This window comes from Janthinobacterium sp. BJB426 (genome assembly GCF_002735705.1).
GTDB lineage: Bacteria > Pseudomonadota > Gammaproteobacteria > Burkholderiales > Burkholderiaceae_D > Janthinobacterium.
The window spans coordinates 55,608-112,626 of record NZ_PDZL01000010.1; the positions used below are offsets into that span (position 1 = coordinate 55,608).

The window sequence follows — 57,019 nt, forward strand, 5'->3', positions numbered from 1 at the left end:
TTCCTGCCCCTGCAACCTCCTTCATTATTGCCACGCCATGCGACTCTGGATCGGCCTGTGCCTGCCCCGGCTTCCGCTCGAAGTATTTTGCCCGCGCTGGTCGGCTGACAGCCTCGGCGTGGTGCTGGAGCAGGAGCAAGTGATGGCCCTGTCGCCGCTGGCGCGGGCGGCCGGTATCCGGCCGGGCATGCGCCGCGCCGGCGCGCTGATGCTGGCGCCGCAGGCGCGCCTGCACGAGCGCTCGCTTGAACTGGAAGCGCAGGCGCTGCAGGCGGTGGCGCTGGCGCTGCTGCAATACTCGCCGCTGGTGGCGCAGGGCGAGGAAGCGACCCTGCTCGTCGATGCGGGCGCCAGCCTGCGCCTGTTTGGTGGCGTGCGCGCCCTGTGCCGGCAGATCGCGGCCAGCTTGCGCGCGCTCGGCTACACGGCCCAGCTGTCGTGCGCCCCCACGGCGCGCGGCGCCTGGCTGCTGGCGCGCGCCGGCACGCGCCGGGGCCGCGTGCTGGGCATGGCCAGCCTGGTGCGCCGTCTCGACGGCCTGCCGTGCGCCTTGCTGCCGCCCGCGCGCGCCTATCTGGACTGGTTCGAGGGCATCGGCTGCCGCACCCTGGGGCAGCTGCGCCACTTGCCGCGCCCTGGCTTGCAGCGCCGCTGCGGCGGGGCCTTGCTCGACATGCTCGACGATGCGCATGGCCACAGCACGGAACTGTTCGTGTGGCTCGAAGCGCCGCCCACGTTCCGCGCCAGCCTGGAATTGTTCGACCGCGTGGAGCACGCTGACGCGCTGCTGTTCGGCGCGCGCCGGCTGCTGCAGCAAATGACGGGCTGGTTGTGCGCGCGGCAATTTGCCGTCGAGCGCATACAGTTGCTGCTGGCGCACGAGCGGGGCAGGGTGGCGCGCCCGCCCACCATCATCGACCTGGCGCTGGGCGAGGCCGTCTGGCGCGACGAGCACCTGGTGCGTTTGCTCAAGGAGCGCCTGGCGCAGCTGGTGCTGGACGCGCCCGTGATCGGCCTTACTCTGGAAGCGCTGCAGGTGCAGCCGATGGCGCCGCCCAGCGATACCCTGTTCCCCGAACCGGGCGGTACGCCGCAGGAGCGCCAGCGCTTGCTGGAATTGCTGGTGGCGCGCCTGGGGAGCGACAATGTCTTGCAGGCCGCGCCGCGCGCCGATTACCGTCCCGAGGCGGCCAACCAGTGGTTGCCGTTGCCGGCCAAGCCAGGCGGCAGGAACACGGTGTCCGACTTGCCGCCCGGCTTGTCCGGCATGCCCCGTCCCGGCTGGCTGCTGGCCCAGCCCATCGCCCTGCTGATGCGCGAGCACCGGCCGTTCTATGGCTCGCCCCTGAAAATGGTGTCTGTCGCCGAGCGCATCGAGGCAGGCTGGTGGGGCCAGTCGCAGGCGCGCGATTATTTCATCGCCGAAGGCCTCGACCACGCCCATTACTGGGTCTACCGCGAACGCATCGCCGGCAGCGGAGAAGACGCCGCGCCGCGCTGGTTTTTGCATGGCTTGTTTGGCTGAATGCGCTGTCCTGCTGAAACTGCCATGCTTGGCTATACTTGCTCTCTTGGCCGCGTCAACCACCTCAATAAGGATTACCATGTCCCAACTTTCTGACTTCCCCATCACCCAAAAATGGCCTGCCCGGCATCCGGAACGCCTGCAGCTGTACTCGCTGCCGACGCCGAACGGCATCAAGGTTTCCATCCTGCTGGAAGAGCTGGGCCTGGCGTACGAGCCGCACCTGGTCAGCTTCGAACAAAATGACCAGCTGTCGCCCGCCTTCCTGTCGCTCAATCCGAACAACAAGATTCCCGCCATCCTCGACCCGGACGGTCCCGATGGCAAGCCGCTGGCCCTGTTCGAGTCGGGCGCCATCCTGCTGTACCTGGCCGAGAAAACGGGCAAGTTCATCCCGCAGGACGCGGGCTTGCGCTATGAAACGATCCAATGGCTGATGTTCCAGATGGGTGGTATCGGCCCCATGTTTGGCCAGGTGGGCTTCTTCCACAAATTCGCCGGCAAGGACTATGAGGACAAGCGGCCGCTGGAACGCTATATCGGCGAGGCCAAGCGCCTGCTGAGCGTGCTCGAGCAGCGCCTGCAGGGCCGCGACTGGATCATGGGTAGTCAGTACACGATTGCCGACATCGCCATCTTCCCGTGGGTGCGCTGCCTGGTGGGTTTCTATGGCGCAGGCGATCTCGTCGGTTTCAGCAGCTTCCCGAATGTGCAGCGCGCGCTGGACGCGTTTCTGGCCAGGCCAGCCGTCATCAAGGGTGTCGACATCCCATCGCGTGGCTAAAACAGCTGTGGCCGGCCGGCGCTACAATGCGTCATCGGCCGCCCTGTGCGGCAGCTTTGATCTGAGACAATGAAATCCACCCGGCAAGATTTTCCCGGCGCGCACGGCCATGTGCTGGCAGCGCGCCTCGATGCGCCCGACGGCGCCATCCGCGCCTACGCGCTGTTCGCCCACTGTTTTACCTGCGGCAAGGACGTGCTGGCCGCGCGGCGCATCGCGCAAGGCTTGACGGAGCACGGCATCGCCGTGCTGCGCTTCGACTTCACGGGACTGGGCGCCAGCGAGGGCGAGTTCGCCGCCACCAATTTCTCGTCGAATGTGGACGACCTGGTCGCCGCCGCCGATTTCCTGCGTGCAAAACATGCGGCCCCGCAATTGCTGATCGGCCATAGCCTGGGCGGCGCCGCCGTGCTGGCTGCCGCGTCGCAAGTGCCGGAAGCGATCGCCATTGCCACCCTGGCCGCCCCGAGCACGCCCGCCTACGTGACGCGCATGTTCAGCGCGCACCTGGAGCAGATCGCCGCGGAAGGCGAGGCGCTGGTGCAGCTGGAAGGGCGGCCCTTCCGCATCCGCCAGCAATTCGTCGACGACGCGGGCAGCCACAGTTTAAAAGAGCACATCGCCGGCCTGCGCCGCGCCCTGCTGGTGATGCACGCACCGAACGACACGACGGTGAGCCTGTCGAACGCGATGGAGATCTTTACGGCAGCCAAGCACCCGAAAAGCTTCGTTTCGCTCGACGATGCCGACCATTTATTGACGGGGCGCGATGACGCCGCCTATGTCGCCAATGTGATTGCCGCCTGGAGCGCGCGCTATATCAACTAAGCTGAACTAAGCGGTCGCCCATGAAAAACGCCGTACCGGCAAGATGCGGGTACGGCGCAGATGGGGAGAAAACGGCTTAGTCCTCGTCGAATTCTGCCGAAAGATCCTTCCAGCCTTTACTGATTGCAAAGGCGGAAAATTCCTCGGGCGCTTCCAGGACGATCAGTTTCTTGTCTTGCAGGCCAAGGTCGCCATGGCCGAAGTCGGGGCCCACGTAGCCGAGGCTGCGCAGGCGGGTCAGGATGTGGCCGACCAGGGTCTTGTCCTTGTAGGCGCCCGCTTCGAGCGGGGCGGCGAAATCGACGTAGACGTCGATGATGCCGTAGCCTTCGTCGAAGATGCGGATGGCCTTGATGTCGTGGGCACGGCCGGAGCCGTCGGTGGCCTTGAAGGGGCCGCTGAGCTGGATGTCGGTGTCATTATTCATGCCGCCAGCATACACCAAAAGCCGGCACCGCATGGGGGACGCCATGCAAAATCCCCCTGGATGGGCCATGTAAAAATTTCTTACAAATTCTTCGCCGTCTGGGGCGCTTTTCGCCAATTTCAAGGCCTTGAAAGGGCGTTGACAGGCCGTATATCGGTAACAGGCGGATGCTCACGGTGAGGTCCGCCCCTCTTATCGCTTCATTTGAAAAGGATAGTTATCATGCGTACTTTTGACCTTGCTCCCCTGTATCGTTCCGCCATTGGCTTTGACCGCCTGGCACAGCTGCTCAACGAACAGCGCGCCGATGCACAACCGAGCTACCCCCCATACAACATCGAACTGGTGTCGGAAGACAAGTACCGCATCGTGATGGCCTTGGCCGGCTTCTCGCGCGAAGAGATCGACATCATCACGGAACGCGACTCCCTGCACGTCACGGGCCGCAAGCAGAAAGATGGCGTCGAGCGCACGTTCTTGCACCGCGGCATCGCTGCCCGCGATTTCGAACAGCGTTTCCAGCTGGCCAACCACGTGAAGGTCACGGGCGCCACGTTTGAAAACGGCATGCTGACCATCGACCTCGTGCGTGAAGTGCCGGAAGCTCTGAAACCGCGCAAGATCGAGATCGGCAGCGGCGGCGATACCGTCAGCGTACTGGAACAGCGCCAGGCAGCCTGATCTGAGCCGAGCTGATCCCGGCGCCCCTCGGGCGCCCAGGTAGGCTCTTTCCATGCAGTAAAATACTGGCCGGTTGATCCGGCCAGTGTCACGTCCGGAGCCCGCTCGGGTACTCCTTGATCGCCATGCAACCTGCGTGCGGCAGGCAAGATTAAACCCTGCTTAAAGGCGCAAATGCTTGTTTCCAAATGGAAAAATGTTAAGCACCGCCTAAGACTCGTGGCCCACTATTGCATACATCAAAATCTCATTGAATGAGGAGCAATTCATGGAACAGCAAACGAATACCGCATCCCTGAAAATCAAACGCACCGTAGCCGCGCTGGCCGCGATCGGTGTGCTGGGCGCCGGCGGCGCCATGGTGGTGCATCAGAACAATGCCGGCGCGAATGCCGCAGCGGCCGCCGCCGCAGCACCCGTGGCCGCCGCTGTCGCGCCTGCCGCGGCCTCGCCGCTGGTGGCCTTGCCCGACTTTAGCCAGATCGCCGCGCGCAACAGCCCCGCCGTGGTGAATATCAGCGTCACGGGCAGCACCAAGGTGGCCTATGACCCCTCGGCCCAGGCCGGCAATGACGACTTCGGCAACGACCCGTTCCTCGAATTTTTCCGCCGCTTCCAGGGACCGCAAGGCGGACAGCGCGGTGGCCGCGACGTACCGACGCATGGCCTTGGTTCCGGCTTCATCGTCAGCCCGGACGGCATCATCATGACGAATGCCCACGTGGTGCGCGATGCGCGCGAAGTGACCGTCAAGCTCAACGACCGCCGCGAATTCCGCGCCAAGGTGCTGGGCACGGATCCGAAGACCGATATTGCCGTATTGAAAATCGACGCCAACAACCTGCCCATCGTGCCGCTCGGCCATTCGAGCGACCTGAAAGTGGGCGAGTGGGTGCTGGCCATCGGCTCTCCTTATGGCTTCGACAGCACGGTGACGGCCGGCGTGGTCAGCGCCAAGGGTCGCTCCTTGCCGGACGACAGCAATGTGCCCTTCATCCAGACGGACGTGGCGGTGAACCCCGGCAATTCGGGCGGCCCGCTGTTCAACACGCGCGGCGAAGTGGTCGGCATCAATTCGCAGATCTACAGCCAGACGGGCGGCTTCCAGGGCTTGTCGTTCGCCATCCCCATTGACCTGGCCGGCCGCATCAAGGACCAGATCGTCGCCACGGGCAAGGCCAGCCATGCCAAGCTGGGCGTGACGGTGCAGGAAGTCAACCAGGGCTTTGCCGACTCGTTCAAGCTGGCCACGCCGGAAGGCGCGCTGGTGGCCAATGTGGAGCGGGGCAGCCCGGCTGACAAGGCGGGCCTGAAGTCGGGCGACGTGGTGCGCAAGGTCAATGGCCAGCGCATCATCGGCTCGGCGGACTTGCCGGCGCTGGTGGGCACGTCCTTGCCAGGCGACAAGATCAGCATGGATGTCTGGCGTGACGGCAAGATCGTCAGCCTGACGGCGACCCTGGGCAATGCGGCCGACAAGGTGGCCGAAGTGGCGAAGAGCGACAGCGCCGCCGGCAAGGTAAAGCTGGGCCTGGCCCTGCGTCCGTTACAATCGGATGAAAAACGCGAGGCGGGCATCAGCGCCGGCCTGCTGGTGGAAGACGCGGGCGGTGCTGCGGCGAATGCCGGAGTGCAGCCGGGCGACGTGCTATTGTCGGTCAATGGCCGTCCCGTCAACACGGTCGAGCAGGTGCGCGATGTGGTGGAAAAATCCGCCAAGTCGGTCGCCTTGCTGATCCAGCGCGGCCCCGACAAGATATTCATTCCAGTACGCCTGGGTTGAACACACGAGTAACGAGATAGAGAGGCAAACCATGCGCTTATTGCTGGTAGAAGACGACACGATGATCGGCGAGGTGGTGCTCGACTTGCTGCGCGCCGAGCATTACGCGGTGGACTGGGTCAAGGATGGCGACATGGCCGACACGGCCCTGCAGACGCAGACCTATGACCTGGTGCTGCTGGACCTGGGCTTGCCGCGCAAGGATGGCCTCGACGTGCTGCGCTCGATGCGTTTGCGCAAGCTGGACACGCCCGTGCTGGTGGCCACGGCGCGCGACGCCGTCGAGCAGCGCATCGCCGGCCTCGACGCGGGCGCCGACGATTACGTGCTGAAACCGTATGACCTCGACGAATTGCTGGCACGCATACGTGCCCTGCTGCGGCGCGCCTCGGGGCGGCCGGAACCGATCTTCGAGCACCAGGGCGTGAGTATCAATCCGCTGACGCGCGAAGTGATCGCCGAGGGCCACCCCGTCAACCTGTCGGCGCGCGAATGGGCCGTGCTGGAAGCGCTGATCGCCCGTCCCGGCATCGTGCTGTCGCGCGCGCAGCTGGAAGAAAAGCTGTACAGCTGGAAGGATGAAGTCAACAGCAATGCCGTGGAAGTGTATATCCATGGCTTGCGCAAGAAGCTGGGCAGCGACTTGATCCAGAACGTGCGCGGCCTTGGCTATATGGTGCCCAAGGCATGAGGATGAAGGTCACGGTGACGCATTCGCTGCGCGGCCGCCTGCTGTGGTTTTTGCTGGCGGCCATCATCATGGCGGCGCTGGCGCAAGCGTCGATCGCCTACCGCAGCGCCCTGTACGACGCCGACCAGATTTTTGATTACCACATGCAGCAGATGGCCCTGTCGCTGCGCTCCGGCGCGCCGCTGGCCAACCATGCGCAAGCCTTGCCGGCCGACCCCGTCAACAACGATATGGTGGTGCAGGTGTGGACGCCGGACGGCGTGCAGGTGTTCCGTTCGATCACGCGCGCGGAACTGCCGCAGCGCGCCGTGCTGGGCTTTTCCAACGTGAAAGCCAACGGCACGACTTACCGCATCTTTTCCGTGCAAACCAGTTCCCAGACCGTGCAGATCGCCCAGGACATGGCCGTGCGCAAGCGCATGGCCGGCAGCCTGGCGCTGCGCACGGTCGGTCCCATCGCGCTGATGGCGCCTATCCTGATGCTGGTCGTCTGGTGGGTCGTCAGCGGTTCGCTGGCGCCCGTCTCGCGCGTGCGCAAGCAGGTGGCGGCGCGTCAGGCGGACGACCTGTCGCCCGTCTCGGAAGCGGGCTTGCCTGACGAAGTGCGCCCCCTGGTGCATGAATTGAATTTGCTGTTCGGGCGCGTGAAAACGGCATTCGACGCGCAGCAGCACTTTGTTGCCGACGCCGCGCATGAATTGCGCACGCCGCTGGCTGCCCTGAAACTGCAGGTATTGAGCCTGGAACGGGCCGAATCGGAAGAAAAACGCAGCCTGGCGATTTCCCGCGTCAGCGCCGGCATCGAGCGGGCCACGCGCCTGGTCGAGCAGCTGCTGGTGCTGGCGCGCCAGGAAGCCAGTGCCGCCAGCGGCGACCAGCTGCAGGCGGTGGACTTGAACGATGTCGTCAAGCGGGCGCTGGGCGACATGGCCGGCATCGCGCAGGCGCGCAAGATCGACCTTGGCCTGCATCACATGGACCCGGCCAAGGTGGCGGGGCAGGCCGATGCGCTCAACATCATGCTGCGCAACCTGGTCGACAACGCCATCAAGTACACGCCGCAGGGCGGCACGGTCGATATCGACCTGCGCGCCAGCCCCGTCGGCGTGACCTTGTCGGTGGAAGACAGCGGCCCTGGCATCCCGCCCGAGGAGCGCGAGCGCGTCTTCAGCCGCTTCTACCGCGTGCCCGGCACGGACGCCAACGGCAGCGGCCTGGGGCTGGCCATCATCAAGGCCATCGCCGAGCGCCATGGCGCGCGCCTGGTGCTGGACAAATCCGAGCGCCTGGGCGGCCTGTGCGTGCGCGTGGAGTTCCCGCAAGCCGTGAAAAAATGACGTTTTGATCATGATCTTTGGCCTGTTGCATTGACGCGCGCGCCGCTGGCATATATTGTCTGCGCAATAAGCAATCAAGCAAACGGAGCGCAGCATGCAGAAGATCGGCTTTTCAGGAACCCTCGATCCCATCACCAACGGCCACATGTGGGTGATCGGCGAGGCGCGTTCGCTCGCCGACGAGGTGATCGTGTTCCTGTCGCAAAATCCCGCCAAGAAGCCGCAATTTCCCGCCGAAGACCGCAAGCGCATCATCGAACAGAGCGCGCGCGAGTGCGGCTGGGACAATGTGCAGGTGGTCATCGTCAAGGGCGATTACACGGCCCGCGCGGCGAAAAAGCATGGCTGCGACTACCTGATCCGCGGCATCCGCACGACGGCCGATTTCGACTATGAAAACCTGATCCAGCAAACGAATGTGGACGTGCTGCAGGGCGCCAAGACGATCTTCGTCATGCCGCCGCGCGACCTCGGTTCCGTCAGCTCCAGCTTCGTCAAGGCGCTGGAAGGGCCCGTGGGCTGGAACTGGACCATGAAGAAATTCGTCCCCGGTCCCGCCTACCAGGCGTGGATACTCGACTGCCTGCGCAAGGAGTGGGAAGCGCTGTGGAACTACGCCACCGCCTCGCCAGACGACATCGCGCTGGCGGATCACTGGTTCGCCCACCTGACGGGGCCGCAGGCGTATGGCGGAGCGGACCGCCACTATCACAACCTCGACCACCTGGTGCACGGCCTGTCCGAGATCCGCGTGTGGGCCGACAATACCTTTGCGCCCAAGCGTGACAGCGCGCTGGTCAAGAAGGCGTTCTGGTTCCACGACGCCGTCTACAGCCACGACGACGATGCCCTGTATTCCAGCGAAGAGGCGAGTGCCCAGCTGTGGCTGGCCAGCGGCCTTGATGCGGGCGATAACCTTGATGTGGCGCAATTGATACGCGCCACCGACCATTTCCAGGGGCCGGGCATCAGCCACGCGCTGAAAGACGCCATGCTCAGCGCCGATCTGGCCATCCTGGGGCAGGATGAAGAGGTGTATCTAGCCTACACGCAAGCCATCGTCCGCGAATACGCGCACGTCGACCCCGTGCGCTTCAACGAGCAGCGGGGCCTGGCCCTGCAGCACCTGTGCAGCAAGGCGCAGGCGGGCCAGCTGTTTGGCGATGCGTATTTCGCCGACCAATATAACGAGCGGGCGATAGCCAACATGCAGAAAGAGATCGCGGCGCTGGCCGGCACCTGAGCCGATGCGCGCGTGGTGGCCGCTGCCCGCCTCTATTGCATGGATTGCTTCACCGCATGCTGTACCTGCAGCAGCATCCAGTCGCACTCGAAGCGCAGTTCCGCCGTCTTGCCGTTGATGGGTCCCCATAAGCGGCGCCTGAGCCGCAGCCCCAGGGCTGCCAGTTCGACGGCGAAGGCGGGGCAGGACTTCGATAGTTGCTGGAATGCCAGGCCATTCTTTTCCGAACCATGATTTTCCAGATCGGCGGGCTTGCAATGCACGCCTTCCTGGAAGACCGATAGCAGTTCCGTGGAACCCGCATACGAGGTGAATATCTGCTGCATCAGGGCAGATTTTCCGATCAGGTTATAGCTGGATTGGAACAGTCCCGCCTCCGCCGTGTTTGCCGCCGTATTGTGGGCATCCTTGTCGCGGCCTTCGCAATAGCGGCCCGAACTTTCGCGCATGCCCAGGCCCGTCAGGAGGACATACAGATGCCGCAGCGTATCGGCGCCATCCTTGTCATTCTGCATGCCCAAGGCCGCGAATTGCCCGGCATACCAGTCCAGCGCATCATTGTCGTCGTTGCCATGCGTGGCTGCGGCCATTCTCACGGTAGTGGCATCGTTTTCTAGCCAGTTGTGGTACGCCTTGGCAAATGCCAGGGCCATGCCCTTGATGTAGCCTGCCGGCGCGACGCCGCGGCCGGGCCAGTCGTAACGCGCCAGTTCGGAATGGGCGGCAATTTCCAGTATGGTTTCCTGCAGCTGGGCCGGTACTTGGGCGGGCAAATGCGCTGGCAGCGGCAAGGCCGATACCGTCAGCGGGACGGCGGCGATGTCCGGACCGCTGGGCCGCAGGAAATACTCGGTGGGCGTTTTGCCATTGCCTGAGGCATGGCGTATATGGGTCTGCGCCTGCTGGTTGTCGGCGATGCGCATGGCATCGGCGTCGAGGCGTTCCGCCACGAGGTAGATGTGGTCGGCGCCAGGCGGACTCTTGAGGTCATACGTGACGCCGACGTCGCCGGCCTGCTGCTCGCCTACGCCGATGCGCTGCCAGCGGCGCGATTGGCCGCCGCTGCCGCCAAGGCGTTGCGCCAGGTGCCCTGCGCCCAAGGTGAGGGGAATATCCACGCCGACGGAGATCAGCAGTGCGCTCAATGTTGCCGCGCAGCCATTGAGCAATGGCGGTTGCGCATCGTCCAGATCAAGCGCCACGGCCGCGCGCTGCTGGGCTGCGTGCAGCCGTGCATCGCTATTGGCCGCTGCGATGATCTGGTCGATCAGTTGCTTATCCATGGGTATGCTCCGTTTCTCATCGCAATCTGGGTTGGTCATCGCAATCGGGTGAAAGTTCGCAGCAAGTGATTATTCCGCCTTGGGTTTGCCGATCAGGACGCAGGAGTCGATTTCGTCCAGGGCAAGCTCGCCCAAAGCCGTAATTTGGGCCAATTGAGCGATGCGAACGGCTTCACTCCTCTCGTTCGCCGCAGCCAGCGCGGCAAGCTGGGCTGCCTTGCTCGGCTCTTTGATTTCTCTGGCCTGTATCTGACGCGACTGTTTCTGCAGGAGCTGAAGCGCCTGTTCCTGCTGGAGCAGGGCGGCCGAGAGAGTATTTCCTGTACTGTTGACTAAAATGTTGTTGCTGGCATAGCGGTCGCGCAGGTCGATGACTTGCTTGATGCTTACTTCTTGCGGCTTGAGCACTTGCAGCGATGCACGCAGTTCTGCCAGCACCGAGAGCCAGGCGACATTGAGCGAAGAAGTGGTTTGTTGTTCGATGCTGTCGGGCCAGGCGATCACGCTTGCGACAGGACGCTTGCGCTGCTCATAGTTCGACAGGACGACGCTCAGGCAGGCCACCTTGTCGGCCGCCTTGGCGTAGAGCGTCGATTGCTGGTCCAGTGAGTAGCGCGAAGCGACCAGGCCGGCGCCACCGCCGATGACGGCGCCCAGTGCCGCTGTCGGCAGCGATTTGAGCAGGCCGCCCGCGGTTCCGATGGCGCCGCCCGTCAAAGCCCAGTCGCTCTGGTTGTAGATGGCGCGCTGGCTATCCTCGGCCAGCTTCAAATACCAGAATCTTTGTTTGAGCAATAATATCTTGCTCTCTGCCAGCGTGGCGGGAGCGCCAAACAAGGTATTGCTCTGCACGCTCTCGGTCAGCGCATTGCTTTCCGCGTTGCTGGGCATGCGAAAGATCGGATAGGCATTGGGCGGTGCAAAGCCGCATCCACTCAATAGCAGCGCCAATAATGGCAGCGCAGGAAATGCTTTCATTTCGCTCCTCCTTGCATGGGATACATGCAATTACCGAAGGGAAATGTACGTGCAATCCCAAGCAACTACAAGTTAATTATTTTTTTGTCATGGTGCTATTTTCATGCGGGGAAGGTGTAGAAACGCGTGCGCAGGTGTGTTGCTGAGGCTGCTTCTTGCGCACGTCGTTCCTGAAAACAGCGTCAGGTTTCACATTGACAGTGACCGTGCGACCGCCGCATGCGCCAGCGCATCGTCCAGCCAGTCGTTGCCCTAGAATAATTTCCCATGGCTGATGCAATTGGGGGCGCCGAACAGGTTCAGCGCTTGTGCCTGCTCAGTTTAGCTGCTTGTGGCCGCCGCCTTGGCGCGCGCCGCGTGCAGTTTCTTGAAGCTGTCGATCAGGCGCTGGTGCCTGTCGAGGCCTTCCAGTTGCATGCTGGTCGGGGTCAGGCCGAAGAAGCGCACGCTGCCGTCCACCGAGCCCAGCACCGCGTCCATCCGTTCGTTGCCAAACATGCGGCGGAAATTGACGACGTAATCGTCCAGCTCCAGCTCGTCATCGAGTTCCACTTCCAGCACCACGTTCAAGGCTTGATAGAACAGTTTGCGCTCGAGCGTGTTGTCGTTGTACTGCAGGAAGGTTTCCACCAGCTCTTTCGCCTCTTCGAATTGCTGCAAGGCGAGATGGATCAGCAGCTTCAATTCCAGGGTCGTCAGCTGGCCCCACACGGTATTTTCGTCAAACTCGATGCCGATCAGGGTGGCGATGTCGCCGTACTCGTCGAGCTCGCTGTTTTCCAGGCGTTCGAGCAGGTCTTCCAGGCTGGCATCGTCCAGGCCGTGCAAGTTCAGGATGTCGGCGCGGAACAGCAGCGCCTTGTTGGTGTTGTCCCAGATCAGATCTTCGACCGGATATACCTCGGAATAACCGGGCACGAGGATGCGGCAGGCGGTGGCGCCCAGCTGGTCATATTCGGCCGTGTACACTTCCTTGCCCATGTCGGCGAGGATGCCGAACAGGGTCGCCGCTTCCTCGGCATTCGAGTTCTCGCCGTGGCCGGAAAAATCCCACTCGACAAAATCGTAATCCGCTTTCGCGCTGAAGAAGCGCCACGAGACGATGCCGCTCGAATCGATGAAGTGTTCGACGAAGTTATTCGGCTCGGTGACGGCTTCGCTGGCAAACGTCGGCTGCGGCAAGTCGTTCAAGCCTTCAAAACTGCGGCCCTGCAGCAATTCCGTCAGGCTACGCTCGAGCGCCACTTCCAGGCTCGGGTGTGCGCCGAACGAGGCAAACACGCCGCCTGTGCGCGGGTTCATCAGGGTGACGCACATCACCGGGTACACGCCGCCCAGCGACGCATCTTTCACCAGCACGGGGAAACCCTGTTCTTCCAGGCCGACGATGCCGGCCAGGATGCCCGGATACTTCGCCAGCACGTCCTGCGGCACGTCGGGCAGGGCGATTTCGCCTTCGAGGATTTCGCGCTTGACGGCCCGCTCGAAAATTTCCGACAGACATTGCACTTGCGCTTCAACCAGGGTATTGCCGGCGCTCATGCCATTGCTGACGTACAGGTTTTCAATCAGGTTCGACGGGAAATACACGACCTCGCCATCGGAGTGGCGCACATACGGCAGCGAGCAGATGCCGCGCTCGGCATTGCCGGAGTTGGTGTCGATCAGGTGCGAGCCGCGCAGCTCGCCATCGGGGTTGTAGATGTCGAGGCAGTAGGCGTCGAGAATCTCTTTCGGCAGCGCATCCTTGCGGCCCGGCTTGAACCAGCGCTCGTTCGGGTAATGGACAAATGCCGCGTTGGCGATGTCGTTACCCCAGAAAGATCCGGCGTAGAAATGGTTGTTGCTGAGGCGCTCGATATACTCGCCCAGGGCCGACGCCAGCGCGCTTTCCTTGGTCGCGCCCTTGCCGTTGGTGAAACACATGGGCGAATGCGCGTCGCGGATATGCAGCGACCATACATTCGGAATGATGTTGCGCCACGAGGCGATTTCAATCTTGATGCCGAGGCCCGCCAGCAGGCCAGACATATTGGCGATGGTCTGTTCCAGCGGCAAGTCCTTGCCCACAATATAGGTGCTGGCTTCGCCGGCCGGATTGAGCATCAGCAAGGATTGTGCATCGGCATCCAGATTCGCGACTTCTTCAATGACGAACTCGGGCCCCGCTTGCACCACTTTTTTCACCGTGCAACGGTCGATCGAGCGCAGGATGCCCTGGCGGTCCTTGGCCGAGATATCGGCCGGCAACTCGACCTGGATCTTGAAAATCTGCTGATAGCGGTTTTCAGGATCGACAATATTGTTTTGCGATAAACGGATATTTTCCGTGGAAATATTGCGCGTATCGCAATACAACTTCACGAAGTAGGCCGCGCACAGGGCCGACGATGCCAAAAAGTAATCGAACGGGCCGGGGGCCGAACCATCGCCCTTGTAGCGGATAGGCTGGTCGGCGATGACCGTAAAATCGTCGAACTTGGCTTCGAGACGCAGCTTGTCGAGAAAGTTGACTTTAATTTCCATGGTAATCCAATATGTGCATAAGTAAGTTAGCCGCTATTATCCGTTCTTTCTGCCGCAGGGCAAAGATTGTTCACCGCGGCCGTGCTGGCTGGAAGCGGCCGGGGCAATGAGGCAGGCTGATAAATGGGCGAGGCGATTCAACTGAACATGCGAATAACACTGATGCGTCACGGCGAGCCCCGACTCGCCAAGGGGCGCTGGATAGCGCCCATGCAAATGGGACAGTGGATTGATCGCTACAATCAATCCGTCATTGAAGACAATGACATCCCTGCGGAATGCCCTTTGGCAGCGCTTTCCGCGTCAACCATCGTGGCAAGCACGGCACCCAGGGCATGCTCCTCGGCCAGGGCATTGGGCGAATTGCCGTTCATGCAAGAGGCGATTTTTATTGAGGCCGGGCTTCCCTTTGCCCTCTGGAAAGCGCCCTGGTTGCCGTCTCAAGTCTGGGCAGTGATTTTTCGCCTGCTCTGGTTGTTCGGTTATGCGCGCGGTGCGGACTCGCTAGCGATAACCCGGCGGCGCGCCAGGGCTGCCGCAGAGCGGCTTGTCGCGCTTGCCGCCAATGGGCCTGTGCTGCTGGTCGGACATGGCATCATGAATCGTTTGATCGGCAAAGAGCTGCAGGCATTGGGGTGGCTTGCCCGCAACAGGCAAGGCAGCCGCTACTGGAGCATGGGAGTGTATGAGTTATGAAACTGGTGGGACGTGGATCGATACAATAGATGTTGATGTTGTCGAAACGCTTGGACCTTCCCATTGCGAAGGTCAGCGCCATCCATAAAGAAGGCCGTGCCGATGCAAATTTCCATGAATGATGTGATTACCGAGCAAGAAGTGATAGCCATCTACAAGGCCAATCACTGGTCATCCGCAGAAAAGCCCAAGGAGCTGATGGCCGCATTGCGCAATTCCCACAGCCTGGTGACGGCCCGCGCAGATGGCAAATTGATTGGCATCGGCAATGCCATTTCCGATGGCTATCTGGTGGTCTACTTCCCGCATATGCTCGTCGATCCCATGGCGCAAGGCCAGGGCGTCGGCAGAAGGATGATGGCGGCAATGCTGGAAAAATATTCGGGGTTTCACCAGCAAATGCTGACAGCGGACGGCAAGGCCATCGCGTTCTATGAATCTGTGGGCTTCGTGCGGGCAGGGAAAACAGAACCGATGTGGATCTATGCGGGCGATGAGCATTGAATTGCGTATGCCGATATAACAACAGCGGCTGTCCATGCTGGCGCAGCCGCTGTTTTCTTATACGGACACGGTGATCAGAACTTCACCCACAGCCGTCCGAAATACGAAGCGCCGTTCAGGCCGAACTGCACGCTGTCGTATTTGAAGCCGTTATCCGTTTCATCCGCGTTTTGCGTGGTCGGCTTGACGTTGAAGATGTTGTTGCCGCCAAAAGTGAGCTTGGTATTTTTGCTGATGCTGTAGGTGAAGCTCAGGTCGGCCGAGGTCTTGGCCGCATAGCGTGCGTTCGGTACGCCTTCGGCCGTGCCGCTGAAGGTGCCCAGGGTTTGCGGACCAAAATAGATGATGCGCAGGTCGGATTCCAGCTTGCCCGTGATGTAGTCGAAGCCCAGGGTGGCTTTCGCGCGCGGGCCGCCCTGCTCGATGAACAGGCGTTCGCGCTCGGACAGCAGAACATCCTCGAAGCCCGTCAACGAGGCGGGCGTCTTGACTTTCGTCACTTCCGTTTTGCTCAAATTCAAGGCCAGGAAGGTGTTCAGGCGGTTGCCGGCCAATTCTCCCTTGTGCGAGGCCGTCAGGTCCAGCCCGCGCGTGCGCGTGTCGATGGAGTTGACGAAGAATTGCGCCTCGCCCACACCCAGCAGGGCCAGGCGCGCGGCCAGGTCCGGGTAGTTGTCCGCGTTGAAGCGGCCCGACAGCACGATGCGGTCCTTGATCTTGATGTTGTACAGGTCGGCCGTGACGGAAATGGCTTGCGTTGGCGTCCAGGTGGTGCCCAAGGTAAAACTGGTGGATTTTTCCTCTTTCAACTTCGGAATACCGGCCGCGTTGGCGACGGCGCCGCCGTTCGGCGCCAGCACCACGTCGGTGGGTACGCCGCCGATGAAGTCGGTGAAGGTGGACGAGAAATACACTTGTTGCAACGATGGCGCGCGGAAACCCGTGCTGGCCGAGCCGCGCAGCAGCACGTTCGGCGCCACTTTATAGCTGGCGGCCAGCTTGCCCGTCACGGTGGAGCCAAAGTCGCTGAATTTTTCATAGCGCAGGGCGGCCTGGGTCTTCAGGCGCTCCGTCCAGTCCAGTTCCACGTCGCCATACGCGGCGATGCTGTGGCGTTTGGCCTTGGTGGCGTCGCCGGGCTGGAAGCCGGGAAAGCCCTGGCTGCCCGCATTGCCGCCCACGCCCACGCCGTCGGCGTCGCTGTAGGAGCCCGGTTCGCCGGCCATGATCTTGTATTCCTCGCTGCGGTATTCGGCGCCGAAAGCCACGTTCATGCCGCGCATCACTGTGTCGTAGTAACGGCTGAAGTCGGCGTTGCTGGTCAGCTGCTGGAACGAGAAGCCGCCCGCGTCATAGCTGCTGGCGCTGATGCCCTTGCCGCCGTTCATCAGGTCGAGATTGGCGATCGAGGCGTTCAAGGTATGGCTGATGTCATAGCGCATCTTGTTGTAGCCATAGGTTTGCGAAAAGTCCGCATGCCATTCGCCGATCTGGCTGCGGTGGCCGATGGTGGCGTACTGGTCGTCGATCTTGCCGTTAATGAAAGGCACGAAACCGTCCGGATACATGGCGGCCGAATTGCGCGATGGAATGTCGTCGCTGCCGATGCCGCCCCGGCCGAATGCGGCGCTGGACGCGTCGCGCGTCTGCGCGCCGGCCGTGAAGTACAGCTTGCCCGTGCCGCTGGTGGCGTAGTCGCCATTCACGTACAGGGTCTTGTTTTTGGACTTGGTGTCGCCGATGATGCGCATGCTGTCCGCATCGGCCCGGTTCGAGCGGCCCCGGTCCAGGTATTCGCCCGTGATGGCCAGGGTGCCCTTGTCGCCCAGCGCGATGCCGCAATAGGCGGAGGTCATGTAATTCTTGCCGTCGCCTTCGGAATACTGGCTGTAGCCGGCCACCGCTTCGCAGCCCAGGCTTTTCTTCAGTTCGATGTCGATCACGCCGGCAATGGCGTCCGAGCCGTACTGGGCGGCGGCGCCGTCGCGCAGCACTTGCACGTTCTTGATCGCCAACAAGGGAATCGCATTCATGTCCGTGCCCGTGTTGCCGCGGTTGCGCGCGCCGAACAGGTTGACCAGGGCCGTCGTGTGGCGCCGCTTGCCGTTCACCAGCACCAGGGTCTGGTCGGAGCCGAGGCCGCGCAGGGCGGCCGAATCGATCAGGTCGGCCCCGTCGGCGCCCGTCTGGCGCGTGGAGTTGAACGAGGGCGAGATGTATTGCAGCGATTGCGCCAGGTCAAACTGGCCGCCTTGTTCGGCCACCTTGGAAATGGGAATGATATCGACCGGCACCATGGTATCGGTGGCGGAACTGGCAACCCGGCGCGAGCCGACCACGCTGACCGTTTGCACGGGGCCGTCCGTGGCGGCCGCTTCCGTGTTCTGGGCCATGGCGGCGGGACTGAAAACGGCCAGGGCGGCGCTGCCGTACAGGCTGATAAGGACTGCTTTACGCAAGGTGGTGAGGGTCGGCACGCAGTATCTCCAAGTGGCTGATGAGCAAGATTCGTGACTTGATTCTAGTGCCATCATTTCAGCATTCACCAGCGATACTTTGTTTTGTTATTACAAATTTGCTGTAACTGTTGTTTCCTGGTTGATTATCTTTTCGTTGCTGCCTGGCTTGCCTTGCGCTGGTGCGGCATGCCCCATTCAGGTGCTGCGTTGCACCATGCCGCCCACCCGGATGGCCTGCGCGCTGTACTGCACCTGGATCAAACACGGCTGCTGCGTCACGTGACCCTGATGCAGGCTCAGCGACTGTTGCCAATGCGCTGCCAGCGCGCCCGCCGCCACACCCGTAGCGCTGTCTTCCAGCGCCGGATCGAGGTGGTTGAAGTTGCGCCCTTCGTACTCGTGCTCGCCCGTGCGGCAATACGCATAGCAGCCGTTAACCTTGTGCAAGGCGCTCCAGTCGGCGATCAGTTCCAGGTTCGGCCGCAGCGCGCGCAGGATGGTGCGGTCGGCCACTTCCAGCAGCAGCTTCGGACTGCCGACAGAGGCGATGACGGGCGGCGACAGCAAGTGCATGTGTTGGCCCATGAGTTCGGACGGCACATATTTTTCCAGCATGACGGCAGGCGCCGGCTGCGGCGCCAGGCTGATGAATAGACCGGCGGCGTTGCACTCCAGCTGCAAGGCTTGCCCGCGCATGGCCGTGCTTACCGTCAGGGTTGCCGGGGCGCCAGGCGCCGTCAGCAGCACATGCGCGGCGGCCAGGGTGGCATGCAGGCACAGGGGACTGCGCGTGTGCGGATAAAAATAGTCAAGCACGATGCCGCCGTCCGCTTGCCGGTCGAGGAAGACGCAGGCACTCACATTGCGCTCGCGGGCGAATTGCTGGCGCGCCGTTTCACTGCTGTCGTCGTTCTCCACGACCAGCGCCGCATTGCCGCCACCGGGTGCGGCGCCGAAACATTTTAATAAGTGGACGATCATGGCGGATGATGTGCAAGGTAAAACATCAGCATAAACGATAAGCCCGATTCCAGATAAGTATAATATACTGTATTTATATACAGTATTGAGGTGGATCATGTGGGGCGCAGTCTTACCCGAGTATGCTGAGTTGTACTGCCTGAGCAATTTCAGCTTCCTGCATGGGGCCTCGCATGCGGAAGAGCTGGTGGCGCGCGCCGTTCAGCTAGGCTACAAGGGGCTGGCCATCACGGACGAGTGCTCGCTGGCCGGTGTCGTGCGCGCCCATGCGACGGCCAAGCGGGCTGGTTTTCCGCTGATTATCGGCGCGCATTTTCACTTGACGCAGGCCGACGGCAGTCCGGCCCTGTCCTTGCTGGCGCTTGTGCAAGACATCGACGGTTACGGCAATTTGTCGGAACTGATCACCATGGCGCGCACGCGGGCGGCCAAGGGCAGCTATTTGCTGACGCCTGATGATTTCGCCGCGCCTTCGGCGGAGTTTGCCCATTTGCAGGGCTTGCCCGGCTGCCTGATGATCTTGCTGCCCAGCTACCCGGCCCAGTCCGGGACGCTGCGCGCACAGGGAGCGTGGATGGTGTCCACCTTTGGCGGCGAGCGCAGCTGGATCGGCCTGAACCTGCTGCAGCGGGCGCAGGATGACGCACACCGCAGCGCCGTGCAGGCGGCGGCGCAGGCGCTGGGCTTGTCCGTGGTGGCTGTGGGCCATGTGTGCATGCACGTGCGTTCGCGCAAGCCCCTGCTCGACACCCTGTGCGCGATACGCGTGGGCAAGCCCGTGGGCGATTGCGGCTATGCGCTGGCGCAAAACGCGGAGCAGCATCTGCGCGCGCGCCTGCGCCTGGCCAATGTGTATCCGCCGCAAGCGCTGGCGGAAACCTTGCGCATCGCCAAGAAGTGTACATTTTCCCTCGCCAGCCTGTGCTATGACTATCCAGTCGAGCTGGTACCGCACGGCCACACGCCGGCGACCTATCTGCGCGAAGAGACGTATGCGGGTGCGCGCCTCCGCTTTCCGCTGGGTATTCCGGCCAACGTGCAGGAGCAGATCGAGCAGGAGCTGGCGCTGATCGCCGAGCTGTCGTATGAAGCATACTTTTTGACCGTGTACGACATCGTGCGCTTTGCCCGCTCGCAAAACATCCTGTGCCAGGGCAGGGGCTCGGCCGCCAATTCGGCCGTCTGCTATTGCCTGCACATCACGGAAGTGGACCCGGCGCGCGGTAATTCGCTGGTCGGGCGCTTCATGTCGCGCGAACGCAACGAGCCACCCGACATCGACGTCGACTTCGAGCACCAGCGGCGCGAAGAGGTGATTCAATATATCTATGGCAAATATGGCCGCGAGCGGGCCGCGCTGGCGGCCGTGGTGATCAGCTACCGGCCGAAGAGCGCCTTGCGCGACAGCGGCCGGGCGCTGGGGATCGACCTGGCCATCGTGGAAAAAGTGGCCAAGGCGCATCGCTGGTTCGACGGCAAGCGCGATCTGCTGGAGCGCCTGGCCGAATGCGGGCTCGACCCGGAGGCGAAATTGTCGCAGCAGTGGGCCGGCCTGGCGCAGCAGTTGCTGGGTTTTCCCCGCCATCTGTCGCAGCATCCGGGCGGCTTTGTGATTGCGCAAGGAAAATTGTCGCGACTGGTGCCGATTGAAAACGCCAGCATGGCCGAGCGCAGCGTCATCGAGTGGGACAAGAATGACCTCGAGGAGCTGGGCTTGATGAAGGTCGATGTGCTGGCGCTGGGCATGTTGTCGGCCCTGCGCCGCGCGCTGGAACTGGTGAGTGCGCGGCGCGGCGAGGAATTTCGCCTGCAGGATATCCCTGCCGAAGACCCCGCCACCTACGACATGATGTGCGAGGCCGACACCATCGGCGTGTTCCAGATCGAGTCGCGCGCCCAGATGAGCATGCTGCCCCGGCTGCGCCCCCGTGAATTCTACGACCTCGTCATCGAGGTGGCGCTGGTGCGTCCCGGCCCCATCCAGGGCGGCATGGTGCATCCGTATCTGCAGCGGCGCCAGCAGAAAGAACCTGTCGACTATCCGAAGGGCCTGGAAAAGGCGCTGGGACGTACCCTGGGCATTCCGATTTTCCAGGAGCAGGTGATGCAGGTGGCCATCATCGCGGCCGATTTCACGCCCGGCGAGGCGGACCAGTTGCGGCGCGCCATGGCGGCCTGGAAACGCAAGGGCGGCATGAACAATTACCATGACCGCATCGTCGATGCCATGGTGGACAATGGCTATGAAAAAAAGTTTGCCGAGGCCATCTTCAGCCAGATCGAGGGCTTTGGCGAATATGGTTTTCCCGAGTCGCACGCGGCCAGTTTCGCGCTGCTGACGTACGCCAGTTCCTGGCTGAAATGCCACGAGCCGGCCGCCTTTCTGTGCGCCTTGCTCAACAGCCAGCCCATGGGCTTTTACAGCCCCTCGCAACTGGTGCAGGATGCGCGCCGGCATGGCGTACACGTGCTGCCCGTCGACGTGGCCATCAGCGCCTGGGAAGCGGCATTGGAAGACGGGCAGGGCGCCGCGCCCGCCGTGCGCCTGGGCTTGAACAGTCTGTTCGGCATGCGCGCCGAGGCGGCCCTGCGCATCGAGGATGCGCGCGCCATCACCGCCTTTGTCGACGTGGCCGACCTGGCGCGGCGTGGTGGCCTGGACCGTCATGACTTGCAGGTGTTGGCTGCTGGCAACGCCCTGCACGCGCTGGCTGGCCACCGGCGCGAGGCGCTATGGCAGGCGGCCGGCGCCGTGCCTGACAAGGATTTGCTGCGCGTCACCACGCAAGAGGAAGACTTGCCCGTGCTGGCCGCACCAACGGAAGGCGAGAGCATCGTCAGCGACTATCGTGCGCAAGGCCTGACCCTGGGCCGCCACCCGCTGGCGCTGCTGCGCAGGCAATTGCTGGAACAGCGTTTCCTGCCCGCGTCCGCGCTGGCCAGCTACACGGATGGCCAACTGGCGCGCGCCTGCGGCATCGTCACCGTGCGCCAGCGTCCGGGCACGGCCAAGGGCGTGATCTTCATGACCCTGGAAGACGAGACGGGCACCGTCAACGTCATCGTCTGGCCCGACCTGGTGGAAAGCCAGCGACGCGAAGTACTGAGCGCGCCGCTGCTGGGCGTGTATGGCGTGTGGCAGCGCGAAGGCATCGTGCGCAATCTGGTGGCCAAGCGCCTGGTCGACATGTCGCATTTGCTGGGACGCTTGCGCACCAGCAGCCGGGATTTCTGTTGATGCTTGTCAACATTATCCGGCTGATGGCATGATTGTTATATGACTACTTTGCCCGAACCGACATTGCGTCCCGCCCTGGTTGCCGACGCGTCCGCCATCGTCGCCCTGATCGACGACCTGATGCCCTTTCTGACCTTGCACCCTGATGGCGCGGGGGCGGAAAAGTTCATCGAACACTGCCGCCAGTCGGCCATCGAAGGCTATCTGTCGCAGACTCGCTACGCGTATCAGCTCGCGCATATCGACGGCGCACTGGCCGGCGTTGTGGCCATGCGCGACAACACGCATCTGTTCCACATGTTCGTGCCGCGCGCCCTGCACCGGCGCGGCATGGCGCGCCGGCTGTGGCAGGCTGCCCGCGATGCGTCGCTGGCCAAAGGCGATGTGACGGCCTTTACCGTCAATTCCTCGCTGTATGCCTTGCCTCTGTATGAAAGCCTGGGCTTTGTCGCCACGGGGCCGAAGGTGGAAATGGATGGCATAGCCTTCGTGCCGATGCGTATGGCATTGACGGCCTGATTACCAGCGCACGATCTTGCCCGGATTCATGATGTTCTTCGGGTCCAGCGCGTGTTTCAGGGCGCGCATGGTGTCGATGGCGTCTGCACCATGTTCTTCCACCAGGAAAGCCATCTTGTGCATGCCCACGCCATGCTCTCCCGTGCACGTACCATCCATGCCGATGGCGCGCGTGACCATGTCGCTGTTGACCTTTTCCGCGCGCGCGATATCGGCGGGGTCGTCCGGGTCGACCAGCATCTGCACGTGGAAATTGCCGTCGCCGACGTGGCCGATGATGGCGTAGACGAGGCCCTGCGCCTCGCAATCGGCCTTGGTGGCCAGGATGCATTCGGCCAGGCGCGAAATCGGCACGCAGCAGTCGGTGGAAATGGCGCGGCTGCCGGGACGCATCTGCAACAGGGCGAAATACGCGTTATGGCGTGCGGCCCACAGGCGAGAGCGGTCTTCCGGGCGGCTGGCCCACTCGAAATCGCTGGCGCCGTGTTCCGCCGTGATGGCTTGCACCAGCTGCGCTTGCTCGGCCACGCTGGCCGGCGTGCCGTGAAATTCAAACAGCAACAAGGGTTTCTCCGGCAGCGCCATCTTGTCGTAGGCATTGATGGCTTTCACGCCATTTTCATCGAGAAACTCGACCCGTGCCACAGGAATACCCATCTGGATGGTCTGGATCACGGCGCTGACGGCCTCGCCCGTGCCGGGAAACGAGCATACGGCCGCCGAGATCGCTTCCGGCAGCGGATACAGTTTGACGGTCACTTCCGTGATGATGCCCAACGTCCCTTCGCTGCCGACGAACAAACGCGTCAGGTCGTAGCCGGCCGAGGATTTTTTCGCCCTGGTCCCCGTCTTGATGATGCGCCCATCGGCCGTCACCACCGTCAGGGCCAGCACGTTTTCGCGCATGGTGCCGTAGCGCACGGCGTTCGTGCCCGAGGCGCGCGTGGCAGCCATGCCGCCCAGCGACGCATTGGCGCCGGGGTCGATGGGGAAGAACAGGCCCGTGTCGCGGATTTCTTCATTGAGCTGTTTGCGCGTCACACCCGCCTGCACGGTGGCCGTCAAGTCTTCACTATGCACTGCCACCATCTGGTGCATTTTCGACAGATCAATCGTCACGCCGCCATGCAGGGCCAGCACGTGACCTTCAAGCGAAGTGCCGCTGCCGTAGGCGATGACGGGCACGTCGTGCGCGCTGCACAGCTTGACGGCGGCCGCCACTTCCTCGGTGGAATGGGCGAAGATGACGGCGTCCGGTAACATGGGAGGATAGCTCGACTCGTCGCGGCCATGGTGTGCGCGCATGGCTTGTGTCATGGAAAAGCGGTCGGCAAAGATCAGGGAAAGTACGGCAGCAAGGGATTCTGGCAGCGGTTTTTTCAGTACCGCCAACTGGTCAGTTTGATTCACGCGAGTCCTCCGTTTTTTTTATTCTACTCCGCGCCCGGGGATTTCACCGAAGCACCATTTTGATTTTTGCCAGTTGTAAAAAAATCTGTCTGGTTCAGCGTACATTGGTTGTAAATGAGAATCATTTCTATTAAAATGCCCGCCAGTAGTTATTTTGCAATGCGTGCTTCCACCCGAAAGGCCATGCCCATGAAATTCCCCTTGTCCCTCGCTGCCGTCCTGCCCGCCTGCGTACTGGCGTTGAGCGCCTGCAGCAGCGTCGCCCCGGTTGCAGGCACGGCCACCGGCGCCGCCACAGCGTCCGCTACTGTACAAGACGTGCGCCAGCTGGGCGAGATCGTCGACCTGCGCAGCGGCCAGCGCGTGACTGCCGAACAATTGCTGGCCCAGCTGGCCACCGCGCCAAGGATCATTGTCGGCGAACAGCATGACCAGCTCAGCCATCACCAGATCGAGCAATGGCTGCTGCAGCAACTGCAGGGCCAGCGCCCGCAAGGCAGCGTGCTGCTGGAAATGCTGAACCCGGACCAACAAGCCAAGGTGGACAAGGTCAAGCCGTGGCTGCAGACGGATCCCGTGGTGCGCCCCGAACACGTGGCCGAGCTGCTGGCCTGGCAGCCGAGCTGGAAGTGGGAACAATATGGCGACCTGGTCATGACCGTGATGCGCGCGCCGTATCCCGTCTGGTCGGCCAACCTGGACCGCAGCGAGATCAAGCAACTGTTTATCGACAAGCCGGCCGTGCAGGGCAAGCACTCGAACCTGGCCAACGATGGCAAGGTGCATGACAAATTGAAGGACATCATCCGCGTCATGCATGACAACCAGATCGATGAGCCGCGCCTGGCCGCCATGCTGTCGGTGCAGCAGCAGCGCGACCGCCGCATGGCCGAGCGCCTGCTGGCCGCGCCCGCGCCGGCCGTGCTGATCGCCGGCGCCTACCATGCGCACAAGAACCTGGGCGTGCCGCTGCACGTGCAGGACTTGACGGGTGGCCCGGCGCCGCTGGTGCTGGTTCTGGCACAGCAGGGCGCCACGGTGCTGGCGCCGCAGGCGGATTTTGTCTGGTTCACGCCGGTTGTGGCGCCCGCCGTCGCCAGCGCCAAATAATTCCTTGTATGTCCGCCGGGCGTTCTGCCCGGCATTCTCCCCCAGCAAGCTCCCCCGCAGCAGCCAGGTAGTCCGTCCGATTTTTTTGCATGCGCGTGCGCGCCATTGGCGCAGCCATGCCTGTTACCTGTCAAAGTTCTCATGCGTATCCTCCGTATCAAAGCCGCCAGCTGCGGTGCCGTTCTTTCCCTCTGTCACGCCACCGCGCAAGCGTCCGCCTTGCCCCATGACATGTCGCCGCTGGGCATGTTTTTCGCCGCAGACCAGGTCGTCAAAAGCGTGCTCATCGGTTTGCTGGTCGCCGCGCTGGCCACCTGGGTGGTCTTGCTGGTGAAGGGCGCCAGTTTGCTGCAAGCCCGACGCGAGGCGGCGCAAGCCGTCGCCATGCTGAAGTCGGCCACTTCCTTGCCCGATGCGGCCGCCAAAGTGGAGGGCGCGGGCAGCACTTCGCTGGCGCGGCAACTACTCGACGATGTGCAGCAGGAGCTGAGCCTGTCGCACGTCAATGCCCCGGCGGTAGCCCTGAAGGAGCGGGCCGGCTTTCGCCAGGAGCAGCTCATTGCGCAGCAGGTGCGCGGCATGACGCACGGCATCGGCCTGCTGGCCAGCATCGGCGCCGTGGCGCCGTTCGTCGGCCTGTTCGGCACCGTGTGGGGCATCATGAACAGTTTTATCGGCATCGCCGTCAGCCAGAGCACGAATCTGGCGACAGTAGCGCCCGGCATCGCGGAAGCCTTGCTGGCGACAGCGCTGGGCCTGGTGGCGGCGATACCCGCCGTCGTCATTTATAACGTGCTCAGCCGCGGCATCAACCAGTACAAGGCGCAGCTGCGCGCCGCTTCCGCGCAAGTGCTGCTGATGCTGAGCCGGGACCTCGACATGCGCAAGCAGGCCTGAGCCATGGCGTCCCTGTTTCCTTCGTCGGACGACGACACGGCCGACATGCCGGAGTTGAGCGAGATCAATGTCACGCCTTTCATTGACGTGATGCTGGTGCTGTTGATCATCTTCATGGTGGTCTCGCCGCTGGCCACCGTCGACCTGAAAATCGACTTGCCGGCCGCCACGGCCAAGCCCGAACCGCGTCCCGAAAAACCGCTGTTCGTTTCCCTGAAAGCGGACCACAGCCTGTACCTGGGGGAGTCGCCCGTGGCGCGCGAGCAGCTGGGCAGCCTGCTCGACGCCCAGACGGGCGGCGACCGCCAGCGCACGCTGTTTTTCCAGGCCGACAAGCAAGCCGCGTATGAAGACGTGCTGGGCGTCATGGACGCGCTGCGCCAGGCCGGCTATCTGAAAGTGGGCCTGGTGGGCCGGGAGGGCGGGTGAATCCGCGCCCTGCATTGAACTGGGGCATCGCCACGTCGCTGGTGGCGGCCGCCGCGTTGGCGCTGCTGCTGTGGGCCAGCTGGCAACCCGTCACCGTGGCGCCCGCCAACCCGGCCGCCAGCGTGATGCTGGTCTTTGCCGCGCAAGCGATGTCGCCGGAAACGCGGGTGGCGCATGCCGTGGGCGCGCGCCAGTCGGCCGCGTCCAGCGCTGCACGGCCGCCCAAGAGTGCAGTCCGGCAGGAAGCCTTGCCGGTGCTGGCACGCGCCGCCGCGCCGGACATCGTCGCCGCGGAAAAAGAGGCGAAGGCGGAAACCAGACCGTCGCCCGATCCTGGCAAGGATGCCGCGAAGGAAGCTGCCGTGCCCGCGCAGGCCAGCAGCAGCGCCACACCGGCGCCAAGCCCCGTGCGCGGTCCGCAGGCGGCGCCGTTCGACAGCGATACGCCGCCCGCCAGCGCGGCGCCGGCCAGCTGGCAAAGCCGGGTGCTCGGCCATCTGGCCCACTTCAAGCGCTATCCGGGCGACGCGCGCCAGCGCAACAAGGCTGGCGCCGCCTGGGTGCGCTTCCAGGTGGACCGCGACGGCAAATTGTTGGCCAGCGAACTGCTCACCTCGTCGGGCACGGTGCTGCTCGACCGCGAGGCCTTGCAAGTGCTGCAGCGCGCGCAGCCGCTGCCGGCGCCGCCCGCCAGCGTATTGCGACAGGGCACGGTGACGGTCACCTTGCCCGTGTCGTTCAAGCTCGATGCCGGGAACGGTCACGGCGCCAGCTGAATTTTTCAATCACATAAGAAATCGAGGGTGTATGCATATCAAGACAATGACGCAGGCCGTGGGCATCTGCATGGCTTTGCTCGCGCAGCAGGCATGGGCGCAACAGGCGCAAGACAGTGGCAAGGTGGAATTTTCGCCGCTGAATGTATCGGGTGAAACTGTCCCGGCGGAACAGCAGGCGCTGGAAAAACCGGGCGCCGTCAGCGCGCGCGGGGCCGATACGCGCTTGCAGAGCGTCGACCAGATCGTGCGCAGCATGCCGGGCACGTTTACCCAGATCGACCCGGCGCAGGGCGCCGTCAGCGTCAACATCCGCGGCCTGTCGGGCCTGGGGCGTGTCAACATGATGGTCGATGGCGTGAGCCAGAATTACTATGGCAGCGCGCCATCGTCCGTGTCGCACGGTGGCGTGCCTAGCAGCCAGTTCGGCGCCCTGATCGACCCGAACTTCATCATCGGCGTGGATGTGTCACGCGGCAATGTCGTCGGTGGCGACGGCGTCAATGCGCTGGCCGGCAGCGCCAATTTCCGCACCATCGGCGTCGATGACGTGGTCTTCTCCGGTGAAAAAACGGGAGTGCGCACGAAAATGTCGACCGGCAATAACGGCGTGGGGCGCAGCGCCATGCTGGCCGTGGCCATGAAAAACCCCGCCTTCGATGGCGGCAGCGTAGGCTTCATGGCTGCCACCAGCGCTAGCGTGATCGGCAACAACTACAAGAATGCCAAGGGCGTCAACAGCGAGGAATTCGGTTTCGGCTACAACCGCTATTACAAACAGAAACCCAAGTCGCAGCTGCTGAAGCTGGACCTCAAGTTGAGCGACTTCCATGCGCTGGAACTGTCGGCGCGCGATTACCGCAGCACGTTTACGCGCCGCGACATCCGCAGCAATGACTACTACGTAAAATATCACTACACGCCGTTTTCGGAATTGATCGACCTCAATGTGGTGGCCAGCAGCAGCCGCGGCAACCAGAAATACATGCCCGAGGCGCTGACCAATTTCATCAACACGAATGCGGCCAACCGCGCCGACGCTGTCGACATCAACAACACCAGCAGCTTCAGGCTGGCTGGCGGCGATGCGCTGGTGACCATAGGCGGCAAGCTGATGCGCAATAAATACAGCAAGCACGTGGAAAGCCTCGTCGACGATCCGGACAATCCGGACGCGAACCAGCAATCGATTGAAAACAATACGTTTGGCCCCGAGGGCGTGCAAAAGATCAACAGCCTGTATGCGGGCCTGCAATACAACCGCGGCATTGTTCAAGTCAATGCGGGCCTCAATTACACGCACTTTGATTTGACCGGCTACAAGCCCGCCTGCGACCCGCGCGTGCAGTGTTTCCCGCAAGGGGCGAGCAATATTGCGCTCAAGGAGCATGGCATCAATCCTTCGCTGCTCGTTTCCGCGCAAGTGACGCCGTGGTTCCAGCCGTTTGCCAGCGCCGAGCGCACGATGCGCGGGCCGAATCCGCAGGAAGTGTTTTTTTCGAATGACGGCGGGGCCTCGATGAACCCCTTCCTTAAGGGCGAGCGGGCCAGCACCTATCAGCTGGGTTTCAATTCCAGCCTGCATGGCTTGCTGAGCAAGAATGATGTGCTGAACTTCAAGGCCCTGTATTTCAAGAGCAAGATCGACGGCTATATCACCAGCCAGTCCTTCCTCGTGTGCGACCGCGGCCGCAAGTGCAATATCGCGGAAGTGCTGGCCAACGACTGGCAGAATGTGGATGACTACATGACCAATATGTATATCTACATCAACTCGGCCACGCCCGTGTACTCGCGCGGCTGGGAACTGGAAGCGCAATATCATCTGGGGCCGGCCTATGCGCGCCTGTCGTACACGCGTGAAACGACGCGCCAGCCCACGTCGATCGCCAGCGCCTGGTTTGGCGCGGCCGACATCAGCGAGCTGCCCAGCGTGTATTACAACCTCGACGTGGGCACGCGCCTGCTGGACAACAAGCTGGAAGTGGGCGCCATTCTCAAGCACACGGGTTCGAACCGCCGCCTGTCGCCGGACAATGAAGCCGATGAAGCGACGGGCGAAGTGCTCAAGGCCGAGAATCCGAAGATCCCGGCCGTGATCGACTTGTATGCGAGCTGGCAGGTGACGAAAAATCTGTTCCTGCGCCTGTCCGTGCAAAACGCCATGAACAAGGATTTCTCGGAAGCGCTGAACCGTTTGAACTCGATGCCGTCGCAGTCGCAGGACAACACGCCGCTGAGCACGGCGCGGGGCAGGACGTATGTGGCTGGGCTGGAGTACCGCTTTTAAAGCAGACCCCAGCCCCGCGCTTTGGCTTGATTAATACTCGCGTGGTGTCGTTCCGTAGTAACTATGGATGGACTGGGCCCACGTGGTATCGGCCATGTTCGGCCAGTTATCCGTATCGAAGCCGGGCGCATTTTCGATGCGCTCCTTGTCGACGTTGAGGGTGAAGCGCTTGTTGACGGTGTCGAGCAGCAGCGCTTCCCAGGGCACGGCGAACAGCTTTTCGCCGATGGTGAAGACACCGCCGTGCGACATGACGGCATAGGCGATCTTGCCGCTGCGCATGTCGATCATGATTTCCTTGATTTCGCCCAGATGTTCATCCTTGGCGTTGTGCACATGGTCGCCGATCAGGGTGTCGGCACCCATCAGTTCGGGGCCGGGACCTTTGTGGCCGCGGTTGACATACATGCCGTAGGCGTCGCGTTCTTCGTAGCTCATGATGGACCTCCTGTTGAAAATGCCAGTCTGCCGCCAGGGCGCGGCAGGGTCTGTTCGCTCTCCCACACAATATATGGAATTGGAAATATTTCAATTATTGCCACTACGCAATTTTGTTGTGTGTAGACAGCAGGAGGGGGAGGGATAGTCGGTATTTGCCGCAAATTTCCGTGCGCGGGGAGCGACGCAGGCGGGCTTTAGTGTATAATTTCAATTTCCCGCACGTGCCGTTCGGCACCATCTGCAATGACCAAATTTGTCTTCGTCACTGGTGGCGTTGTGTCTTCCCTTGGAAAAGGGATTGCCGCCGCCTCCCTCGCCGCGATCCTCGAATCGCGCGGCCTTAAAGTCACCATGCTCAAGCTCGACCCGTATATCAACGTCGATCCTGGCACGATGAGCCCTATGCAACACGGTGAAGTATTCGTCACCGATGACGGGGCCGAAACCGACCTCGACCTCGGTCACTACGAGCGCTTCATCTCCACCCGCATGAAAAAGGTGAATAACTTCACCACTGGCCAGATCTATGAATCGGTGATCCGCAAGGAACGCCGGGGCGAATATCTGGGCAAGACCGTGCAGGTGATTCCGCATATCACCAATGAAATCCAGGATTACATCCGCCGTGGCGCCGAAGGCTACGACGTGGCCCTGTGCGAAATCGGCGGCACCGTCGGCGATATCGAATCCCTGCCCTTCCTGGAAGCGGCGCGTCAGCTGAGCCTGCGCGCCGGCCGCAAGAACACGGCTTTCGTCCATCTGACCCTGGTGCCTTACATCGCCTCGGCCGGTGAACTGAAGACCAAGCCGACCCAGCACTCGGTGCAAAAGCTGCGCGAAATCGGCATCTTGCCGAATGCGCTGCTGTGCCGCGCTGACCGCGCCATCCCGGAAGACGAACGCGCGAAAATCTCGCTGTTCTCGAACATCGAGGAAGACGCCGTCATTTCCGTGTGGGACGTCGACACCATCTACAAAGTGCCGCAAATGCTGCACGACCAGGGCCTCGACAAGATCATCTGCGACGCGCTGGACCTCGATCCGGCACCGGCCGACCTGTCGATCTGGAGCAAGCTGATCTACACGATGGAGCATCCGAAGGCGGAAGTGACCGTCGGCATGGTCGGCAAGTATGTCGAGCTGACCGAGTCGTACAAGTCGCTGATCGAAGCGCTGCGCCACGCCGGCATCCACACGGAAAGCCGCGTCAACATCGAGTACATCGATTCGGAAGAAATCGAAACGACCGGTTGCGACAACCTGGCCAAGTACGATGCCATCCTGGTACCGGGCGGCTTCGGCAAGCGCGGCGTGGAAGGCAAGATCAAGGCCGCCCAGTTCGCTCGTGAAAACAAGATCCCTTACCTGGGCATCTGCCTGGGCATGCAAGTGGCCCTGATCGAATACGCGCGCAACAAGGCAGGCATGCCGAACGCGAATTCGACCGAGTTCGACCTTGATACGGATCAACCTGTCGTTGCACTGATCAATGAGTGGCAAAACCACGATGGTAAAGTCGAGTTGCGCGATGAAAACTCGGACCTGGGCGGTACCATGCGCCTGGGCGCGCAGACCTGCGCCGTCAATCCGGGCACCCTCGCCGCCGAGATCTACGGCAGCGTGGTGACCGAGCGTCACCGTCATCGCTACGAAGCCAATAATCACTACCTGGCCCGTGTCGAAACGGCTGGCCTGATCGTGTCGGCCCGCACGCCGAGCGAAGATTTGTGCGAAATCATGGAATTGCCACGCACGGGTGAAAATTCCCACCCATGGTATATGGGCGTGCAATACCATCCTGAGTTCAAGTCGACGCCACGCACCGGCCATCCGTTGTTTACCTCGTTCATCAAGGCAGCGCTGGCGCACAAAGAAGCCAACGCCGCTGCGCAATAACGCGGTCGATCGGTACAGTATTACCCGTAAGACAGCTCCCGGCCAGATCGTTCCCGCCGGGAGTTTCTTTGCCCCCTTTGTGCAATTGCGCATCAGAACGCAGTGTGCAGCCCCCTGTTAAGCTTAACTTTGGAGAATGACATGAGTGCTATTGTTGATATTATCGGTCGCGAAATCCTGGACTCGCGCGGTAACCCGACCGTCGAATGCGATGTGTTGCTGGAATCGGGCGTGATGGGCCGTGCGGCCGTGCCGTCGGGTGCCTCGACCGGTTCGCGCGAAGCCGTGGAATTGCGCGATGGCGACGCCAAGCGCTACTTCGGCAAGGGCGTGCTGCAAGCATGCGAAAACATCAACACCGAAATCTCCGAAGCCATCATGGGCCTGGACGCCAATGAACAGGCTTTCCTGGACCGTACCCTGATCGACCTGGACGGCACGGAAAACAAATCGCGCCTGGGCGCCAACGCCATCCTGGCCGTCTCGATGGCCGTTGCCAAGGCTGCCGCCGAAGAAGCGGGCTTGCCGCTGTACCGCTATTTCGGCGGTTCGGGCGCCATGCAGATGCCAGTGCCGATGATGAACGTCATCAACGGCGGCGCACACGCCGACAACAACCTGGACATCCAGGAATTCATGATCATTCCCGTGGGCGCCCCGTCGTTCAAGGAAGCTGTCCGCTACGGCGCGGAAGTGTTCCACACGCTGAAAAAGATCCTGCACAAGAAGGGCCTGAACACCAACGTGGGCGACGAAGGCGGTTTCGCGCCATCCTTGGCCAACCATGAAGAAGCCATCAAGCTGATCATCCAGGCTATCGAAGAAGCGGGCTACGAGCCAGGCACGCAGATCGCCATCGGCCTCGATTGCGCCGCGTCCGAGTTCTACAAGAATGGCAAGTACGAAATGGAAGGCGAAGGCCTGAGTCTGACCGCTACCGAGTTCACCAACCTGCTGGCGACCTGGTGCGACAAGTACCCGATCATCTCGATCGAAGACGCGATGCATGAAGGCGACTGGGACGGCTGGGCGATCCTGACGGCGGAACTGGGCAAGAAAGTGCAACTGGTCGGCGACGACCTGTATGTCACCAACACCAAGATCCTGAAAGAAGGCATCTCGAAAGGCATCGCCAACTCGATCCTGATCAAGATCAACCAGATCGGTACCCTGACGGAAACCTTCGCCGCCATCGAAATGGCCAAGCGCGCCGGCTACACGGCCGTCATTTCGCACCGCTCGGGCGAAACGGAAGACTCGACCATCGCCGATATCGCCGTTGCCACGAACGCCCTGCAGATCAAGACCGGCTCGATGTCGCGTTCGGACCGCATGGCCAAGTACAACCAGTTGCTGCGTATCGAGGAAGACCTGGGCGACATCGCCAGCTACCCTGGCCGCGATGCGTTCTATAATCTGAAGTAAGCTGATGTAAAACCCACTGGCCGGCCGGAAATGTTCCGGCCGGTTTTTTAACTGAATGCCCCATGCGCCTGATTACGCTCGCCCTGGCAGCCCTGCTGCTGTTGATTCAATTTCCCCTCTGGCTGGGTAAAGGCGGCTGGCTGCGTGTTGCCGACATGGAATCCCAAGTGGCGGTGGCCAATAAGAAGAATATGGAATTGAAGGCGCGCAACGCCAAGCTCGAATCCGAAGTGCGCGACCTGAAAGATGGGACGGGCGCCGTCGAAGAGCGTGCCCGCTATGAGCTGGGCATGGTCAAACAGAATGAGATTTTCGTGCAGATCGTGCGCAAGGGACAAACCCCGCCACTGCTGGAAACGCCGGTGGACGCCGCTGCGCCACACTAAGATAGTACGACTTCCCGCTTGCCAGCCTGGACCGATTGCCAGGCTGACCTGTCACATGACTACCTTGTTACCTTGTACTGCTACGCACGACTGGCCGCATGGCGCGGCGTGCTGCTGCCTTGCTGCTTGCTGATCAGAAACGGGCCTTGCCGGTCGTGATCAGGTAAAAATGGATGCTGGTGACCACGATGGCAACAGCGATCAGTGCGGTTTCGAGAAATATCATATAAAAATCCTTGTTAGTATTTAGTTGGCTTAAAAAACGTCCAGGGCCAGGCGCCAAGCCGAAGACAGTACGAACGTACGGCGAGGCGCAGGCAACGCCGGCCTGGGCGTTTTTTTATCCGCGCGACGCCAGGAAGCGCAATTCTGCGGCCAAGTTCGGCATCAGGTTTTCGTAACGGGCCGCTTCCGAGTTCAGCAGGGCGATGTCGCGCTTGCTTGGGCGCACATAGCGCTGTTCTTCGACGTTGCTGGTGCTGATGTTCGTGGCGATGACTTCCTTCTGTGCCAGTTCGCTGTACGGCTTGGAAGCGAGCAGGGCGCCCAGGAAAGCGCGCGTGGCGCGGCCCAGGTTGCTGAAGTAGTTGTCGTTGTCGTTGCTGTAGGTGTTGGTAAAAGTGGACATATGCCCTCCATGAATGGTCTGTTGTTGCATTGCACAATAATGGAGTTTGCGATATGCGTCCAATTTCAAATTCCAATTTCAGAAATTCAAGAAACGAATAATAAGGGCGTAGCCATCGGCCACGCCCTGAAAATGAATTTGTTACGAAATGTTTATCCTGCGGTTTATCCTGCGGCGATGCGTCCCAAACCCGGATCGTCGCTGAAAAAGCCGTCGAGTCCCGTCTCGATGTAGCGCCGCATTTCCGCCACGGAACCGGCTTCGTTGCGCGCATTTTCGCCATTGCCATCGCGGAAGTCAGCTGCCAGGAAACGGTTTTCCGGGCGGAAGGTCCACGTATGCAAGAGCAAGCCCGCCTGGTGCGCATCGTCGACGATGGACGAAGGCTTGGCCAGGCGCTGATCGGCGCCCAGCGCGATGACGCCCCGCGTGGGCGGCGCCACCACGTCGGCATAGGCGGCGATGTCGCGCAGGCCGGCTGGCGTCGTCATTTGCCCGAACGTCAGCTTGCCGCCTGCCTTGGCCACGTCCGTCGGGCGAATATCGCCACCCACCACCAGCTGCATCAGGCGCACGTTGGCGCGCCGTCCCAGCTTCTCGCGCAAGTATTTCAAATTCGCTACTTCGAAGGACTGGATTTCGATCGGCGCGCGCCGCGTGTATTCGTGCGCCAGCAGGGTCGAGAGGAAACGGTCTTCCAGCGCCAGGCCCGCATCGCGGAAGTAGGTCGAGCTTTTCAGCTCCGGCACGAGGCCGATGATGCGTCCGCTGGCGGCTGATTGCGCTGCAACAAAATCGATGATTTCTTCCCACGTCGGGATCTGGAATTGTCCATCGTACAAGGTGTTGCCGGTACGTACTTTCGGCAGCCGTTCGATGGCGCGCAGGGTTTTCAGTTCCGCCAGGGTGAAGTCGTCGACGAACCAGCCTTCGTGCCATTCGCCGTCGACCAGCTTCTTGCCGCGCCGGCTGGCGAACTCGGGCCGGCGCGCCACGTCGGTGGTGTCGATCAGATTGCTTTCATGGCGCGCCACGAGGATGCCGTCGCGCGTGGCGACCAGATCCGGCTCGACGTAGTCGGCGCCGTCGAGGATGGCCTTGGCGTAGGACGCCAGCGTGTGTTCAGGGCGCAGGGCGCTGGCGCCGCGGTGGGCGAACACCAGCGGACGGGCCTGTTTTGTTTCCAGCAGGCCGGCCGCAAAGCCGGGCGCGGCGGCCAGGGCCAGTCCGCCCACGGCCGCCTGGACGAAGCTGCGGCGCGAAAAGTGACGCTGGGGCAGCACAGGGGCGATATGCGGCGTGCGCATCAGAAATCCGCCGTCAAGGTGAGGAAGCCCTGGCGCGGGGCGATCGGGAAGGTGTTGTATGTCTTGTCGGCCGCGCCGACCACCACGTTCAGCGAGCCTTCGCGGTTGGCCAGGTTGCTGACGTTCACTCTCCAGCGCGGGTTTTTCAACCAGCTGGCCATGGCCGGCAGCTTGCCTGACACGCCCAGGCCCATCAGGAAATAGCTGGGGACGGACAGATCGTTGGTGTACGTCGCGTAGCGCTTGCCCACATAGTCTCCCGTCAGTTGCACTTCGATATCGCCAAAGGTAGCCGAAGCAACAAACTTGTTCAGCCACTCCGGCGAGCCGGGCACGTTCTTGCCCGCTGTCAGCACCAGCGCGGCGCCATTGTTGTAATTGTCCGCGTACTGCGAGCGGTTGTACGACAGGGCATTGTAGAACGAGAAATTGTTGCCGAAGTGCACGGTACCCGCGATATCGATGCCGTCCGTGCGCACGCTTCCCACGTTGGCCAGCACGGGGTTGCCGCCAATGATGGAGGAAATCACGGGGGTCGGGCTGATCTGCAGCAAACGGTTGCTGAAATCGACGTGATACACATTGACCTGGCCATCGATGGCCGTGATGGCGCCCAGGTTCAGCGCGTGGCTGCCGCGCACGCCCACTTCATAGGTGAGGGCCGTTTCCGGCTTGGCGTCGCGCTTGAACAGGTCGAACGCGGCCTGGCTCGACAAGCTCCATGGCGAGGCGCCACCGCCGCCATAGGTGACGAACTGGCGCATGTTTTTCTGGATATTGAAGTACAGCTGGTCTTGCTGCGTGAAATCCCAGCGCGCGCCCACTTGCGGCAAGAACCATTTTTTCGTGTTGATGGTGCCGACCGGCAAGGCCGTCGAACCGCCGGAAATGGCGCCCTTGGCCGGCTGCACGGGGAACTGGCCATCGGCGAATTGCAGGCTGGACTTGAAACCGGCCTGCAGGGCGATATCGGGGCGGATGCGCCATTCATCCTGCAAGTGCAGCTGCACCACCTTGTTGTCGATCTCGCTGCCGTACTGCGTGATCAAAGGATTGCTTGGGCGGTCATACGGCGAGGTCGGGTTGTTGACGTCCAGCGCATACCAGCGGCGGTAGGCGGACGAGCGGTTCTGTTCCAGCCACAGGCCCGCTTCCAGCTGGTGTTCGCCGATTTCCTTGCGCAGGGTGGAAAGGAAGCCACCGCGCTTGATGTCGTATTCCGTCGTGCGCACGGCGTAGCCCGAGTTGCCGAAGACTTCCTTCAAATTCTGTTTCGGGTAGTACACGCTGAACAGGCCAGGCAAGCCGGCCACGCCGATGGGGCCGGCCACCACGCCCGCGCCGTCATCCTTGTGGTAATACACCTGGTTCGACCATGTCATGCCTTCGGACAAGTTGGCGTCGAACTTGGCGTAGGCCAGGTAATCGGTGCGCTGCGCATCGCTGTAGTAATTGCGGTAATTGTTGCCGTCCGCGGCAGGCGTCGCGCCAGTTGGCGACAGGTAATTAAGGGCCGCCTTGAAGTCGGGGTACAGGAAGGGACGCGTGTACGGCGCGCTCGTTTCGCCGGCCACGTGCACGGTGCTGTCTTCGTTCGGTTCGATCTTGTCCGAGTAATTGAAGAACAGGGTCAGCTTGCCTGCCTCGCTGCGGTTGACGTATTTGGCGTTGAACTGGTCGCCGCCCTGGCGCGCATCGAAATCCCAGGCGCGCGCTTCGTGGTGCAGGATGGAAAAGTAGGCGCTGCTGCCGTCGCCGAAGGCGCCCGTGTCGTAGCGGGCAAACGTGCGCGAGGTGCGGTGGCTGCCCACGGTTTGCTGCACGCTGGCGCCCTGCGTGGCCAGCGGGTCGCTGGAATAGGTTTCGATGGTGCCGCCCAGGTTGCTGGTCGAGGCCGTGGCCAGGTCGCCCGCGCCGGACGACAGCACGACGCTGCGCACGTTTTCGCTGATGACGGCACGCTGCGGCGACAGGCCGTTGTAGTTGCCGTACTGCTGGTCGCCCAGCGGCACGCCATCCATGGTGTAACCGAGTTGCTGGCCGGAAAAGCCATGCACGAACAGCGACAGGTTCTGCTCGTTGTTGCCCCATGGATCGGCCGTCTGGAAGCTGACGCCTGGCAGGGTTTGCAGGGCTTTCAGGGGATTCGTGCCGGGCAGGATTTTCTGGATTTCATTCTTGCTCAGGGCGACGGAAGAGCGCGTCTTGCGCGAGGAAATCTCCACGGTGGTCATCGTCGCATTGTCGTCGGCAGCCGGCGCAGCAGCGGTGGCCATGTCGGCGGTGGCCGAGGCCACGGCGGCGGCGACGGCCGTTTGCGCCAGGGCAGGCAAACTCAAGCCTGCGGCGCAAGCGCCCAGCAAAACGTGGAAGGAATGGCGGCGCAGGGCCAGCGTCAAGTGGGTGGTCATCATCAGCCTGTGGAAAGTGGGGAGTAATACAAGCTGCGCAGCGTAACGGCGGCGCGTGACGGGCTGATGACGAACTGATGACGGGAATATGACAGCAGAAACAATTGCGCCGCCTGAGGGGCGGCGCGGAGAGATTATGGCGAAACTGTAATAATCAGTTGATGCTGGCAGCTGGCGGGATGAGCACTTCGGCTGGCGCATCCGTGATGAACAGCTGCGCGCAATCGACCTTGTCGAATTCATAGTGCTGGCCGCAGAAATCGCAATTGACACCCACTTGTCCCACTTCGTCCAGGGTGCTGTTGACTTCTTCCTCGCCCAGCATCTTGAGCATATTGCCCACTTTTTCACGCGTGCAACTGCAATGGAAGCTCGGGTGCAGCGGGTCGAAGACGCGGATCGTTTCTTCCCAGAACAAACGCTGCATCAGGGTCTCGATGTCCGTCGACAGGATTTCCGCCTCTTTCAGGGTCGACGCCAGCATCACGGCGCGGTTCCACGTGTCCAGTGCCGCTTCTTCCGACACGGGCGTCGCTTCGGCCTTGCCGCCATGGTGGGGCAGCTTTTGCAGCAGCAGGCCGCGCGATACGGTGTCGTCCGTGGCCAGCCACAGACGCGTATCGAGCTGTTCCGAGCGCAACATGTAGTTTTCGATCACGGTCGCCATGTCATCGCCGTCCAGCGGCACGATGCCCTGATACGGTTGCTGGCCCGGCACCTTGTCGGCCGGGTCCAGGGTGATGATGAAGCGGCCCTTGCCGGTGGCATTGAGCAATTGCGGCACGGTGGCCACGTCGGGGATGGTGGCGTCCGGGTCCAGCTTGGCCGTGGCGCGCAGGCGCAGGTCGGAGTCGCACTCGACCACCATCAGGCGCACGGGACCGTCACCATGGATTTGCATGATGATGGAGCCGTTGAATTTCAGGTTGGCCGACAGCAGGGCGGCGGCAGCCACCATTTCGCCCAGTACTTTTTTCACGGCTGTCGGGTAGGCGTGGCGCGACACCACTTCCTGCCAGGTGCCGGAGACGTCGATGAACTGGCCGCGCACGGCGGCGTTGTCGAAAATAAATTTTTGCAGGGTATCCTGGCCGCTAACGGCTGCGCTGACCGCGCCCGTGGTTTCAGTCGTCATTCTCTTATCCAATCTTCTTGAGTTGCGTATTAAATAGCTGGCCGCGTTGCACATAGTTCACGGCGTTGCCTTGTAGTCTGGTGATATCGTCTGCCGTCAGGACCCGCACAGCTTTCGCCGGTGAGCCGATGATCAGCATATTATCGGGAAATTCCTTGCCTTCCGTGACCAGCGCGCCCGCGCCGACCAGGCAGTTTTTGCCGATCTTCGCGCCATTCAGGATCACGGCCTGGATGCCGATCAGGGCGCCATCGTCGATGGTGCAGCCATGCAACATTGCCTGGTGACCAATGGTGACGTTCTGGCCGATGTCCAGCGGATAGCCCGGATCCGTATGCAGCACGGCGCCTTCCTGCACATTGCTGTTGGCGCCCACGGTGATGCGTTCATTGTCGCCGCGAATCGTGGCGCCGAACCATACGGACGTATTCGCTTCCAAGGTCACCTTGCCGATCACATTGGCCGTGTCGGCAACAAAAGCGGAAGCATCAATCTGTGGCGCATCGGCGCCCAATTGGTAGAGTGTCATCGTTAGCCTGTGGCGGTCGTGGAAGCGCCGGGCACGGCCGGACGCGGAAGTTTTGCGCTATTTTACGCTGTTGCAGGGCAAGTCCGAACGCCGGGCGTTAATCCGGTATAATTATCGAACGGTCGTTCTTTTATGCGCACCCTATCTACAGACACAGCATGTGGCGCCATCTGCGCCACTTTCAAGGCAGGCATCCGATGAAACCCATGAAACTTTCCCGTTCCGAATGCATCAACATCCGCGGTGCCCGCACGCATGTGCGCCACTGGGGCCGCGACGGCGCGCCCATCCTGTTCATGGTGCATGGCTGGATGGACGTGGCCGCCTCATTCCAGTTCGTCGTCGACGAACTTGCCGGCGACTGGCATGTGATCGCCCCCGACTGGCGCGGCTTCGGCCTCAGCGACTATACGCAATCGGACACTTACTGGTTTCCCGACTACCTGGCGGACCTGGACGCCATGCTGCTGCATTACTCGCCGGACGCACCTGTCAACCTGCTGGGCCACAGCATGGGCGCCAACGTGGCCGGCCTGTACGCGGGCGTGCGGCCCGAGCGCATCAGCCGCTTCATCAACCTGGAAGGCTTCGGCATGATGGCAACAAAACCGGAGCAGGCGCCGGGCCGTTACGCCAAGTGGCTAGCCGAATTGCGCGAGCCGCCCGCGATGCGCAGCTATCCCACGCAAAAGGCCGTGGCCGAGCGCCTGCAAAAGACCAATCCGCGTCTGCCGGACGAGCGCGCGGCTTTCCTGGCCGAGCACTGGTCGGCGCAGAACGAGGCGGGCGAGTGGGACATCATGGGCGACCCGCAGCACAAGCGCGTCAATCCCATCCTGTACCAGGTGGAAGAAGTGATGGCGTGCTGGCGCCGCATCACGGCGCCCGTGCTGTGGGTCGAGGCGGATGACACGAATATGTGGCAATGGATGGGACCAAAGGAAGAGGCGCGCATTGAAATCGACCGGCGTTTGGCCTGCATCAAGGATGTGCGCTGCGAGATGATGCGCGATGCGGGCCACATGCTGCATCATGATCAACCGGCGGCACTGGCGCGCCTGGTGGAAGCCTTTTTGGCCTGATTTTTGGCCCGATATGTGACGGGAACGCCGCAGCGCTATTTGACAAGCAGCGTACAATGAAAACTTCTTCCATGCTGAGCCCGTGCAGGGTATTGTTTTCACATGCTTAAAGTCGACCTGCATTGTCATTCGAATATCTCCGACGGCGTGCTGTCTCCCGCCGCCGTGGCCGCGCATGCTTGCCGCGCCGGCGTCGATGTATGGGCGCTGACGGACCACGATGAAGTGTCCGGCGTCGCCGCTGCGCGCACGGCCGCGCTGGATATGGGCATGCGCTTCGTGGCCGGTGTGGAAATTTCCATTACCTGGGCCGGCGAAACCGTGCACATCGTGGGCTTGCAAGTCGATGAAAACAATCCCTGTCTGGTACAGGGCTTGCACCAGACGCGCTCGGGGCGCGACGCGCGCGGCCGGGAAATTGCCCGCCAGCTGGATCTGGCCGGCATCCCCGACGCCTATGAAGGGGCACTGAAATTTGTCGGCAACCCGGACCTGATGTCGCGCACGCACTTTGCCCGCTACATCGTGGAAATGGGCAAATGCGCGAACATTCCCGACGTGTTCAAGAAATACCTGTCGGAAGGCAAGCCCGGCTACGTCGAACACCGCTGGGCCACCCTGGCCGAAGCGGTGGGCTGGATACGCGGCGCGGGCGGCGTGGCCGTCATCGCCCATCCGGGCCGCTACCGCTTCAGCGACATGGCGCAAGGCGTGCTGTTCGATGAGTTCAAGCAGCTCGGCGGCGTGGCCATTGAAGTCGTCACGGGCAGCCACAGTCCGGACCAGTATCCGGAATACGCGCAACTGGCCAACGCCTACGGCTTCCTCGCTTCGCGCGGCACGGATTTCCATGCGCCAGGCGAGTCGCGCGTGGATTTTGCCATGCTGCCGCCTTTACCTTCCAACGTGACCCCGATCTGGCACGACTGGTTCTAGGGCGCGGCTGGCCTGCGCCTGCCGCGCGGACTTGAAAAGTCGCGGCCGCATACTTATCTTTTAGCCATTCTTGTTTTTCCGGAGCCAACGCCCATGAAACGTATCGTCCTGTTTATCGCAACCAATCTGGCCGTGATGCTGGTGCTGTCGCTCGTGCTCAGTTTGCTGGGCGTGGGCAATCCGGCGCGCGGCAGCACCCTGAACCTGGGCAGCCTGCTGGTGTTTTCGCTGGTGGTCGGTTTCACGGGGTCGATCTTTTCCCTGTTGATCAGCAAACCGATGGCCAAGTGGAGCACGGGCGCGCGCGTCATCGAGAACCCGACCTCGTCGACGGAATTGTGGCTGGTCAATACCGTGCGTGCGCTGTCCGAGCGGGCCGGCATCGGCATGCCGGAAGTGGCCGTCTATGAGGGCGACGCGAATGCGTTCGCCACGGGTGCCTTCAAGAATTCGGCGCTGGTGGCCGTCTCCACGGGCTTGCTGCAAAGCATGAACCGCGATGAAGTCGAAGCCGTGCTGGGCCACGAGATCGCTCACGTGGCGAATGGCGACATGGTCACCTTGACCCTGATCCAGGGCGTGGTGAATACCTTCGTCGTCTTCATGGCGCGTGTGGTGGGTTTCTTTGTCGACAATGTGCTGCTGAAAAATAACAACCGCGAAGGTGGCGGACGGGGCATTGGCTACTTTGTGACCGTCATGGTGTGCGAAGTGATCTTTGGCTTACTCGCTTCCATCATCGTGGCCTGGTTCTCGCGCCAGCGCGAATTCCGTGCCGACGCCGGTTCCGCCAAGCTGCTGGGCAGCCCCACGCCGATGATGCATGCGCTGGCCCGCCTCGGCGGCGTGCCGCCGGGCGAACTGCCGCAATCGATGCAGGCGCTGGGCATCAGCGGTGGCAATGGCGGCTGGGGCGCCCTGTTCGCCACCCATCCGCCACTCGAACAACGCATCGCCGCGCTGCGCGGCGTACAATAATGCTAACTTAACAAGCTGGTTCGCCAGAACGCTTACACATGAGTCAATTTTTTCATATTCACCCTGACAATCCGCAATTGCGCCTGATCAAGCAGGCGGCGCAGATCATCCAGTCCGGCGGCGTCGTGGCCTTGCCGACCGATTCCTGCTACGCGCTGGTGTGCCAGCTCGACGACAAGGGCGCCGTCGAGCGCCTGCGCCGCATTCGTGGCGTGGATGAAAAGCACCATCTGACCTTGCTGTGCCGCGACTTGAGCGAGTTGGGCGTGTACGCCCGCGTGGACAATCGCCAGTTCCGCCTGCTCAAGGCGGCCACGCCGGGCGCCTATACCTTCATCCTGGAAGCGACGAAGGAAGTGCCGCGCCGCCTCAGCCATCCTTCGCGCAAGACCATCGGCCTGCGCGTGCCGCAACACCGTATCGTGCAATGCCTGCTGGAAGAGCTGGGCCAACCCTTGCTGGGCGCCACCCTGACCCTGCCCGGCGACGAAGACAGCCTGACGGATGCCGACACCATCCGCGAGCGGCTGGAAAAACTGGTCGACCTGATCATCGATGGCGGCGTCTGCGCGCATGGCCCCAGTACCGTGATCGACCTGACGGGGCCGGAGCCGGAAGTGGTGCGCGTGGGACGCGGCGACCCGGCCGTGCTGGGTTTGTAGTGGCTGGCGCAGGGCACCGGATTTACCTATCTTTAATGGCAACATAAGAAAGTGCCTGGGACGCCTCTGGTAGAATCGCGGTCATGAGCGATTTCAATACGATAGTCCAGACCATTGCGGTGTACCTGGTGCCGGTGCTGTTTGCCATTTCCCTGCATGAGGCGGCGCACGGCTACGCGGCCCGCTATTTCGGCGACCCCACGGCCTCGAACGAGGGCAGGCTGAGCCTCAATCCCATCCGGCATATCGATCCTTTCGGCACGATCCTGCTGCCCCTGATGCTGTATTTCACGATCCAGGTGCCGTTCGGCTATGCCAAGCCGGTGCCCGTCGATTTCAGCCGCCTGCGCAATCCGAAGAAGCAGATGGCCTGGGTGGCGTTTGCCGGGCCTGGCGCCAATTTCGTCATGGGCTTCGGCTGGATGATCGCCTTTGTCGTGCTCAGCGTTATGCCGCCGACGGAAATGGGCATGTTTTTCCGCAAGATGGCGGGCGCCGGCGTCAGCGTGAATGCGGCCATGTTCGTCTTTAACCTGATACCCGTGCCACCCCTCGATGGCGGACGCATCATGACGGGCTTGCTGCCGATGCAGCTGGCGCGCCCTTACGCCAGCATCGAGCGCTACAGCCTGTATGTGTTTGGCGCCCTGGTGCTGCTGATGTACACGGGCATATTGAACCGCGCCTTGCTGGCGGCGATCGAATTTGTCATCGGCATTTTTGTCACCCTGGTCACGCCCCTGACGGCGCTATTGACTTGATGCCCGCAACTGGAAGTACGCAAATAATTGATGGAAGTACCGATGCAAGTAATTGAACCAACAATAGAAACTGAAGCGATTTCGGGTTGGGTACGCCGCTGGGCGCCCCTGATCCCGGGCGGCGAAGTGCTGGACCTGGCCTGCGGCGCCGGCCGCCATGCGCGCCACCTGGTGAGCCTGGGTCACCCCGTGATCGCGCTCGACCATGATCCGGAAATGCTGGAAAAGGCGGCCGGCACGGGCATCACCACCTCGCTGGTGAACCTGGAAACGCCGGGCGCCGTGTGGCCGTTCGCCCCCGGCCGTTTTGCCGGCATCGTCGTTACCAATTATCTGCACCGGCCGCTGCTGGGCGCCATGATTGCCAGCCTGGCGCCCGATGGCGTGCTCCTGTATGAAACGTTTGCCGAGGGTAATGAGCAGTTCGGCAAGCCGTCGAATCCGAAATTCCTGCTGAAGGAAGGCGAAATGCTGACCTGGGCGGTGCAGCAGGGCTTGCGTGTGGTAGCGTATGAGGATGGGCGCGTGGAACAGCCAAAAGCTGCTCTGGTGCAACGAATTTGCGCCGTCCGGCCGGATTTTCCACGGTTGGCAGCCCTGCTGCCGACGTTTTGAGCGGCCATACTATGTCAGAATGCACCACAGGCGCGGGCTATCCGCTACAATCGTTGTTTTATTTATCGGCGCTATAAACTTACTATGATCAAGGGCAGCATTGTAGCAATCGTCACCCCGATGCACGCAGACGGCAGTCTGGACTTTCCAGGTCTGCGCAAGCTGATCGACTGGCATATCGCCGAGGGTACGGACGGCATCGTCATCGTTGGCACGACGGGCGAATCGGCAACAGTCAGCGTGGAAGAACACTGCGAACTGATCCAGTTGACCGTCGAACATGCCAAGGGACGCATTCCTATCATCGCCGGCGCCGGAGGCAACTCCACGGCCGAGGCGATCAAACTGACGCGCTATGCGAAAGAAGCGGGCGCCGATGCTGTCTTGCAAGTGGTGCCGTACTACAACCGTCCTACCCAGGAAGGCATGTACCAGCACTTCAAGGCCATCGCCGAAGCCGTCGACATCCCCGTCATCCTGTACAACGTGCCGGGCCGCACGGTTGCCGACATGAGCAACGAAACCATCGTGCGCCTGTCCGCCATCCCGAATATCGTCGGCGTGAAAGATGCGACCGGCAATATCGGCCGCGGCATCGACCTGCTGCGCCTGGTTCCAGCGGACTTCGCCGTGTACTCGGGCGACGATCCGACGGCCATGGCGCTGATGTTTTGCGGCGGCCACGGCAACATCTCCGTGACGGCCAACGTCGCGCCGCGCGCCATGCATGACATGTGCGTGGCAGCCATGGCGGGCGAGCGCGCCACGGCGATTGCCATCAATAACAAGGTTTTTCCTTTGCACCAGAAATTATTTGTCGAGCCCAACCCGGTGCCCGTCAAATGGGCGCTGGCCGAAATGGGCCTGATGCCAGCTGGCATACGCTTGCCACTGGTGCCACTGGCTGAAAATTGCCATGCCACCGTGCGCGATGCCTTGCGCGACGCGGGCATCCTGTCTTAAGCCGAACTTCAAGCCCGGACTTGACCAGTCCGGACCTTCCCTGATTCCAGCTGCTACTTAGCTTCTTATCCAGTTACGACATGACTAATTGCAAGAAAACCCAATCGGCGCCTGCCACCATCGCCGTCCGCGGCATCGTCATCGGCGCCGTCGCAGCCAGCCTCGCGGGCTGCGGCATGATCAGTTCGGTAGTCGGCGGCGACAAGGTCGACTACAAGTCGGTCAAGAAAGCCAGCACCCTGGACGTGCCGCCTGACCTGACGCAATTGCAGCAGGACAACCGTTACTCCTTGCCGGATTCGAAAAACGGCGTGGCCACGGCTTCCGGCTATAACGCGCAGCGCAACGCCACGGCCGGCGCGCCCGTCATCGTGGGCGCCGACGGCGTAGTCGGTGTCGTGCCCGTCACGGCCGGTGGCGTGAAGGTCGAGCGCGCGGGCAACCAGCGCTGGCTGGTCGTCAAGCAATCGCCTGAAGTGCTGTGGCCGCAACTCAAGCAATTCTGGGAAGATTCGGGCTTTACCGTCGCCATCGACCAGCCAACGGCTGGCATCATGGAAACCGAGTGGAACGAGAACCGCGCCAAGCTGCCGCAAGACTTTATCCGCAACACCATCGGCAAGGCTTTCGATTCGATGTACTCGACCGGTGAAAAAGACAAGTTCCGCACCCGCGTGGAGCGTCTGGCCGATGGCTCGACCGAGATCTACATCAGCCACCGTGGCGTGGAAGAGGTCGTCACGGGCCGCGACAAGGAAACTACCACCTGGACCGCGCGTCCCAACGATCCGGGCCTGGAAGCGCAATTCCTGGCCAAGCTGATGACGCGCCTGGGCGCGGCCAGCGACGAAGCGCAAGCGAAGACGGCTGTCGACGGCGCCATCGTGCAGCCGCTGCACGCCAAGCTGGTGGGCGACGCCGCCACGCCGGCGCGCGCCATCGAAGTCGATGAAGGTTTCGACCGCGCCTGGCGCCGTGTCGGCCTGGCGCTGGACCGCGTTGGCTTCACCGTGGAAGACCGCGACCGCACGCAAGGCACGTATTTCGTGCGTTACGTCGATCCGGACGCGGTCAAGAAAGATGGTTTCTTCTCGAAACTGTTCAGCTGGGGTTCGTCCTCGGACAAGGACAAGGAAGCGCAGCGCTACCGCGTCCTCGTCAAGGCCGGCAATGGCTCGACCAGCCTGGTCAGCATCCTCAGCAACGAAGGCCAGCCGGATGTCTCGCCAGTGGCCGAGAAGATCCTGGGCCTGCTGAACGAGCAGTTGAAATAAGTGCTGTGACAGCAGCAGGTTTGAAAACCTGCCGCGCATTAAAAAGGCTGGCCCGGTGCAAACCGGGTCAGCCTTTTTTATTGCCTGCGTCCGGCGTCATATCTTGCGGACAAAACGCCGGACGCAAAAAAGCCGACCCGAGGGTCGGCTTTTCCTAGTGCAGGGTGCTAAATTACTTAGCAGCCGATGCAGCAGCCGAAGCAGCCGAAGCAGCGTCGGTAGCGGCCGAAGCGGCAGCCGAAGCAGCAGCAGCAGCGTCGGTAGCGGCCGAAGCAGCAGCGTCAGCAGCAGCAGCTGGAGCAGCTTCAACTGCTGGTGCTGGTGCTGGGGTTTCAACTACTGGTGCTGGTGCAGGAGCTTCTTCTTTTTTGCTGCAAGCAGCCAGAGCAACAACCATCAGGGAGGCGATCAGCAGGGATTTTTTCATTTGTTTTCCTTAATTATTTCAAAAAATAAATCAATATTGTTGCGATGAATAATTACCGGTAATTATCGCTCGTTAGGTCGTCTTCGAAGGCTTTTCGTACCAGGTGGTGCCTGCCAGACAACGGAAACTTCCTAACCGAATATTATAGCGATTTTTGGTGCGTCGCAATAGGAGCAAGAGGCAAATTCGCAACTATTTTGTGATATCGCAATATTTGCCGAAGCAAATTGCAAGCAAGTGTAAGCGATTTGCGAAAGCGCGACAAAACGATATAAAAATAATATGTTTTTATTGCGCTAACGCAGATGCTGTTATTTTACCTACTGTAATACCACTTTGCTACGCCGCACCCATTCAAGCCAGTTCGATCCAGCCATCCTGATACCACGTATATAAGGCATCCATCACGTCATCGGAAGCCTGGGCCACGGCGGCGCCATCGAGCGCGCGTTCGTTGGCCAGGGTTTCCAGGGCCGTTTTATCGGCCTTGCCAATGGCAAACGATTCGCCATTGATGAAGACATTCTTGCCACGATACAGCATCAGCGTCTTGCGCGACAACACGACACCCTTTTTCTGTGCGGCGTCCGCGAAGCGGCCCACCGTCAGCGGCTTGGACAGCGGCGTGAAAAACACATTGTGCTTGGGTTCCGACAGGTGTTCGCCGAGGAAAATGGTCACGTCTTCTTCCGTGAAGCGCACCTTGTTCATTTCTTCCGCGATGGTGCTGAGCATTTCACGGGGGATTTCCGCCGGCTTGCCCGACGCTTTCAGGTCCGGATCGCTATAGATACCCGGCAAGTCGATCGAGTCGGCCATGAATTGCAGGAAAGCTTCGCCCAGTTCCTGGAACGTCGGCGAGCGGAAGCCGATCGAATACGTCTGGCAGTCGCCGATGGCCACGCCGTCGTGCGCGTAGTGGGGCGGCAAATACAGCATGTCGCCCGGTTCCAGCGTGAATTCTTCATCGGGCGTGAAGTTGCTGAGGATTTTCAGCGGCAAGCCGTCGATCAGGCTCAGGTCCTTCTGCGCGCCGATGCGCCAGTGGCGCTTGCCCTGGCCTTGCAGCAGGAACACGTCATAGGAATCGAAATGCGGGCCCACGCCGCCGCCATCGGTGGCAAAGCTGACCATCAGGTCGTCCAGGCGCGCGTCCGGCAGGAAACGGAACTGGCGCAGCAGGGCGTCGGCCTTGGCGCTGTGCAGGTTGGCGCCCTGCACCAGCAGGGTCCATTCCTTCTGTTTCAGCGAGGGCAGGCTGGTCAGTGGACCTTGCTGCATGTTCCAGTGGCCATCCGCATGGCTGACCAGGCGCGATTCGACATGGTCGAGGGTAGCCAGCTCGGCCAGGGCCTTGAAATCGAACAGCGCCTTGAAGCCAGGCACGGCTTGACGGATCAACAAGGGTTTTTTATGCCAGTAGTCGCGCAGGAATTGCGCCGGCGTGATATCGCCGAGGAGAGTTAATGTTTTCATGCGCCCATTATAACAACCGGAAATGCAGGAATGCGCCTGCCGTTGGCGGCGTGAAGGTATAATTTGCCAGCTTATACAATGAAAGGAAGCATAATGAAGATTGCCAAAAATACGGTCGTGACTGTCAACTACAAACTGTCAGACGCGCAAGACAATCTGATCGAAGACGGCCGCCAGCCGATGGTCTACCTGCACGGTGATTATGAAAACACCCTGCCAAAGATCGAAGAAGAGCTCGACGGCAAGGAAGTTGGCTATTCCAACACGATCCAGATCGAACCGGATGATGCTTTCGGTGAATACGATCCAGCCCTGGTGAAGGTCGAGCCGCGCAATCGCCTGCCTGAGCCGCTGGAAGTGGGCATGCAGTTCGAAGGCATGCCGGAAAGCGACTCGCCGGACGAAGAAGCGATGATCTTCACGGTCACCGACATCGCCGACGACAAGGTCGTGCTGGATGGTAACCATCCTCTGGCCGGCATCGCGCTGCGCTTCTCGCTGACCGTCGCTGACGTGCGCGAAGCCACCGAAGAAGAAATCGCCCATGGCCACGTGCATGGCGCACACGGCCATGACCATGGTGATGAAGATGATGAAGGCGAAGAGGGCGACCACTTCCGCACGCATCCGATTCATTAATACTGCTTGTTCCAGGCCGGCTCTATGCCGGCCTGTTCGTTTGTGCGCTGTTACTAACGGCGCACAGTCGACGCCTTGGCGCGCGCCTGCGCCGATGGGCGGGTAGCGCGTTGACGCACCTCAAAGAATGGCGTCTTGCCTGGCCGCACGGCGATGGCGGACCAGTCGTTGTCGATGCTGACGTGGCCCAGGTTGCCTTTCCAGCTGATCTTCGGCCCGCCTGCCCTGGCTGCGGCCTTTTTACTCTTGCCTTCCTTGCCGTCCGCGTCGCCATCGCGCTGCGTATCGACCAATAAGACCTTGCCACTGAATTTCTTCGCCAGGGTGCGGATCTGTTTGCGCGGTCCGGCAAAGCCGTCCTGTTTCGAGCTGAAGCTGGGCAGCAGCGAATTGTCGTCTTCATCGAGCGCGCCCACGTCGCCATCGGAAAACAGCACGATGCCGTCGAGCTGCTTGCGCTGCGCCATGGCGAACAGGCGCTGCAGCCAGGAACGGTTGGCCACCAGGCGGTCTTCGAATTCGCTGTTGCGTCCCGCTTCCGGTAGGAAATGGTTGTTATTCGCGGGCAGGTTGACGGTAGCAAACAGCACGCCGCCGTATTCCCAGTGGGCATTTTCCGCATAGCTGCGGAACTTCGCCGTCGATGATAATCGCGACAGGGTCAGCTTGCGCTGGCCCAGGCTCTGGTCGTCGGCAAAATACACGTCGCGCAGGCGGTTCAGGCGCTCGATGGCGTTGACCCTGCCGCGCGAATTGCGGCAGTTGGCCCAGTCGCTGGCCGACAGCGAGACGATCAGCGGCGGGCCGCTGGCGTCCAGCAAATCCTTGCGCTGGCCATACAGCTTGTCGCTGCACGACTCACTGGCGGCCTTGATGCCGGTGGCCACGACGAACGACGCATTGAAGGCGCTGGTGTCGGCGATGGCTTTTTTCAGGGGACCATCGTCCGGCCCCGCGTTGAAGGAATGGCCCAGCACGGCAAACTCGAAGCCGGCCTGATCGACCTGGCCGGCCAGCGCCGCTTGCCACTGCAGGCTGGCAGCCAGCAGGCCGGCGGCCAGCAGGCGCAGGCTAGCGATGCTGCGCCGCGTGGTCATGCGGCGGCCAGCCGTTTCAACTGGTACAACTGCTCCAGCGCATCGCGTGGCGTGAGCGCATCGGGATCGAGGTCGGCGATGGCGTCGAGCAAGGCTTGCTGCGCCGCATTCAGCGCGGCCAGCGGCGCCGCTTCCTCTTCTTCCTCTTGCGCATATGGATCGGTTGCCGGCGCGGCGAACAGGTCGCGTTGCGGCGTGGCGTCGAGCGCCTGCGCTTCCAGGCGCGCCAGGTGCTTGCGCGCTGCCTTGATCACGGGCTGCGGCACGCCGGCCAGTTGCGCCACCTGCAAGCCATAGCTTTGCGAGGCGGGACCGGCTTGCACGGCGTGCAGGAAGACGATGCTGTCCTTGTGCTCGACGGCGGACAGATGCACGTTGGCGGCGCTCGGGTGACTGTCCGGCAATTGCGTCAGCTCAAAGTAGTGCGTGGCGAACAGGGTGAAGCTGCGGCTGGTATCGATCAGGTGGCGGGCGATGGCCCACGCCAGGGCCAGGCCGTCGAAGGTCGAGGTGCCGCGGCCCACTTCATCCATCAGCACCAGCGAGTGCTCGGTGGCGCCGTTCAGGATGGCGGCCGATTCCGTCATTTCCACCATGAAAGTCGAGCGCCCGCCCGCCAGGTCGTCGGTGGCGCCGATGCGCGTGAAGATGCGGTCGATGGGGCCGATGGTGGCGGACGCGGCCGGCACGTAGCTGCCCACGTAGGCCAGCAAGGTGATCAGGGCCACCTGGCGCATGAAGGTCGATTTACCGCCCATGTTCGGACCGGTAATCAGCAGCAAACGGCGTTCGTTGACGAAGCGGCAGTCGTTGGCGATGAAGCGTTCGATCTGCTTTTCCACCACGGGGTGGCGGCCTTCGACGATGTTGATGCACGGCTCGTCGACCAGCTGCGGTGCGGCCCAGTTGTGCTGCTGCGCATGTTCCGTCAGCGCGTTCAGGGTGTCGAGCTGGGCCAGGCCCTGCGAGATGGTCTGCAAAGTCCCAATGTGCGGCGCCAGGTCGGCCAGCAGCAGGTCGTACAGCATCTTTTCGCGCACCAGCGCCTTGTCCTGCGCCGACAGGGCCTTGTCTTCGAAGACCTTCAATTCCGGCGTAATGTAGCGCTCGGCATTTTTCAGGGTCTGGCGGCGGCGGTAGTCGTCCGGCACCTTGTCCGTCTGGCCGTGCGTGACTTCAATATAGAAGCCGTGCACCTTGTTGTATTCCACGCGCAAATTGGCGATGCCCGTGCGCGCGCGTTCGCGCGTTTCCAGGTCGAGCAGGAACTGGCCCGCGTTTTCCGACAGCGCGCGCAATTCGTCCAGTTCCGCATCGAAGCCGGTGGCAAACACGCCGCCGTCGCGCACCATCGCGGCCGGTTCCTGCGCCACGGCGCGCACCAGCAAGTCCAGGCAGGCCGTTGGTGTGGCCAGGGCCGCGTGGATGGCGGCCAGCAAGCCCGTTTCGCCGCCCTGGCCAGGTCCGTAGCAGCGCACGACATCGCCGCGCAGGGCCGGCAGTTGCAGCAAGCCGTCACGCAGGGCGGCCAGATCGCGCGGACGCGCCGACAGCAGCGCGATGCGCGTGGTGATGCGTTCGATATCGGGTACTTGCGCCAGGGTGGCGGCGAGCGGACCGGCCGCTTCGCTTTGCGCCAGCGCGCCGATGGCTTCATGGCGCGCGCGCGCCACGTTCTGGTCGCGCCGCGCATGGTGCAGCCAGTGGCGCAGCATGCGCGAACCCATGGCCGTGCGGCAATGATCGAGCAGCGAAAATAAAGTCGGCGATTCCTGGCCGCGGATGGTTTCCGTCAACTCCAGGTTGCGCCGCGTGGCCGCGTCCAGTCCGATGAATTCGCTTTCCGTTTCCGTCGTCAATGAGCGCACGTGCTGCAAGCCGCGTCCCTGCGTCGATTGCGCATAGCGCAGCAACGCGCCGGCCGCGCCGAACGCGGCGCCGAGGCCATCGGCGCCAAAACCCGTCAAGGTCGCCACGCCCAATTGATCCAGCAGGGCCTTGTGGCCGCCGACCACGTCGAAATGCCAGTCCGGCACGCGGTTGATGTGCGTGCCCGCGTAGTCATCGAACAGGTTGCCATTGTCGCCGCTCAAGATTTCAGCCGGCACGATGCGCTCGAGCTCCTGCTGCAGGCGCACGGCAACGGTGCTGCTGTCGCCGGAAAACTCCATCAGTTTCAATGCGCCGCTGGCCAGCGACAGCCAAGCCAGGCCCGTCGTCACCGTCTTGCGCTGCGTGATGCTGCACATGGCCAGCAGCGGGCGCTCGGCTTTCTCTGGCAGCAAGTCCGCATCCGTCAAGGTGCCGGGCGTGACCACGCGCATGACCTTGCGTTCGACGGGCCCCTTGCTGGTGGCCGGGTCGCCGATCTGCTCGCAAATGGCCACCGACTCGCCCAGCTTGACCAGCTTGGCCAGATAGCCATCGAGCGAATGAAACGGCACGCCGCACATTTTAATAGGGTTGCCACTGGCCACGCCGCGCGCCGTCAAGGTAATGCCCAGCAGGCGCGAGGCTTTCTCCGCATCCTCGAAAAACAGCTCGTAGAAATCACCCATGCGGTAGAAGACCAGCATCGTCGGGTGGTTTTCCTTGATGCCTAAATATTGTTGCATCATCGGAGTCAGCTTTTCAGCGGAATTTTTCTTTGCCGCGGCGGCGTTGATTTCTTTTGGGACGGTGGTCATGTGTTCTTTGTCGTTGGTCCGGCGGCAGGGAAGTGCGTGCCTGCCGGGCTGTGTGTGGTGCTGTGTGCAGTCAAGGCCGCGCCAGGGGGCGGAGCTTGGGTTCAAGGCCGTCATTTTACCGCTTTCGGCGGGCGGGGCGGCGTATTGCGTGCGGGTGTGAAAAAGCCGCGCCGGTGGAGGTGGCGCGGCTTGGGTATCCTGTATTACTAACTGTTGGTTGAAAAGTATCTGTCGGTGGTGTATGGATTACGTCTCGACGTTACCCCCCACAGATGCTTCCGGATCAAAACTGAATACGCGCAATTCTGGCAAGTCTTGCTCGCCTCGAATGATGCGCACGGTCAGTACGAACGAGAGTTCCCAGCGGCCCTTGCTCTGACCCACGTCAAGGTTGTGTTTCCATTCCTGGCGGATGCGGCGCAGATCTGGCAGGGCTGGATCAGGCGGCAATACATGGGATTCAAAATCCAGGGGCACCTGATACGTGGCGCCGGCGGCTTGCAGGAAGGGTGATGGCAGTGAGTAGCGGGTGGGTACACCGGGGCCGATCTGGGTCAGCTGGGGAATGCTGATAAGGCTGCAATCAACGATCTGGAAGGAGGTGAAGCCACTGTCTTTGGTGCCACAGCAATTGACTTCCAGGTAGACGTGTTGGCCTTGCTGGAAATGCACGCCCCCCATGTAGGGACCATGGCGAGGATCGGCGCTGCCGTCGCAGGACGTGAATGCATAGTCGAGTTGGTTGGTGATCTGGTCTGCATCAAAGTGGACAGACAACTTCATCCAGGGTTTTTCGTACGTCATGTTTTCTGATTTCTTTCCATGTCAATAAGTAGCTTCTGGTAGCGAGCATCTCGCCGTAGTGTCAACAGATCGGGTGCGGATTCGATCAGGTTGAGGGGGTAGCCGCGCTCTATGGCCTGTCGCAAAGCCGCCATCGCTTCGTCGCGCCTGCCTATCAGCTCATAGGTCAGCGCTGCCCTAAAATGGATATCGGGCAATGTGGGCGCTAGCTGGACAGCTTGCGCTACGTGCCTTAACGCATCGTCTCGCAAGCCCGCATAGGCCGCATACAATGCCAGCCGGGAGTTGACCTTTGGATCGTCCGGAGAGTGTTGCAGCATGACTTTGATCAATGTGATGGCACGGCGGTAGGAGTCGCGTGACAGCTCTATCTGACCAGGCACCCAGCGTTGGGCGTCCGCCAGGTTCGCCCATAGCAGGTAATTCCCAGGATTGCCTTTGTTTTCTGAGACGGCATTTTTAAAGGCCTGGACTGCTCCCAGATAGTCGCCCTTGTTAAACAGGGCGTTCCCTAGGTTGGTATACAGTTCCCAGTCGGGATGCACCTGCAATCCTTGCTGCAGGACTTGCAGGGCTTCATCGCCGCGATTCAGACGTTCAAGCGTAGCACTAAGTTGGGCATACGCATTGGCCACCTGTGGGTTCATTTGTATGGCTTTCCGAAAGAGCTTTTCAGCTTCCGTGTAATTGCCCTGGTTGTAGTGCATCCTGCCCAACATCGAAATGAACGGGCGATCACGGGGATACAAGGCGATGGCCTTGTCGAGCACATCCTTGGCTTGATCAAATTTTTGTGCGTGGATGAGCAGACGTGCCTTGCCGTACATGCCCAGCGGATTGTTTGGCTCCAGATTCAGTGCCGTAGTAATTTCCTGCATTGCTTGCCGACGGTTGCCGTGATGTTCAATAGCCCAGGCTTGCGCCACATGGGCCAGAGCCAACTGATCATCTGCTGCCAATGCTTGTTTCGCAGCGACATCCGCGCGTTGTAGCCAGGTTTCATCTCGGTTGCTGCCTAAATAGCGCAATGTGAAAACCAGCGACAGGCCTGCACTTGCCGCAGCATGCTCTGGATTGTGTTTAAGTACAGTGCTGAAATGTTCAATAGCCTGCTTCTGAGCGCTTTCTTGATCAAACGAGCGCAACGCTTCCATCCCCGCCGCCATGCTGGCCATTTCCGAATATGGCGCGGGCGCCTTTTCGCCTGTGACGAACGATTTGACGGCAGGAACGATATTGGGCAGCTGCCATCCCGCCAGTACCACCAGCAGCGCCACGCCCGCGCCCCATTTCAGGGTGCGCTTGCGTGGCAGGGGCAGGCGGATGGAGACGCTGGCGGGCGGTTCTTCCTTCGCGGGTATCTCGTCGGCAAGGGGCGTGGCCAAGGTGAGCGGTTCGCCGCGCTGCGCCCCTATTGCCTCGCGCACGGCGCGCATGGTGCGTGGCCGTTCCGCCGGGTCGTGCGCCGTCATCGCGCGCACGAGGGCGTTGATGGCGGGTGGGACGGAGTCGGGCAGGTCGGGCCAGGCTTCCGTCGCCTGCATGTGGGCGGCGGCCAGGGCCAGGCCGTTCAGGTGGGCGAAGTGGCGCTGGCCGGCCAGCATTTCGTACAGCATGGCGCCCAGGGCATAGACGTCGCCGCGCGTGTCGGGCAGGCGGCCCATCAGGCGCTCGGGCGCCATGTAGGCGATCGTGCCCTGCAAGTCGCACAGGGTGGTCGTTTGCGTGGCTTGCGGGTCGATGTGGCGCGCCAGGCCGAAGTCGAGGATGCGCACCTTGCCATCCGCCTCCAGCATCAAGTTCGATGGTTTCAGGTCGCCGTGCACGAGATCCATGGCGTGCGCCTCGTCCATGGCGTCGGCGATCTGGTAGGCGATGTCGAGCGCCGCCTGCAAGTCCGCCTTGCCGCTGTGCATGAACTGGCCCAGGGTCTGGCCTTCGACCAGTTCCATGACGATGGACTGGCTCGTGCCCTGGCCCTCGATGGCAAAGATGCGCACGAAGGCCGCATGCTTGAGCGAGGCGGCCAGGCGCGCTTCATTGATGAGTTTTTCCGGATGCAGCACGTCGGCTTGCGGTTTCAGCCGTTTCAGCGCCACGCTACGGCACAGCTTGGCATCCCAGGCTTCGAATACATGGCCGAAACCGCCTTCGCCCAGCAAGCGGCGCACTTCATAGTGCCCGCTGATCGTGTCGTCTTGCGGTGGGGTCTGACGCAGGGAGTCGAGCAGTTCCATATACCTTGGCTTCAGAGTGCATCAACGTGGGCGTCAAGCATCGAAAAGGGGTAATGCGATGTTTGAATCCTCAAGATGATTGATTTTGAGTAACTTCCTGATTTAAAACGATTGTTTCGAATAAGTCAATTAATATTGACAAGGAGTGAACAAAAGTTGCTGTGCCATCGTTGGACTGGCATTCCTTGCTGATGCATGCAATCTTGTCCAAACTCAACTTTCCTCGTTCCCGCCTCCTCAATAATGCAGATGGGGTTGATATCGGCATGTGCCGATCAGGCGAAGGAGGCTGGCATGGATGAGCTGCTGCAATATTATGAGCGCGAACTGGGCACCTTGCATGCGCACAATCAGGCGTTTGCCCGGCGCTATCCGGCCATCGCCGGCGCGTTGGGCATCGTGGGCGGTGACCTGGGCACCACCGACGATCCGCACATGGCGCGCATGTTGCAGGCGTTTGCCATGTTCAATGCGCGCACGGCGAAGCGGCTGGCCGATGGCTTCGGCACTTTCAGTAAAACCTTGCTGGAAGTCAATTTCCCCCATTATTTGCGCCCGTTTCCTGCCTGCGCCATTGCCCGCATCGATAACGACCTTGCGGCGGTGAGCGAGCTGGCCGTGATCCCGCGCGGCACGCTCATGCATGCTGCGGAACATCAGGGCGTTGCCTGCAAGTTCACCACCACCTACGATGTCGCCGTGGCGCCGCTGCGCCTGTCCGAGGTGCGTTTCCAGTCCATCGTGGCGGCGCCGCCCGCAGTGCGCCTGCCACCGGATTTTGGGGCGGCAATCAGCATCACGCTCGAAGCGACGGGCGCCACGTCCACG

50 protein-coding genes (2 of these 50 only partly in view) are annotated in these 57,019 nt (G+C 61.7%); 31 read left to right on the forward strand and 19 right to left on the reverse strand.

Translation table 11 applies throughout. From position 1 onward, the window contains the following. From imuA to CSQ93_RS17060, 4 genes are all read left to right on the forward strand, one after another. A protein-coding gene (imuA, locus tag CSQ93_RS17045; RefSeq protein WP_099379066.1) for a translesion DNA synthesis-associated protein ImuA crosses the window boundary here: on the forward strand, positions 1-108 show its final stretch. It extends 603 nt beyond the left edge of the window; 108 of the gene's 711 nt are visible here — the last part of the coding sequence; its start codon lies beyond the left edge, outside the window; its stop codon occupies positions 106-108. Next, complete coding sequence (locus CSQ93_RS17050; RefSeq protein WP_099379067.1) at positions 38-1,525, forward strand: Y-family DNA polymerase; 1,488 nt, start codon at positions 38-40, stop codon at positions 1,523-1,525. Before imuA ends, CSQ93_RS17050 begins: the two co-directional genes overlap by 71 nt. Positions 1,526-1,604: 79 nt before the next feature. Beyond that, positions 1,605-2,309: a glutathione S-transferase N-terminal domain-containing protein gene (locus CSQ93_RS17055; protein WP_099379068.1), complete on the forward strand. Its 705-nt coding sequence runs from the start codon at positions 1,605-1,607 to the stop codon at positions 2,307-2,309. A 69-nt stretch (positions 2,310-2,378) separates the two neighbouring features. Next, positions 2,379-3,137: an alpha/beta hydrolase family protein gene (locus CSQ93_RS17060; RefSeq protein WP_099379069.1), complete on the forward strand. Its 759-nt coding sequence runs from the start codon at positions 2,379-2,381 to the stop codon at positions 3,135-3,137. Between the two features lie 76 nt (positions 3,138-3,213). Here the strand turns inward: CSQ93_RS17060 and CSQ93_RS17065 are convergent, their stop codons facing one another. Beyond that, entirely contained in the window at positions 3,214-3,564 is a 351-nt protein-coding gene (locus CSQ93_RS17065; protein WP_099379164.1) for a hypothetical protein, read from the reverse strand. A 222-nt stretch (positions 3,565-3,786) separates the two neighbouring features. On the opposite strand from CSQ93_RS17065, the gene CSQ93_RS17070 reads away from it, so the two are divergent. From CSQ93_RS17070 to coaD, 5 genes are all read left to right on the forward strand, one after another. Then, entirely contained in the window at positions 3,787-4,245 is a 459-nt protein-coding gene (locus tag CSQ93_RS17070) for an Hsp20 family protein (RefSeq protein WP_035821223.1), read from the forward strand. A gap of 268 nt (positions 4,246-4,513) precedes the next feature. Continuing rightward, positions 4,514-6,028: a Do family serine endopeptidase gene (locus tag CSQ93_RS17075; RefSeq protein ID WP_099379070.1), complete on the forward strand. Its 1,515-nt coding sequence runs from the start codon at positions 4,514-4,516 to the stop codon at positions 6,026-6,028. Between the two features lie 31 nt (positions 6,029-6,059). Further along, on the forward strand, positions 6,060-6,719 hold the full coding sequence (locus tag CSQ93_RS17080) for a response regulator (RefSeq protein ID WP_010400558.1): 660 nt from the start codon (positions 6,060-6,062) through the stop codon (positions 6,717-6,719). A 2-nt stretch (positions 6,720-6,721) separates the two neighbouring features. Beyond that, positions 6,722-8,056 carry an ATP-binding protein gene (locus tag CSQ93_RS17085; RefSeq protein ID WP_099379071.1) on the forward strand — a complete coding sequence of 445 codons (1,335 nt, stop codon included), beginning with the start codon at positions 6,722-6,724 and terminating at the stop codon, positions 8,054-8,056. A 94-nt stretch (positions 8,057-8,150) separates the two neighbouring features. Continuing rightward, the gene (gene coaD, locus CSQ93_RS17090) at positions 8,151-9,299 is read left to right on the forward strand and encodes a pantetheine-phosphate adenylyltransferase (RefSeq protein WP_099379072.1); all 1,149 of its coding nucleotides are present in this window, start codon (positions 8,151-8,153) and stop codon (positions 9,297-9,299) included. 32 nt (positions 9,300-9,331) lie between these two features. On the opposite strand, the gene CSQ93_RS17095 is transcribed toward coaD, so the two are convergent. The 3 genes from CSQ93_RS17095 to CSQ93_RS17105 all read right to left on the reverse strand — a co-directional run bounded on the left by CSQ93_RS17095 (position 9,332) and on the right by CSQ93_RS17105 (position 14,086). Further along, complete coding sequence (locus CSQ93_RS17095; protein ID WP_099379073.1) at positions 9,332-10,582, reverse strand: hypothetical protein; 1,251 nt, start codon at positions 10,580-10,582, stop codon at positions 9,332-9,334. A gap of 69 nt (positions 10,583-10,651) precedes the next feature. Continuing rightward, a complete protein-coding gene (locus CSQ93_RS17100) occupies positions 10,652-11,560 on the reverse strand; it encodes a hypothetical protein (protein ID WP_099379074.1) in 909 nt (302 codons plus the stop codon). A gap of 321 nt (positions 11,561-11,881) precedes the next feature. After that, the gene (locus CSQ93_RS17105) at positions 11,882-14,086 is read right to left on the reverse strand and encodes an OsmC domain/YcaO domain-containing protein (RefSeq protein WP_099379075.1); all 2,205 of its coding nucleotides are present in this window, start codon (positions 14,084-14,086) and stop codon (positions 11,882-11,884) included. Positions 14,087-14,209: 123 nt separating this feature from the next. Between CSQ93_RS17105 and CSQ93_RS17110 the strand changes: the two genes are divergently transcribed. Both CSQ93_RS17110 and CSQ93_RS17115 read left to right on the forward strand, forming a co-directional pair. Then, positions 14,210-14,782, forward strand: coding sequence for a hypothetical protein (locus CSQ93_RS17110; protein ID WP_199534440.1), 573 nt, complete (start codon positions 14,210-14,212; stop codon positions 14,780-14,782). Between the two features lie 114 nt (positions 14,783-14,896). After that, on the forward strand, positions 14,897-15,286 hold the full coding sequence (locus CSQ93_RS17115) for a GNAT family N-acetyltransferase (RefSeq protein WP_199534441.1): 390 nt from the start codon (positions 14,897-14,899) through the stop codon (positions 15,284-15,286). A 74-nt stretch (positions 15,287-15,360) separates the two neighbouring features. Here CSQ93_RS17115 and CSQ93_RS17120 read toward each other — a convergent pair whose 3' ends face one another. Together CSQ93_RS17120 and CSQ93_RS17125 are read right to left on the reverse strand one after the other, a co-directional pair. Further along, positions 15,361-17,763 (reverse strand): TonB-dependent receptor plug domain-containing protein, encoded by a 2,403-nt coding sequence (locus CSQ93_RS17120; RefSeq protein ID WP_099379077.1) that lies wholly within the window; start codon positions 17,761-17,763, stop codon positions 15,361-15,363. 177 nt (positions 17,764-17,940) lie between these two features. Further along, a complete protein-coding gene (locus CSQ93_RS17125) occupies positions 17,941-18,726 on the reverse strand; it encodes a PhzF family phenazine biosynthesis protein (protein ID WP_099379078.1) in 786 nt (261 codons plus the stop codon). Between the two features lie 97 nt (positions 18,727-18,823). Between CSQ93_RS17125 and CSQ93_RS17130 the strand changes: the two genes are divergently transcribed. Continuing rightward, the gene (locus tag CSQ93_RS17130) at positions 18,824-21,964 is read left to right on the forward strand and encodes an error-prone DNA polymerase (RefSeq protein ID WP_099379079.1); all 3,141 of its coding nucleotides are present in this window, start codon (positions 18,824-18,826) and stop codon (positions 21,962-21,964) included. A gap of 39 nt (positions 21,965-22,003) precedes the next feature. Continuing rightward, complete coding sequence (locus CSQ93_RS17135; RefSeq protein ID WP_233516219.1) at positions 22,004-22,483, forward strand: GNAT family N-acetyltransferase; 480 nt, start codon at positions 22,004-22,006, stop codon at positions 22,481-22,483. Here the strand turns inward: CSQ93_RS17135 and CSQ93_RS17140 are convergent, their stop codons facing one another. Continuing rightward, positions 22,484-23,893 carry an FAD-binding oxidoreductase gene (locus CSQ93_RS17140; protein ID WP_233516220.1) on the reverse strand — a complete coding sequence of 470 codons (1,410 nt, stop codon included), beginning with the start codon at positions 23,891-23,893 and terminating at the stop codon, positions 22,484-22,486. Between the two features lie 189 nt (positions 23,894-24,082). On the opposite strand from CSQ93_RS17140, the gene CSQ93_RS17145 reads away from it, so the two are divergent. The 5 genes from CSQ93_RS17145 to CSQ93_RS17165 all read left to right on the forward strand — a co-directional run bounded on the left by CSQ93_RS17145 (position 24,083) and on the right by CSQ93_RS17165 (position 29,395). Then, positions 24,083-25,003 carry a ChaN family lipoprotein gene (locus tag CSQ93_RS17145; RefSeq protein WP_099379080.1) on the forward strand — a complete coding sequence of 307 codons (921 nt, stop codon included), beginning with the start codon at positions 24,083-24,085 and terminating at the stop codon, positions 25,001-25,003. A gap of 141 nt (positions 25,004-25,144) precedes the next feature. Next, the gene (gene exbB / locus CSQ93_RS17150; RefSeq protein WP_099379081.1) at positions 25,145-25,900 is read left to right on the forward strand and encodes a tonB-system energizer ExbB; all 756 of its coding nucleotides are present in this window, start codon (positions 25,145-25,147) and stop codon (positions 25,898-25,900) included. A 3-nt stretch (positions 25,901-25,903) separates the two neighbouring features. Further along, a complete protein-coding gene (gene exbD, locus CSQ93_RS17155; RefSeq protein ID WP_051958971.1) occupies positions 25,904-26,329 on the forward strand; it encodes a TonB system transport protein ExbD in 426 nt (141 codons plus the stop codon). Further along, entirely contained in the window at positions 26,326-27,105 is a 780-nt protein-coding gene (locus tag CSQ93_RS17160; protein ID WP_158301274.1) for an energy transducer TonB family protein, read from the forward strand. The genes exbD and CSQ93_RS17160 overlap by 4 nt, the downstream gene beginning before the upstream one ends. Positions 27,106-27,136: 31 nt before the next feature. Beyond that, the gene (locus CSQ93_RS17165) at positions 27,137-29,395 is read left to right on the forward strand and encodes a TonB-dependent receptor domain-containing protein (RefSeq protein ID WP_099379083.1); all 2,259 of its coding nucleotides are present in this window, start codon (positions 27,137-27,139) and stop codon (positions 29,393-29,395) included. A gap of 30 nt (positions 29,396-29,425) precedes the next feature. Here CSQ93_RS17165 and CSQ93_RS17170 read toward each other — a convergent pair whose 3' ends face one another. Beyond that, a complete protein-coding gene (locus tag CSQ93_RS17170; RefSeq protein WP_071075939.1) occupies positions 29,426-29,833 on the reverse strand; it encodes a PRC-barrel domain-containing protein in 408 nt (135 codons plus the stop codon). Positions 29,834-30,079: 246 nt separating this feature from the next. On the opposite strand from CSQ93_RS17170, the gene CSQ93_RS17175 reads away from it, so the two are divergent. The 3 genes from CSQ93_RS17175 (at position 30,080) to ftsB (ending at position 33,543) form a co-directional block, all read left to right on the forward strand. Next, entirely contained in the window at positions 30,080-31,732 is a 1,653-nt protein-coding gene (locus CSQ93_RS17175; RefSeq protein WP_099379084.1) for a CTP synthase, read from the forward strand. 141 nt (positions 31,733-31,873) lie between these two features. After that, complete coding sequence (eno, locus tag CSQ93_RS17180) at positions 31,874-33,157, forward strand: phosphopyruvate hydratase (RefSeq protein ID WP_034750709.1); 1,284 nt, start codon at positions 31,874-31,876, stop codon at positions 33,155-33,157. 62 nt (positions 33,158-33,219) lie between these two features. Further along, on the forward strand, positions 33,220-33,543 hold the full coding sequence (ftsB, locus tag CSQ93_RS17185; RefSeq protein ID WP_099379085.1) for a cell division protein FtsB: 324 nt from the start codon (positions 33,220-33,222) through the stop codon (positions 33,541-33,543). Positions 33,544-33,883: 340 nt separating this feature from the next. On the opposite strand, the gene CSQ93_RS17190 is transcribed toward ftsB, so the two are convergent. The 5 genes from CSQ93_RS17190 to CSQ93_RS17210 form a co-directional block, all read right to left on the reverse strand. Beyond that, a complete protein-coding gene (locus CSQ93_RS17190) occupies positions 33,884-34,171 on the reverse strand; it encodes a hypothetical protein (protein WP_099379086.1) in 288 nt (95 codons plus the stop codon). A gap of 164 nt (positions 34,172-34,335) precedes the next feature. Then, entirely contained in the window at positions 34,336-35,454 is a 1,119-nt protein-coding gene (locus CSQ93_RS17195) for a glycerophosphodiester phosphodiesterase (RefSeq protein ID WP_442778336.1), read from the reverse strand. A 23-nt stretch (positions 35,455-35,477) separates the two neighbouring features. Beyond that, positions 35,478-37,892 carry a TonB-dependent receptor gene (locus CSQ93_RS17200; RefSeq protein ID WP_233516221.1) on the reverse strand — a complete coding sequence of 805 codons (2,415 nt, stop codon included), beginning with the start codon at positions 37,890-37,892 and terminating at the stop codon, positions 35,478-35,480. Positions 37,893-38,043: 151 nt separating this feature from the next. Continuing rightward, entirely contained in the window at positions 38,044-39,024 is a 981-nt protein-coding gene (gene hslO, locus CSQ93_RS17205) for an Hsp33 family molecular chaperone HslO (RefSeq protein WP_099379089.1), read from the reverse strand. A gap of 4 nt (positions 39,025-39,028) precedes the next feature. Further along, a complete protein-coding gene (locus tag CSQ93_RS17210; RefSeq protein WP_099379090.1) occupies positions 39,029-39,553 on the reverse strand; it encodes a gamma carbonic anhydrase family protein in 525 nt (174 codons plus the stop codon). Positions 39,554-39,759: 206 nt separating this feature from the next. Between CSQ93_RS17210 and CSQ93_RS17215 the strand changes: the two genes are divergently transcribed. The 8 genes from CSQ93_RS17215 (at position 39,760) to bamC (ending at position 46,824) form a co-directional block, all read left to right on the forward strand. After that, the gene (locus tag CSQ93_RS17215; RefSeq protein WP_099379168.1) at positions 39,760-40,635 is read left to right on the forward strand and encodes an alpha/beta fold hydrolase; all 876 of its coding nucleotides are present in this window, start codon (positions 39,760-39,762) and stop codon (positions 40,633-40,635) included. Positions 40,636-40,737: 102 nt separating this feature from the next. Further along, a complete protein-coding gene (locus tag CSQ93_RS17220; RefSeq protein ID WP_099379091.1) occupies positions 40,738-41,571 on the forward strand; it encodes a 3',5'-nucleoside bisphosphate phosphatase in 834 nt (277 codons plus the stop codon). Positions 41,572-41,664: 93 nt separating this feature from the next. Beyond that, on the forward strand, positions 41,665-42,549 hold the full coding sequence (htpX, locus tag CSQ93_RS17225; protein ID WP_099379092.1) for a protease HtpX: 885 nt from the start codon (positions 41,665-41,667) through the stop codon (positions 42,547-42,549). 38 nt (positions 42,550-42,587) lie between these two features. Continuing rightward, a complete protein-coding gene (locus tag CSQ93_RS17230; RefSeq protein ID WP_035821164.1) occupies positions 42,588-43,211 on the forward strand; it encodes an L-threonylcarbamoyladenylate synthase in 624 nt (207 codons plus the stop codon). 83 nt (positions 43,212-43,294) lie between these two features. Beyond that, a complete protein-coding gene (locus tag CSQ93_RS17235; protein WP_099379093.1) occupies positions 43,295-43,972 on the forward strand; it encodes a site-2 protease family protein in 678 nt (225 codons plus the stop codon). 42 nt (positions 43,973-44,014) lie between these two features. Next, positions 44,015-44,587: a class I SAM-dependent methyltransferase gene (locus CSQ93_RS17240; RefSeq protein WP_099379094.1), complete on the forward strand. Its 573-nt coding sequence runs from the start codon at positions 44,015-44,017 to the stop codon at positions 44,585-44,587. 84 nt (positions 44,588-44,671) lie between these two features. Beyond that, positions 44,672-45,550 carry a 4-hydroxy-tetrahydrodipicolinate synthase gene (dapA, locus tag CSQ93_RS17245; RefSeq protein ID WP_034783351.1) on the forward strand — a complete coding sequence of 293 codons (879 nt, stop codon included), beginning with the start codon at positions 44,672-44,674 and terminating at the stop codon, positions 45,548-45,550. A gap of 80 nt (positions 45,551-45,630) precedes the next feature. Next, positions 45,631-46,824, forward strand: a complete 1,194-nt coding sequence (gene bamC / locus CSQ93_RS17250) for an outer membrane protein assembly factor BamC (RefSeq protein ID WP_099379095.1) — start codon at positions 45,631-45,633, stop codon at positions 46,822-46,824. A gap of 172 nt (positions 46,825-46,996) precedes the next feature. On the opposite strand, the gene CSQ93_RS17255 is transcribed toward bamC, so the two are convergent. After that, positions 46,997-47,251: a hypothetical protein gene (locus tag CSQ93_RS17255; RefSeq protein WP_034783358.1), complete on the reverse strand. Its 255-nt coding sequence runs from the start codon at positions 47,249-47,251 to the stop codon at positions 46,997-46,999. 354 nt (positions 47,252-47,605) lie between these two features. Next, complete coding sequence (locus CSQ93_RS17260; protein ID WP_035821152.1) at positions 47,606-48,727, reverse strand: cupin domain-containing protein; 1,122 nt, start codon at positions 48,725-48,727, stop codon at positions 47,606-47,608. Between the two features lie 93 nt (positions 48,728-48,820). Between CSQ93_RS17260 and CSQ93_RS17265 the strand changes: the two genes are divergently transcribed. Beyond that, on the forward strand, positions 48,821-49,366 hold the full coding sequence (locus CSQ93_RS17265) for an FKBP-type peptidyl-prolyl cis-trans isomerase (RefSeq protein ID WP_070221423.1): 546 nt from the start codon (positions 48,821-48,823) through the stop codon (positions 49,364-49,366). A 53-nt stretch (positions 49,367-49,419) separates the two neighbouring features. On the opposite strand, the gene CSQ93_RS17270 is transcribed toward CSQ93_RS17265, so the two are convergent. From CSQ93_RS17270 to CSQ93_RS17285, 4 genes are all read right to left on the reverse strand, one after another. Continuing rightward, complete coding sequence (locus CSQ93_RS17270) at positions 49,420-50,463, reverse strand: hypothetical protein (RefSeq protein WP_099379096.1); 1,044 nt, start codon at positions 50,461-50,463, stop codon at positions 49,420-49,422. Beyond that, positions 50,460-53,150, reverse strand: coding sequence for a DNA mismatch repair protein MutS (mutS, locus tag CSQ93_RS17275; protein ID WP_099379097.1), 2,691 nt, complete (start codon positions 53,148-53,150; stop codon positions 50,460-50,462). Before mutS ends, CSQ93_RS17270 begins: the two co-directional genes overlap by 4 nt. 246 nt (positions 53,151-53,396) lie before the next feature. Then, on the reverse strand, positions 53,397-53,954 hold the full coding sequence (locus CSQ93_RS17280) for a hypothetical protein (protein ID WP_099379098.1): 558 nt from the start codon (positions 53,952-53,954) through the stop codon (positions 53,397-53,399). Continuing rightward, positions 53,951-56,191: a serine/threonine-protein kinase gene (locus tag CSQ93_RS17285; protein ID WP_099379099.1), complete on the reverse strand. Its 2,241-nt coding sequence runs from the start codon at positions 56,189-56,191 to the stop codon at positions 53,951-53,953. Before CSQ93_RS17285 ends, CSQ93_RS17280 begins: the two co-directional genes overlap by 4 nt. A 294-nt stretch (positions 56,192-56,485) precedes the next feature. Between CSQ93_RS17285 and tssF the strand changes: the two genes are divergently transcribed. Next, positions 56,486-57,019: the 5' end (the start) of a type VI secretion system baseplate subunit TssF gene (gene tssF, locus CSQ93_RS17290; RefSeq protein WP_099379100.1), read on the forward strand. 1,308 nt of this gene lie beyond the right edge of the window; the window shows 534 of its 1,842 coding nt (coding positions 1-534); the start codon lies at positions 56,486-56,488; the stop codon falls past the right edge of the window.

What these genes read in the sequence shown, in the direction of transcription:
- CSQ93_RS17050 (WP_099379067.1), top strand. Translation starts at nt 38, where the DNA reads ATGCGACTCTGGATCGGCCTGTGCCTGCCCCGGCTTCCGCTCGAAGTA.
- CSQ93_RS17055 (WP_099379068.1), top strand. Translation starts at nt 1,605, where the DNA reads ATGTCCCAACTTTCTGACTTCCCCATCACCCAAAAATGGCCTGCCCGG.
- CSQ93_RS17060 (WP_099379069.1), top strand. Translation starts at nt 2,379, where the DNA reads ATGAAATCCACCCGGCAAGATTTTCCCGGCGCGCACGGCCATGTGCTG.
- CSQ93_RS17065 (WP_099379164.1), bottom strand. Translation starts at nt 3,564, where the DNA reads ATGAATAATGACACCGACATCCAGCTCAGCGGCCCCTTCAAGGCCACC.
- CSQ93_RS17070 (WP_035821223.1), top strand. Translation starts at nt 3,787, where the DNA reads ATGCGTACTTTTGACCTTGCTCCCCTGTATCGTTCCGCCATTGGCTTT.
- CSQ93_RS17075 (WP_099379070.1), top strand. Translation starts at nt 4,514, where the DNA reads ATGGAACAGCAAACGAATACCGCATCCCTGAAAATCAAACGCACCGTA.
- CSQ93_RS17080 (WP_010400558.1), top strand. Translation starts at nt 6,060, where the DNA reads ATGCGCTTATTGCTGGTAGAAGACGACACGATGATCGGCGAGGTGGTG.
- CSQ93_RS17085 (WP_099379071.1), top strand. Translation starts at nt 6,722, where the DNA reads ATGAAGGTCACGGTGACGCATTCGCTGCGCGGCCGCCTGCTGTGGTTT.
- coaD (WP_099379072.1), top strand. Translation starts at nt 8,151, where the DNA reads ATGCAGAAGATCGGCTTTTCAGGAACCCTCGATCCCATCACCAACGGC.
- CSQ93_RS17095 (WP_099379073.1), bottom strand. Translation starts at nt 10,582, where the DNA reads ATGGATAAGCAACTGATCGACCAGATCATCGCAGCGGCCAATAGCGAT.
- CSQ93_RS17100 (WP_099379074.1), bottom strand. Translation starts at nt 11,560, where the DNA reads ATGAAAGCATTTCCTGCGCTGCCATTATTGGCGCTGCTATTGAGTGGA.
- CSQ93_RS17105 (WP_099379075.1), bottom strand. Translation starts at nt 14,086, where the DNA reads ATGGAAATTAAAGTCAACTTTCTCGACAAGCTGCGTCTCGAAGCCAAG.
- CSQ93_RS17110 (WP_199534440.1), top strand. Translation starts at nt 14,210, where the DNA reads ATGGGCGAGGCGATTCAACTGAACATGCGAATAACACTGATGCGTCAC.
- CSQ93_RS17115 (WP_199534441.1), top strand. Translation starts at nt 14,897, where the DNA reads ATGAATGATGTGATTACCGAGCAAGAAGTGATAGCCATCTACAAGGCC.
- CSQ93_RS17125 (WP_099379078.1), bottom strand. Translation starts at nt 18,726, where the DNA reads ATGATCGTCCACTTATTAAAATGTTTCGGCGCCGCACCCGGTGGCGGC.
- CSQ93_RS17130 (WP_099379079.1), top strand. Translation starts at nt 18,824, where the DNA reads ATGTGGGGCGCAGTCTTACCCGAGTATGCTGAGTTGTACTGCCTGAGC.
- CSQ93_RS17135 (WP_233516219.1), top strand. Translation starts at nt 22,004, where the DNA reads ATGACTACTTTGCCCGAACCGACATTGCGTCCCGCCCTGGTTGCCGAC.
- CSQ93_RS17145 (WP_099379080.1), top strand. Translation starts at nt 24,083, where the DNA reads ATGAAATTCCCCTTGTCCCTCGCTGCCGTCCTGCCCGCCTGCGTACTG.
- exbB (WP_099379081.1), top strand. Translation starts at nt 25,145, where the DNA reads ATGCGTATCCTCCGTATCAAAGCCGCCAGCTGCGGTGCCGTTCTTTCC.
- exbD (WP_051958971.1), top strand. Translation starts at nt 25,904, where the DNA reads ATGGCGTCCCTGTTTCCTTCGTCGGACGACGACACGGCCGACATGCCG.
- CSQ93_RS17165 (WP_099379083.1), top strand. Translation starts at nt 27,137, where the DNA reads ATGCATATCAAGACAATGACGCAGGCCGTGGGCATCTGCATGGCTTTG.
- CSQ93_RS17170 (WP_071075939.1), bottom strand. Translation starts at nt 29,833, where the DNA reads ATGAGCTACGAAGAACGCGACGCCTACGGCATGTATGTCAACCGCGGC.
- CSQ93_RS17175 (WP_099379084.1), top strand. Translation starts at nt 30,080, where the DNA reads ATGACCAAATTTGTCTTCGTCACTGGTGGCGTTGTGTCTTCCCTTGGA.
- eno (WP_034750709.1), top strand. Translation starts at nt 31,874, where the DNA reads ATGAGTGCTATTGTTGATATTATCGGTCGCGAAATCCTGGACTCGCGC.
- ftsB (WP_099379085.1), top strand. Translation starts at nt 33,220, where the DNA reads ATGCGCCTGATTACGCTCGCCCTGGCAGCCCTGCTGCTGTTGATTCAA.
- CSQ93_RS17190 (WP_099379086.1), bottom strand. Translation starts at nt 34,171, where the DNA reads ATGTCCACTTTTACCAACACCTACAGCAACGACAACGACAACTACTTC.
- CSQ93_RS17200 (WP_233516221.1), bottom strand. Translation starts at nt 37,892, where the DNA reads ATGATGACCACCCACTTGACGCTGGCCCTGCGCCGCCATTCCTTCCAC.
- hslO (WP_099379089.1), bottom strand. Translation starts at nt 39,024, where the DNA reads ATGACGACTGAAACCACGGGCGCGGTCAGCGCAGCCGTTAGCGGCCAG.
- CSQ93_RS17210 (WP_099379090.1), bottom strand. Translation starts at nt 39,553, where the DNA reads ATGACACTCTACCAATTGGGCGCCGATGCGCCACAGATTGATGCTTCC.
- CSQ93_RS17215 (WP_099379168.1), top strand. Translation starts at nt 39,760, where the DNA reads ATGAAACTTTCCCGTTCCGAATGCATCAACATCCGCGGTGCCCGCACG.
- CSQ93_RS17220 (WP_099379091.1), top strand. Translation starts at nt 40,738, where the DNA reads ATGCTTAAAGTCGACCTGCATTGTCATTCGAATATCTCCGACGGCGTG.
- htpX (WP_099379092.1), top strand. Translation starts at nt 41,665, where the DNA reads ATGAAACGTATCGTCCTGTTTATCGCAACCAATCTGGCCGTGATGCTG.
- CSQ93_RS17230 (WP_035821164.1), top strand. Translation starts at nt 42,588, where the DNA reads ATGAGTCAATTTTTTCATATTCACCCTGACAATCCGCAATTGCGCCTG.
- CSQ93_RS17235 (WP_099379093.1), top strand. Translation starts at nt 43,295, where the DNA reads ATGAGCGATTTCAATACGATAGTCCAGACCATTGCGGTGTACCTGGTG.
- CSQ93_RS17240 (WP_099379094.1), top strand. Translation starts at nt 44,015, where the DNA reads ATGCAAGTAATTGAACCAACAATAGAAACTGAAGCGATTTCGGGTTGG.
- dapA (WP_034783351.1), top strand. Translation starts at nt 44,672, where the DNA reads ATGATCAAGGGCAGCATTGTAGCAATCGTCACCCCGATGCACGCAGAC.
- bamC (WP_099379095.1), top strand. Translation starts at nt 45,631, where the DNA reads ATGACTAATTGCAAGAAAACCCAATCGGCGCCTGCCACCATCGCCGTC.
- CSQ93_RS17255 (WP_034783358.1), bottom strand. Translation starts at nt 47,251, where the DNA reads ATGAAAAAATCCCTGCTGATCGCCTCCCTGATGGTTGTTGCTCTGGCT.
- CSQ93_RS17260 (WP_035821152.1), bottom strand. Translation starts at nt 48,727, where the DNA reads ATGAAAACATTAACTCTCCTCGGCGATATCACGCCGGCGCAATTCCTG.
- CSQ93_RS17265 (WP_070221423.1), top strand. Translation starts at nt 48,821, where the DNA reads ATGAAGATTGCCAAAAATACGGTCGTGACTGTCAACTACAAACTGTCA.
- CSQ93_RS17270 (WP_099379096.1), bottom strand. Translation starts at nt 50,463, where the DNA reads ATGACCACGCGGCGCAGCATCGCTAGCCTGCGCCTGCTGGCCGCCGGC.
- mutS (WP_099379097.1), bottom strand. Translation starts at nt 53,150, where the DNA reads ATGACCACCGTCCCAAAAGAAATCAACGCCGCCGCGGCAAAGAAAAAT.
- CSQ93_RS17280 (WP_099379098.1), bottom strand. Translation starts at nt 53,954, where the DNA reads ATGACGTACGAAAAACCCTGGATGAAGTTGTCTGTCCACTTTGATGCA.
- CSQ93_RS17285 (WP_099379099.1), bottom strand. Translation starts at nt 56,191, where the DNA reads ATGGAACTGCTCGACTCCCTGCGTCAGACCCCACCGCAAGACGACACG.